General features: G+C 69.5%; 50 protein-coding genes (1 of these 50 running past the window's edge). 26 read left to right on the top strand and 24 right to left on the bottom strand.

Features of this window, described 5'->3' with window-relative positions:
• A protein-coding gene (locus tag AB0H21_RS04420) for a cytochrome P450 (protein ID WP_358511556.1) crosses the window boundary here: on the top strand, positions 1–15 show its final stretch. It extends 1,188 nt beyond the left edge of the window; the window shows 15 of its 1,203 coding nt (coding positions 1,189–1,203); its start codon lies off the left edge, out of view; the stop codon is at positions 13–15.
• Between the two features lie 219 nt (positions 16–234).
• On the top strand, positions 235–963 hold the full coding sequence (locus AB0H21_RS04415; protein WP_358511553.1) for a maleylpyruvate isomerase family mycothiol-dependent enzyme: 729 nt from the start codon (positions 235–237) through the stop codon (positions 961–963).
• A 34-nt stretch (positions 964–997) separates the two neighbouring features.
• Here the strand turns inward: AB0H21_RS04415 and AB0H21_RS04410 are convergent, their stop codons facing one another.
• Positions 998–2,683, bottom strand: coding sequence for an LLM class flavin-dependent oxidoreductase (locus AB0H21_RS04410; RefSeq protein WP_358511550.1), 1,686 nt, complete (start codon positions 2,681–2,683; stop codon positions 998–1,000).
• Between the two features lie 379 nt (positions 2,684–3,062).
• Here AB0H21_RS04410 and AB0H21_RS04405 point away from each other — a divergent pair, with 379 nt between their 5' ends.
• Positions 3,063–4,865 (top strand): protein kinase, encoded by a 1,803-nt coding sequence (locus AB0H21_RS04405; protein WP_358511547.1) that lies wholly within the window; start codon positions 3,063–3,065, stop codon positions 4,863–4,865.
• A gap of 206 nt (positions 4,866–5,071) precedes the next feature.
• On the opposite strand, the gene AB0H21_RS04400 is transcribed toward AB0H21_RS04405, so the two are convergent.
• The 5 genes from AB0H21_RS04400 to AB0H21_RS04380 form a co-directional block, all read right to left on the bottom strand.
• Positions 5,072–6,028: a hypothetical protein gene (locus AB0H21_RS04400; protein ID WP_358511544.1), complete on the bottom strand. Its 957-nt coding sequence runs from the start codon at positions 6,026–6,028 to the stop codon at positions 5,072–5,074.
• A gap of 24 nt (positions 6,029–6,052) precedes the next feature.
• Positions 6,053–6,283, bottom strand: a complete 231-nt coding sequence (locus AB0H21_RS04395; protein ID WP_358511542.1) for a hypothetical protein — start codon at positions 6,281–6,283, stop codon at positions 6,053–6,055.
• A gap of 510 nt (positions 6,284–6,793) precedes the next feature.
• Positions 6,794–7,258, bottom strand: coding sequence for an ATP-binding protein (locus AB0H21_RS04390; RefSeq protein ID WP_358511540.1), 465 nt, complete (start codon positions 7,256–7,258; stop codon positions 6,794–6,796).
• Positions 7,259–7,263: 5 nt separating this feature from the next.
• Positions 7,264–7,584, bottom strand: a complete 321-nt coding sequence (locus AB0H21_RS04385; RefSeq protein WP_358511537.1) for a hypothetical protein — start codon at positions 7,582–7,584, stop codon at positions 7,264–7,266.
• An 88-nt stretch (positions 7,585–7,672) separates the two neighbouring features.
• On the bottom strand, positions 7,673–8,845 hold the full coding sequence (locus tag AB0H21_RS04380; RefSeq protein WP_358511535.1) for a helix-turn-helix transcriptional regulator: 1,173 nt from the start codon (positions 8,843–8,845) through the stop codon (positions 7,673–7,675).
• A 124-nt stretch (positions 8,846–8,969) separates the two neighbouring features.
• Here AB0H21_RS04380 and AB0H21_RS04375 point away from each other — a divergent pair, with 124 nt between their 5' ends.
• Positions 8,970–10,283: a mannosyltransferase family protein gene (locus tag AB0H21_RS04375; protein WP_358511532.1), complete on the top strand. Its 1,314-nt coding sequence runs from the start codon at positions 8,970–8,972 to the stop codon at positions 10,281–10,283.
• 57 nt (positions 10,284–10,340) lie between these two features.
• Here the strand turns inward: AB0H21_RS04375 and AB0H21_RS04370 are convergent, their stop codons facing one another.
• The 3 genes from AB0H21_RS04370 to AB0H21_RS04360 all read right to left on the bottom strand — a co-directional run bounded on the left by AB0H21_RS04370 (position 10,341) and on the right by AB0H21_RS04360 (position 12,697).
• Positions 10,341–11,075, bottom strand: a complete 735-nt coding sequence (locus AB0H21_RS04370; protein ID WP_358511529.1) for a hypothetical protein — start codon at positions 11,073–11,075, stop codon at positions 10,341–10,343.
• Entirely contained in the window at positions 11,072–11,569 is a 498-nt protein-coding gene (locus AB0H21_RS04365) for a SigE family RNA polymerase sigma factor (RefSeq protein ID WP_358511526.1), read from the bottom strand. The genes AB0H21_RS04370 and AB0H21_RS04365 overlap by 4 nt, the downstream gene beginning before the upstream one ends.
• 105 nt (positions 11,570–11,674) lie before the next feature.
• Entirely contained in the window at positions 11,675–12,697 is a 1,023-nt protein-coding gene (locus tag AB0H21_RS04360; RefSeq protein WP_358511523.1) for a GDP-mannose 4,6-dehydratase, read from the bottom strand.
• A 321-nt stretch (positions 12,698–13,018) separates the two neighbouring features.
• Between AB0H21_RS04360 and AB0H21_RS04355 the strand changes: the two genes are divergently transcribed.
• From AB0H21_RS04355 to AB0H21_RS04335, 5 genes are read left to right on the top strand one after another with little or no spacing between them, the layout of a single operon-like run.
• On the top strand, positions 13,019–14,296 hold the full coding sequence (locus AB0H21_RS04355; protein ID WP_358511520.1) for a glycosyltransferase family 4 protein: 1,278 nt from the start codon (positions 13,019–13,021) through the stop codon (positions 14,294–14,296).
• Positions 14,297–14,355: 59 nt separating this feature from the next.
• Positions 14,356–15,069: a class I SAM-dependent methyltransferase gene (locus tag AB0H21_RS04350; RefSeq protein WP_358511517.1), complete on the top strand. Its 714-nt coding sequence runs from the start codon at positions 14,356–14,358 to the stop codon at positions 15,067–15,069.
• Positions 15,066–16,151 (top strand): prenyltransferase, encoded by a 1,086-nt coding sequence (locus AB0H21_RS04345; protein WP_358511514.1) that lies wholly within the window; start codon positions 15,066–15,068, stop codon positions 16,149–16,151. The genes AB0H21_RS04350 and AB0H21_RS04345 overlap by 4 nt, the downstream gene beginning before the upstream one ends.
• 53 nt (positions 16,152–16,204) lie before the next feature.
• Positions 16,205–16,567, top strand: coding sequence for a metalloregulator ArsR/SmtB family transcription factor (locus AB0H21_RS04340; protein WP_358511511.1), 363 nt, complete (start codon positions 16,205–16,207; stop codon positions 16,565–16,567).
• A 3-nt stretch (positions 16,568–16,570) separates the two neighbouring features.
• The gene (locus AB0H21_RS04335; RefSeq protein ID WP_358511508.1) at positions 16,571–17,221 is read left to right on the top strand and encodes an SRPBCC family protein; all 651 of its coding nucleotides are present in this window, start codon (positions 16,571–16,573) and stop codon (positions 17,219–17,221) included.
• Positions 17,222–17,294: 73 nt separating this feature from the next.
• Here the strand turns inward: AB0H21_RS04335 and AB0H21_RS04330 are convergent, their stop codons facing one another.
• Positions 17,295–17,936 (bottom strand): class I SAM-dependent methyltransferase, encoded by a 642-nt coding sequence (locus AB0H21_RS04330; protein ID WP_358511505.1) that lies wholly within the window; start codon positions 17,934–17,936, stop codon positions 17,295–17,297.
• Positions 17,937–18,207: 271 nt separating this feature from the next.
• Here AB0H21_RS04330 and AB0H21_RS04325 point away from each other — a divergent pair, with 271 nt between their 5' ends.
• Both AB0H21_RS04325 and AB0H21_RS04320 read left to right on the top strand, forming a co-directional pair.
• On the top strand, positions 18,208–18,402 hold the full coding sequence (locus tag AB0H21_RS04325; protein WP_358511503.1) for a ferredoxin: 195 nt from the start codon (positions 18,208–18,210) through the stop codon (positions 18,400–18,402).
• 52 nt (positions 18,403–18,454) lie between these two features.
• The gene (locus tag AB0H21_RS04320; RefSeq protein ID WP_358511500.1) at positions 18,455–19,540 is read left to right on the top strand and encodes a Zn-dependent alcohol dehydrogenase; all 1,086 of its coding nucleotides are present in this window, start codon (positions 18,455–18,457) and stop codon (positions 19,538–19,540) included.
• A gap of 125 nt (positions 19,541–19,665) precedes the next feature.
• Here the strand turns inward: AB0H21_RS04320 and AB0H21_RS04315 are convergent, their stop codons facing one another.
• The 6 genes from AB0H21_RS04315 to AB0H21_RS04290 all read right to left on the bottom strand — a co-directional run bounded on the left by AB0H21_RS04315 (position 19,666) and on the right by AB0H21_RS04290 (position 27,159).
• The gene (locus AB0H21_RS04315) at positions 19,666–20,673 is read right to left on the bottom strand and encodes a sugar phosphate isomerase/epimerase family protein (protein ID WP_358511497.1); all 1,008 of its coding nucleotides are present in this window, start codon (positions 20,671–20,673) and stop codon (positions 19,666–19,668) included.
• Positions 20,674–20,805: 132 nt separating this feature from the next.
• Entirely contained in the window at positions 20,806–21,990 is a 1,185-nt protein-coding gene (locus AB0H21_RS04310; protein ID WP_358511494.1) for a Gfo/Idh/MocA family oxidoreductase, read from the bottom strand.
• A 16-nt stretch (positions 21,991–22,006) separates the two neighbouring features.
• A complete protein-coding gene (locus AB0H21_RS04305) occupies positions 22,007–23,068 on the bottom strand; it encodes an ABC transporter substrate-binding protein (protein WP_358511491.1) in 1,062 nt (353 codons plus the stop codon).
• Between the two features lie 190 nt (positions 23,069–23,258).
• Positions 23,259–24,311, bottom strand: a complete 1,053-nt coding sequence (locus AB0H21_RS04300; protein WP_358511488.1) for an ABC transporter permease — start codon at positions 24,309–24,311, stop codon at positions 23,259–23,261.
• Positions 24,308–25,816 (bottom strand): sugar ABC transporter ATP-binding protein, encoded by a 1,509-nt coding sequence (locus AB0H21_RS04295; RefSeq protein WP_358511485.1) that lies wholly within the window; start codon positions 25,814–25,816, stop codon positions 24,308–24,310. The genes AB0H21_RS04300 and AB0H21_RS04295 overlap by 4 nt, the downstream gene beginning before the upstream one ends.
• Before the next feature lie 161 nt (positions 25,817–25,977).
• Positions 25,978–27,159, bottom strand: a complete 1,182-nt coding sequence (locus tag AB0H21_RS04290) for an ROK family transcriptional regulator (protein WP_358511482.1) — start codon at positions 27,157–27,159, stop codon at positions 25,978–25,980.
• A 478-nt stretch (positions 27,160–27,637) separates the two neighbouring features.
• On the opposite strand from AB0H21_RS04290, the gene AB0H21_RS04285 reads away from it, so the two are divergent.
• Positions 27,638–28,696 (top strand): dihydrodipicolinate reductase, encoded by a 1,059-nt coding sequence (locus tag AB0H21_RS04285; protein WP_358511479.1) that lies wholly within the window; start codon positions 27,638–27,640, stop codon positions 28,694–28,696.
• 41 nt (positions 28,697–28,737) lie between these two features.
• On the opposite strand, the gene AB0H21_RS04280 is transcribed toward AB0H21_RS04285, so the two are convergent.
• The 5 genes from AB0H21_RS04280 to AB0H21_RS04260 form a co-directional block, all read right to left on the bottom strand.
• On the bottom strand, positions 28,738–29,244 hold the full coding sequence (locus AB0H21_RS04280; protein WP_358511476.1) for a flavin reductase family protein: 507 nt from the start codon (positions 29,242–29,244) through the stop codon (positions 28,738–28,740).
• A complete protein-coding gene (locus AB0H21_RS04275) occupies positions 29,241–29,756 on the bottom strand; it encodes an NAD(P)H-dependent oxidoreductase (RefSeq protein ID WP_358511473.1) in 516 nt (171 codons plus the stop codon). The genes AB0H21_RS04280 and AB0H21_RS04275 overlap by 4 nt, the downstream gene beginning before the upstream one ends.
• Positions 29,757–29,986: 230 nt before the next feature.
• A complete protein-coding gene (locus AB0H21_RS04270; protein WP_358511470.1) occupies positions 29,987–31,099 on the bottom strand; it encodes an MBL fold metallo-hydrolase in 1,113 nt (370 codons plus the stop codon).
• A gap of 62 nt (positions 31,100–31,161) precedes the next feature.
• Complete coding sequence (locus tag AB0H21_RS04265; RefSeq protein ID WP_358511467.1) at positions 31,162–32,436, bottom strand: MFS transporter; 1,275 nt, start codon at positions 32,434–32,436, stop codon at positions 31,162–31,164.
• Positions 32,433–33,011, bottom strand: coding sequence for a helix-turn-helix domain-containing protein (locus AB0H21_RS04260; RefSeq protein ID WP_358511465.1), 579 nt, complete (start codon positions 33,009–33,011; stop codon positions 32,433–32,435). The genes AB0H21_RS04265 and AB0H21_RS04260 overlap by 4 nt, the downstream gene beginning before the upstream one ends.
• 128 nt (positions 33,012–33,139) lie before the next feature.
• Here AB0H21_RS04260 and AB0H21_RS04255 point away from each other — a divergent pair, with 128 nt between their 5' ends.
• The 6 genes from AB0H21_RS04255 (at position 33,140) to AB0H21_RS04230 (ending at position 40,091) form a co-directional block, all read left to right on the top strand.
• Positions 33,140–33,805: a phenylalanine--tRNA ligase beta subunit-related protein gene (locus tag AB0H21_RS04255; RefSeq protein ID WP_358511462.1), complete on the top strand. Its 666-nt coding sequence runs from the start codon at positions 33,140–33,142 to the stop codon at positions 33,803–33,805.
• A 313-nt stretch (positions 33,806–34,118) separates the two neighbouring features.
• Entirely contained in the window at positions 34,119–37,829 is a 3,711-nt protein-coding gene (locus tag AB0H21_RS04250; RefSeq protein ID WP_358511459.1) for a multifunctional oxoglutarate decarboxylase/oxoglutarate dehydrogenase thiamine pyrophosphate-binding subunit/dihydrolipoyllysine-residue succinyltransferase subunit, read from the top strand.
• A 115-nt stretch (positions 37,830–37,944) separates the two neighbouring features.
• Complete coding sequence (locus tag AB0H21_RS04245; protein ID WP_181871080.1) at positions 37,945–38,121, top strand: DUF6104 family protein; 177 nt, start codon at positions 37,945–37,947, stop codon at positions 38,119–38,121.
• Between the two features lie 139 nt (positions 38,122–38,260).
• Positions 38,261–39,055 carry a DUF4097 family beta strand repeat-containing protein gene (locus AB0H21_RS04240; protein WP_358511456.1) on the top strand — a complete coding sequence of 265 codons (795 nt, stop codon included), beginning with the start codon at positions 38,261–38,263 and terminating at the stop codon, positions 39,053–39,055.
• Complete coding sequence (locus tag AB0H21_RS04235; RefSeq protein ID WP_358511454.1) at positions 39,052–39,807, top strand: helix-turn-helix transcriptional regulator; 756 nt, start codon at positions 39,052–39,054, stop codon at positions 39,805–39,807. Before AB0H21_RS04240 ends, AB0H21_RS04235 begins: the two co-directional genes overlap by 4 nt.
• Entirely contained in the window at positions 39,804–40,091 is a 288-nt protein-coding gene (locus AB0H21_RS04230; RefSeq protein WP_358511451.1) for a hypothetical protein, read from the top strand. Before AB0H21_RS04235 ends, AB0H21_RS04230 begins: the two co-directional genes overlap by 4 nt.
• 222 nt (positions 40,092–40,313) lie before the next feature.
• Here AB0H21_RS04230 and AB0H21_RS04225 read toward each other — a convergent pair whose 3' ends face one another.
• Complete coding sequence (locus AB0H21_RS04225) at positions 40,314–41,285, bottom strand: zinc-binding dehydrogenase (protein WP_358511449.1); 972 nt, start codon at positions 41,283–41,285, stop codon at positions 40,314–40,316.
• Positions 41,286–41,813: 528 nt separating this feature from the next.
• Here AB0H21_RS04225 and AB0H21_RS04220 point away from each other — a divergent pair.
• Positions 41,814–43,139 (top strand): Ig-like domain-containing protein, encoded by a 1,326-nt coding sequence (locus AB0H21_RS04220; protein ID WP_358511446.1) that lies wholly within the window; start codon positions 41,814–41,816, stop codon positions 43,137–43,139.
• A gap of 262 nt (positions 43,140–43,401) precedes the next feature.
• Positions 43,402–44,244, top strand: a complete 843-nt coding sequence (locus AB0H21_RS04215; protein ID WP_358511443.1) for a L,D-transpeptidase — start codon at positions 43,402–43,404, stop codon at positions 44,242–44,244.
• A gap of 45 nt (positions 44,245–44,289) precedes the next feature.
• On the opposite strand, the gene AB0H21_RS04210 is transcribed toward AB0H21_RS04215, so the two are convergent.
• Positions 44,290–45,081, bottom strand: a complete 792-nt coding sequence (locus AB0H21_RS04210; RefSeq protein ID WP_358511440.1) for an SSI family serine proteinase inhibitor — start codon at positions 45,079–45,081, stop codon at positions 44,290–44,292.
• 266 nt (positions 45,082–45,347) lie between these two features.
• Between AB0H21_RS04210 and AB0H21_RS04205 the strand changes: the two genes are divergently transcribed.
• From AB0H21_RS04205 to AB0H21_RS04180, 6 genes are all read left to right on the top strand, one after another.
• Positions 45,348–46,856, top strand: a complete 1,509-nt coding sequence (locus tag AB0H21_RS04205; RefSeq protein WP_358511437.1) for a hypothetical protein — start codon at positions 45,348–45,350, stop codon at positions 46,854–46,856.
• 188 nt (positions 46,857–47,044) lie between these two features.
• Positions 47,045–48,241 (top strand): serine protease, encoded by a 1,197-nt coding sequence (locus tag AB0H21_RS04200; protein ID WP_358511434.1) that lies wholly within the window; start codon positions 47,045–47,047, stop codon positions 48,239–48,241.
• 528 nt (positions 48,242–48,769) lie between these two features.
• Positions 48,770–49,960, top strand: coding sequence for a hypothetical protein (locus tag AB0H21_RS04195; protein WP_358511432.1), 1,191 nt, complete (start codon positions 48,770–48,772; stop codon positions 49,958–49,960).
• Between the two features lie 594 nt (positions 49,961–50,554).
• Entirely contained in the window at positions 50,555–52,096 is a 1,542-nt protein-coding gene (locus AB0H21_RS04190) for a hypothetical protein (RefSeq protein WP_358511429.1), read from the top strand.
• A 619-nt stretch (positions 52,097–52,715) separates the two neighbouring features.
• On the top strand, positions 52,716–54,254 hold the full coding sequence (locus AB0H21_RS04185; RefSeq protein WP_358511426.1) for a hypothetical protein: 1,539 nt from the start codon (positions 52,716–52,718) through the stop codon (positions 54,252–54,254).
• Positions 54,255–54,612: 358 nt separating this feature from the next.
• A complete protein-coding gene (locus AB0H21_RS04180; RefSeq protein WP_358511423.1) occupies positions 54,613–55,716 on the top strand; it encodes a hypothetical protein in 1,104 nt (367 codons plus the stop codon).
• Between the two features lie 160 nt (positions 55,717–55,876).
• Here the strand turns inward: AB0H21_RS04180 and AB0H21_RS04175 are convergent, their stop codons facing one another.
• The gene (locus tag AB0H21_RS04175) at positions 55,877–57,241 is read right to left on the bottom strand and encodes a hypothetical protein (RefSeq protein ID WP_358511420.1); all 1,365 of its coding nucleotides are present in this window, start codon (positions 57,239–57,241) and stop codon (positions 55,877–55,879) included.
• Positions 57,242–57,671 lie beyond the last annotated feature (430 nt).

Genomic DNA, 57,671 nt, shown 5'->3' with positions numbered 1-57,671 from the left:
CCCGTGGAGGTCTGAGCGACGCCCCCGCCGCCACCGGAGGTCTGAGGTCGTCGCCGAAGGCATGAGCGACACCATCGCCGCCGCCGGGGCCCCTACGGAGGGGCCCTGTGGAGGCCCGGCCGTGCCGGGGCCCGGCACTTTAGGGGCCCCGGCTCCGGCCCGCGCGCCTGTCCGCGGGCCAGGACCCCGGCTTACGATGAGCGTGCCCGATCATCCGTACCGGCGGAGGCGCAGATGTCCCCCACGCTCACGGCCGGCGGCCCGCGCGGCGCGCGGATCGCCCACGGGCTCGCCGCATCCTACGAGGAGCTGGCCGCTCTCATGGAAGGCCTCACCGACGGCCAGTGGCGCGAGCCGACCCGCTGCTCGGGCTGGGAGGTGCGCGACGTCGCCGGGCACGTCACCGGCCTCGCGTCCGACGTCGCGAACGGCGCCGTCGGCAGCCGCACCGGCGACCAGCAGGCCGCCGACCTGCGCGAGCTGTCCCCGCCTGAGATGGCGGAGAGCCTCAGAGGCTCGGCCGCGGCGATCGGACGGTTCCTGGACGGGCTCGGCGAGGACACGTGGCGCGCGCCGAGCGGGATCGGCACCGACACCTTCGAGCAGAGCTACCGGCGCCTATGGAACGACCTGTACGTCCACACCGACGACATCCGGACGGCCCTCGGCCTGCCCTCCGGCCGCGGTCCCGCGCTGGCCGCCAGCGTGGCGCACATGGAGGATCGGCTGAAGCGGGCCGGCTTCGGCCCCGCCCGCGTCCTTCTCCACGCTCCCGGCGACACCGCGCCGGACGCTCCCGGCGGCGTGCTGGAGCTGGTGTTCGGGGACGCGGACGGCGCGCCCGCGACGCCGGTCACCGACCCGCTGCGGTTCGTCCTCGTCGCCACCGGCCGCGTGGACCCGTCCGAGCTGGGCCTGCCGCCCGAGGTCAACATCTACCGGACGTACTCCGGACGCCCCTGACGCCGCGCGCGGACCACTCCCCATCCCGCAGCCGTCAGGAGAAGCCGAGGCGGGCCAGGGGTTCGACCAGTTCGCGTTCCTCGTAGGAGAGGTGGGACAGCAGCGCGTCGGTGAGCAGGTCCACGGCGGCCTGGAGGGACTTCAGGCCGTCCGGCTCGGTCACCAGGGCGACCAGCGCCCGGTCGACACCTTCGAGGACCTCGTGGATCACGTGGTGTTCCTGCTCAAGGCGGTCGACGACCGGCGCGAGGCCGGGCATGGCGTGGCGCAGGTGGGGGAAGACGCTGACGTCCTCCAGCGTGTGGTGGGTGGTGACCACCCGGCAGTAGGACTGGCAGTAGACGCCGAGCGTCCAGTTGTTCTGCCGCATGGTCATCTCGTTGATCTGGGAGCGGGCGGTCCCGGGGTCCATCGTCCCGGCCACGACCTGCTCGACGAGCCCGCGCAGGTTGCGCAGCTCCTCCCGCAGGTGGTCGTGCACGTCGATGAGGTGACGGCCGGCGGCCTGCTCGTGCGCGGTGTAGCGGCGGCCGGGGTCGGGCGCGGGGCCGGTGGGGCGGATCGTCTCGTCCCAGACCCGCACGTCGCTGAGCCGGGTGCCGTCGTCGGGGGTCGGCACGACCGCGAGCGCCGAGGTGGGGACGGCGGGCCGGGCGCGGGTGGGCGAGCTGGACGGGGTGGTGGCCGCTGAAGCGGTGACCGCCGAGGTCGTACCCGGTGAGGCCGTGTTCGGTGAGGCCGTGTTCGGTGAGGCCGTGGACACCGCGGCCTGCTCTCGGTCATCGGAGGCGCCGCCCGGCTGCGAGCCCTCCGACGGAGGCGGGTTCGTCCGTCCCGCGCGCTCGGTCGCGACCAGTTCCTGGACGGCCGGGGCGACCTCGGCTGCGAAGCGGCGGATCACGTCCGGGTCGTCGCCCATCACGATGTAGCCGCTCATGCCCTGCGTGAGAGTGAGCTCGGCGAGCTGCTCGGCCCACACGTGCGCCGGTCCGTTGAGGAAGCCCGTCCCGCGCGCCGCGAACGTGCCGGCGATGTTGTACAGCCGCCGTACGTAGGACGGCTGACGCCCGGCCTCCAACGCGGCCTCGTCGATCATCGCGTTCATCGCGGGCAGCTCGTCCGGCCCCGCGTACGGGCTGCTGGGGAGCCATCCGTCGGCGAGCCGTCCGGTCAGCGCGAGCATGCGCTTCTTATACGAACCCACCCAGATGCCGACATCGTGGGCGGGTGCGGGGCCGGGGTGGGCGCCCCATACGCGGTAGTGCGCGCCGTCCACCCGGACCGTCCCGCCGTCGGCCGCCCAGATCGCCCGGATGACCTCGATGGCCTCCTCCAGGGCCTCGACGCCCTGCGGCGGGGTGAGCCGCCGCCCGCCCATCGCGGCGACGCCGTCCCAGAACGCCCCGGCGCCGAGGCCGAGCTCGACCCGCCCGCCGCTGAGGATGTCGAGGGTGGCCACACTGCGGGCGAGCACGGCCGGCGGCCGCAGGGGCAGGTTGGCAACGTTCGGGGAGACGTGCACGGTCGAGGTGGCGGCGGCGATGACCGACAGCAGCGTCCAGGTGTCCAGGAACCGCGCCTGGTAGGGGTGGTCCTGGACGGTCACCAGATCCAGGCCCACCTGCTCGGTGAGCTGGGCGAGCGCGACGACGCGGTCGGCCTGGTCCGCCTGTGGGGTGATGAAGGTTCCGAACAGCAACTCGTGCCCGTAGTCGGCCATGTCGCTTCCCGCCGTCTCAGTCAGGTGGTCGGTACGCGAGAGATAGTATGTGAAACAGAAGAGTTGTCAAACAGAAGGTTTCAGACTCAAGGATCGGCCCCGCACCGGACGACCTCCCACCGCTTCGCCGGGCACCCGATCGAGCCGGGCGAAATCACCCTTCCACGCTTTCCGACCTGACGCGTCCGGCACGCGTACCTGCACGCAGAACGGTGGGTATGCCCGCACGCGGGACAGTACGCATGTCCGTACGCGGAACGGTGCGCGAACGGGAGTTTTCGCGCATTGCTCGACCTCCTGAGCGCGGCGAAGGTCCGTAGAGGCGCGGGCTTCGCGTCGATACGCTTGGAGCCCGCGCTCGACGTCCATGGAGGAGCTCATGGCCCCTGGCCCCCTGCAGCCGGGGGATCCCCCCGCGCTGGGCGCGTTCCGGCTCGTCGGGCGCCTGGGCGAGGGCGGGCAGGGAGTCGTCTACGAAGGGCTGGGCCCGTCCGGCGGGCGCGTGGCCGTCAAGGTCCTCAAGGGCGGCGCCGATCCGGACACCCGCCGCAGACTGGCCAGAGAGCTGGAGTCGGCGCGCCGGGTGGCGCCCTTCTGCACGGCCCGCGTGCTGGCGGCCGACCTCGACCGGGCCGATCCGTACGTCGTCAGCGAGTTCGTCGCGGGCCCGTCCTTACAGGAACGGGTGCGGGACGGCGGCCCGCTGCGCGACGGCGACCTCGACCGGCTCGCGGTCGGCACGGCCTCCGCCCTCGCGGCCATCCACGGCGCCGGGGTCGTCCACCGCGACTTCAAGCCGGCCAACGTACTGCTCGGCCCGGACGGCCCCCGCGTGGTCGACTTCGGCATCGCCCGGCCGCTGGACGCCAGCACGGCGCCCTCGGCGCTGTCGGGCACCCCGCCGTACATGGCGCCCGAGCAGCTCAAGGGCGTGCACGGGTCCCCCGCGGCCGACGTGTTCGCCTGGGCCGCCACCATCGTCTTCGCCGCGACCGGACGGCCTCCGTTCGGCAGCGACACGATCGCCGCCGTCTTCAACCGCATCCTCACCCAGGATCCCGACCTGACCGGCGTTCCCGAGGGCCTGCGCGCGACCCTCCTCACCTGCCTCACCAAGGATCCGCAGGCGCGCCCCTCGGCGCGGTCGCTCCTGGTACGCCTGGTCGACCCGGGAGCCGCCACTGTCACGGTCCCCGAGGTCGGCCCGGTCCCGACCGCGTACGTCCCCGCCGGCTGGTCCGGCACCGGCCCTGCCGGTCAGGGAACGCTTCCCTACGCGCCCGGCGCCGGGCCTGCCGGACAGGGAACGCTTCCCTACGCGCCCGGCGCCGGGCCTGCCGGACAGGGGACCGTTCCCTATGCGCCCGGCGCCGACCCGGCCGGCCATCAGGTCCCGGGGCCACCCGGGCCCGGCGGTCTGCACGGCCTCGGCCCAAGCGGTCCGAATGGACCCGGTGCGACCAAGGTGCTCCCGGCTGACCCCGGAGCGCCCACGACCCTACGTGCCACCACCGTGCCCCCAGAGCCTGTCGGGACATATCCGGCGACGCCGTACCGCGAGCGGACGCGGAGGACCGGACGCGCCGTACCGCTGACCATCGCGGCCGTGGCCCTGGCGGGGGTCGCCACGGCGGGCGTGCTGTACGCGAACGGGACGATCGGCCGCTCGCCCAGTGGAACCCAGGCGACCGATCCGGCGGCATCCGGCAAGACCAAGGGCCAGGAATCGACATCACCATCCTCGGCACCGTCGTCCGCTCCGGCCGCGACCACGGAAGCGTCGGCGCCCACGCAGGCATCCGACCCGACCGGCGCCTCCGAACCGGCGTCTGGACCGACGTCGGCTCCGCCGCCCGCCCAGGGCGGCGGCATCCCGGCGACCTTCGCGGGAACCTGGACCGGACAGATCGAGTCCCAGGACAGCCGCAAGAACAAGATCAACTTGACCATCACTCTGCAGGACGGACAGCGCATCGCCCAATGGACGCACGACGCCTGCCGACAGCAGGCCACGCTGACCCGCGTCACGAGCGCCACGGTGCTTCTGTTCGCGGTGGAGCAGCGGGGCCAATGCGTCGGAGGTGACGTGACCCTCACGCTCAAGGATCCGGGGACCTTGGACTATGTGGGTCAGGAGGGCATGGGCGACGTGGAATACCACGGAAGCCTCCACCATCCCTGACCGTTCAGCCGGTCCGCACCGCCCTGAGCGTTCGAGACCGGCGCGCACGTTCAAGAGCCCGCGCAGTCAGGACCGGCCCGCACCTTCGGGACCGGCCCGCACGTTCAAGGCCGGTCCGCGCGGTCGAAGCCGCGTGCGCGCCGCCCGTTCGAGCGGCGCGCACATCACCCGTTCAGCCGGCGGGCGATTGGAATGAGCTCGACCGTTCAGCCGGCGCGGGCGATCTGGAACGAGTACGTCCCGGCCTTCGCCGCGCCTGCCCTGACGACGAGCGCGTAGCGTCCGCTCGCGTTCGCGAGGGGGATCTCGAACTCGTTGCCGCACAGCGGGTAGGGCTGCCGCGCCTCGGCGACGCTCTTCTGGGCCGCGTCGAAGAGTTCCATATCGATGTTGCCGCACTGGCCACCCATGATCTTGATGGCGGTGGCGCCGTCCGCATCGAACTCGAAGCGGTCGATCCGCCCGGGCGGGTCCAGCCGTCCCGCTCCGGCGGGGCTGCCCTCACCGATCTTCAGGCCGATCGCGGCGGGGAACGTCCGCACCTTCACGGTCGCGATCCGGAAGCTGTACGCCCCGACGACGTTCGTGTTGCCCCAGACCTCCAGCCGGTGCTTGCCCACCTTGGTGAGCTTGAACAGCGAGGTGCCGTAGCTGAGGCTGGCGGGGGCCGGCCCCAGCGGCTCACCGTCCACCTCGGAGTACACCTGGAACTGGATGTCGGTGCCCTCCATGTCGGTGACCCAGAACTCCCTGGCGTCGCCCAGGTCCAGGGTGAACTTGTCCCGCTGCCCGGCACGGGTCAGCTCGGACGAGACCGTGCTGCCGTCGACGAGGACCCCGCCGGGCGCGACGGGTGCCGCGGCCTTCTCCGCGGTCCCGGTTTCCATGGGTGTGCTCTCGGTCTGCGGAGGCGTGCTCTCGGCCGGGACGGGCGTGTTCTCCGCCTGCGCCGGAGTGCTCTCGACGGGCGTGCTTTCACTCGGGGCGGGGGTGCTCGCGACGGGCGCGGTCGCCACGCCGCCGCTCACCTGCGCGGAGGGGGTGGCGTCACTGCCCGTGGTCCCGATACCGGCGAGGCCGCACCCGGCGAGGGCGGTGAGCGCGAGGACGACGGCACCGTGCCGAACCGGTGCGAGGAGGCGCGATGCGCAGAAGTTCGTCATGTCCGTTATTCTCGGAGAGCCCGCTTACAACCCGGTTGCCGCGCACTTTCCATTTCCGACACAACTCCGCGTGTAGGCACCCAGCCGAGGGAGCAACTCCAGCATCTCGTCCAGCGTCCGTGGGCCGCCGCTGAGCAGGTCCAGCGCCTGGGTGAGGAGCGTCGCAGTCACCTCGCGCGGTTCCGGCTGCTGGAGGTAGTCGTTGATGCGGTGCGCCTGGTCGGTGGCCAGCGCGTTCATTGGGTACAGCAGCACGGGTTGACACCGTGCTTGCTGTTCGCCCGCTCGCGGCGGCGGTGAACAAAACATAGAGCCCCGTCCGCTGGACGGGGCTCCGGGCCACTCACCGAGATGAGTGGTGCAGTCGAGAACAGTTAACCGGCTCACCTCCGTGGCTGTCAACTCACCCTGCGCAACAAAGGGAGACTCACCGTCGACCCGGGCCAACAAAGAGGACACAACGCCCAGAGATCCTCGGTGCACGACTGCCACGGCCCGCGGACGCAGGGGTTCGCCGAGGCTGGGGGAGCCCATCGACTACGAAGCGGCCGGCGAGGGGATTCGGGTGACGCCGCTCATGCCTGATCTGCCAGGCGCGCGCCGGGAGCGGCTACCAGGAGGAGTCCTGCTCCGGGTCAGTGCCCTCCGGCAAGAGGCGGACGTCCGAATGTCCGTCATTCTCGGTGAACCCGCTTACAAGCCGGTTGCCGCGCACTTCCCACTTCCGGCGAACTCCGCGCCGAACTCGGTCACGTCGGTGACGGCTCAGTCACCCGAGCCCGACACATCACCGGGGTGAGAGGAAAAGGGGACTTCGAACCATACGATCGCCGTCGATTCGTGCCGCTTGTGGCCCCAGGCCGAGGCGATCGACGCGACCAGCCACAGCCCTCGTCCGTGCTCGTCGCAGGGGCTCGGGTGGAGTTCCGGGACGGCGGCGGTGCCCTCGTCCATAACCTCGACGCGGACGGTACGGGAGGTCAGCGCTAGAGCGAGCGTCACCTCGCCGATCGGCCGACCGGTCGGGTCGGTGCGTCCTGAGGGTGTGTGCAGGATGGCGTTGGTGACGGTTTCGCTGACCAGGAGTTCCACGTCGTCTATGGCGGAGTTCTCGGGGCCGAGGGCTTTCGCCAGGGTCGTCCTGGTGTAGGTGCGGGCGTGCGCCACCTGGGCGGGAGTGCCGGGGAATGACATGGCGCCGAGGACCTGCGTTTCCGTCGCGTCCGGCATGACCATCACGTCCGGACTTCGAGGATCCGAGCGATCGCCAGGGCGGCGGCGTAGGGGTCGTGGGCGGGGGCGATGGGCTCGCCGTCGGCCCAGATGAACCACCAGTCTCCGGACACCAGGTCGCAGGAAACGTCCCCGGACACGCCTGCGGCCGGGTCACCTCCCACGTGAAGGTGCGCCGGACCGGCCGGCGAGCCCTGGACGATGACGGCGGGGATGCCCGCCAGGGCCTCCATGTCTCGCGCGAGCCGTTCGAGGTGGAGACGGCGCCGGGGAGGAAGGGCTCCAGCCCGACCGCCGTCACCCTTCGTGTTGACCTGACTCATGTGCGTGACCGTACGTTCGGCGCACGCTCATGTCATTGGCAGTACCGATGCGGTCCTTCCCGATGTACCCACCGCGGTTACCAGAACGTCAGTAGTCCAGACGAATGAAGTCCGCCAGTTCCCGCATGTCGGGTGTCAGCGTCCGGCGGCGTTTGTTGATCTTGTGCAAGATATTTCGCGCCTGGGCCTGGTGGACGATCCATTCGGGGGCCGCTGTCCGGACCTCCCGCAGGATCTCGAACGCGTCCCCGTATCTCTTCAACTGAAGGTTCGCGTTGGCCACATCCAGCCGGTGCCGGTGCCGATTGGCCGAGTTGGGACGAAGTCCCCCGCGCGGGATCGTCGCCGAAATAGCGAGCACCCGATCGGGTCGTCCTTCGATGACCGCGTTCTCGGCCCTTTTCATCGCGACGACGGCGGACCCGAAAGCCCGTACCGGATCCGCGGACGAGGCGTATTCTCTGCGCATCACGACGGCCGCCGCATGCGCCAGCTTCAACGCGTCCTCGGCCGTGCCCGGCTGGTTGTTCCGGACCGCCGCTGAGGACGCTTTCAACATGAGACCACCCCACGTCGCCAGCTCCGACATGGTCGCGCGCGACATCCGCGGCTCGACTTCGTCGGCCCAGCGTGTGGCCAGGTCGAACGTGCCCTGAAGATCTCCCTGCCGGATCAGCAGCCAGCACTTCGTCTTGATCGCGGCGGCCGCGTCCAAGCGGTCAGGCGCGTCGTCGACGGCTCTGCTCAATGCCATTTCCGCCATGTCGAACTGGCGAGTCGACGTCATCAGCAGACCGGTCAGATGCAGGACCCTCGCGCGCTCGGCCCGCCCCTCGTCACCAAGGGCGTCGGCGTCCCTCAGCAGCGGCGGAAGTAGCACCCCGAGTTCGGAATAGCGGTTGTTGTAGAAGAGGGGTTCAAGCGCCTGAACGGCGCTTCTCACCCCCTCCGAAGTGGGTTCCTCCGCCGGCGACTCACCGAAGGGCCTTCCCACCAAGGCCCGCTTGACGGCATCCCACTGTGTGTCATCGCTCGCGGGGGCCGGGTCGGACTTCGGGCGGACTATCAGCTCCGAGGTTGAAACTTTCAGGGCGACGGCCAGTTTCCGGAGGGTTTCGACGCGGGTGTCCTCACGTTCGCCCTGTTCCAGTTTGCGGAGCAGGGAGAGGGAGACTCCGGAGAGGTCGGCGAGTTCTCGTTGTGTGAGGCCTCGGCGCTTTCGGATGGATTGGAGCCGCTCGCTGAGTTCAGGCGTACTCATGGCGTCATCATGCCCTGGTCACGTGCGGGTCACGCGCGTTTACCAAACCCCGCTCCCCTTCTCCCGCTAAGCGGATGATCAGCAGCTGCTTGCCATGATTTTGGGGGTATATGAGGATTTGCCCGTGACGGAGCGCATGCCACCGCCCGCCGCCGAGGTCGTCCCTGACAGGGCGGCGACGGACGGAACCCGGGCCGACACCATCACGGCGCCGAACGGCTCCCCGGGCCCGGACGGCTTCCCCGGCCCGGACCGCTCCCCGGATGCGAACGGCTCCCCCGACGCCAGCGGCTCGCCCCCGTCCCCGGAGGCCGCGGCCCGACGCCGCCGGTTGCCGGCGTTCGTCACCGATCCCCGCGACCGGCGGGCGCTGCTCATCTGGTTCGTGTCGCACGTCGGGTTCGTGATCTACACCTATCTGGCGGGGCCTGGGCGGACGACGGACCCGTTCCTGAACCGGCTCACGCGGTGGGACGCCGAGAACTTCATCGCGATCGCCGACTACGGCTACGACGGCCCGCCGGGCATGCAGGACAGCGGCAAGCTGCCCGCGTTCTTCCCCGGCATGGCGCTGCTGATCAGGATCCTGCGTCCGGTGATCCACGACGAGCGGCTGGCCACCGTCCTGATCTCCCTGGTCGCGAGCGCGGTCCTGGCGGTCGCGCTGTCGCGGCTGGCCGAGTCGTACCGCGAGGGCAGCGGCACGTACGCCGTGGCGGCTCTGTTCCTCAGCCCATTCGCCGCCTTCCTCTATACCGGGTACTCCGAGGCGCTGTTCCTGGCGCTGGCGATCCCGGCGTGGGCGCTGGCCCGCAAGGGGCGGTGGGAGGACGCCGCGATCTGCGCCGCCCTGTCCGCCGGTGTTCGCATCTCGGGGCTTTTCCTGGCCTTCGGCATCCTGGTGATATTCCTGGTGGCCGGGAACGGCGGGCGGGCGCCGGGCGGCTGGCGCAGGCTGCCCTGGCTGGCCCTGCCCGGTGTGCCGGTGCTGATCTACACGTTCTTCCAGTGGACCCGCACCGGCGACTGGCTGGCGTACAACTCGGTGCAGGACCAGTACTGGGGACGGCACACCGTCTGGCCGTGGGAGGCGTTCCTCAACACGCTGAACATGTCCGACGACGTCGCCTCGCTCACCACGTCGTACTACGAGGAGATGATCGCCGCCGGGGTGCTGCTGATCCTCACGGTCTGCCTGGCGGTGCGCCGCCGCTGGCCCGAGCTGGCGTACATGACGCCGCAGGCGCTGTCGTTCCTCACCCTGTCGAGCTTTTACATGTCGGTCGGACGCGCGTCGCTCACGTGGTTCCCGCTGTGGATCGCCCTCGGCGTCGTGGCGGTGCGGCGGCCGTGGGTCTGGTACGTGAGCATGGCGGTGATGCTCCCGGTGATGGCGATCAACGTCGGAAATTTCACCACAGGCGCCTGGATCGGCTGAACGAAGCAACCCCTCGGGAAGCCCGCTTCCGGGAACCCGGCAGTGACGAGTGATGTCCTACCCGGCCGGGGTGGCGGCGGGCTTGTCGTAGACGCCTACCGCCCACGCGCTCGGCCGGTGGCCGACCATGGAAGCCAGCCGTTCCGGTGCCGTGGTGACCATCTCCATGTCGAACGCGCCGTCGCCGGGCCGCGCCTTCGAGACGATCGGTGCGTCAGCGGGAAAGACCCAGATCTCCAGGCTCTGCGGCGTGCGAAGCCACCCGGGATGGGCGGACTGCCAGTCGTACTGACTGTCGACGCCGCCCCCGTCGCCCTGCCCGCAGCGACCGAGAGCCGCCGAGCCGCCGGGAGCGCCCAGATCCCGCACCAGCACCCACACCTGGGGGTCCGCGCATCGGATGGAGAACCCCGTGTTGAGGCTTGTCGGCTGGAAGGTCACTTTCACACCCGTGCCCACGGACGTGTGGGTCTCGAAGTGGATCAGCGCCATCCTGCCTCCGATCCGAGTGTCCACCGAGTCGGGCAGATCGACACCGTTTGTCACCCGCGCCGAGGACGCGGGACCCGGCGGGGGCGCGCCGCCGTCGAGCCCATGGAGACCGGCCACTCCGACGACCGCCGCGACCGCCCCCGCGAGCGCCGCCCCGGCCGTCACCCGCCGACGCAGCCGGGCACCGCGCCCCCGCCGCACGATCTCCTCTAGATGGACGGGCTGCCTCGGCCCCTCGCCGCTGTACTCATCGAGTACGGCGCGCAGGTCGCTCTCGGTGTACTGGGTCGTCGACATCATCTGGTCGCCTCCACCTTCAGTTCGCACAGCGCCGGATCCACGCGAAGCCGGGCCAGTGCCCTGCTGAGCTGCTTCTTCACCGTTCCGAGTGAGCATCCGAGAACGTCGGCGATCTGCTGGTGGGTCAGGTCGCCGAAGTAGTGCAGGACAAGGACCGCACGCTGTCGTGCCGGCAGCACGCCGGTCGCCGCCCACAGGGCCGCACGGTCGGCCACCGCTCCTGCGATGTCCCGCTGCGCGGGGCCCTCCGGCATCGTCTCCGTGGGCACCTCCCCCCGCCAGCGCCGCCGCCACCAGGAGGCGTGCGTGTTGGCGATGATCCGGTACACGTACGGGTCAGGGTCGCCCTCGATCCTGCGCCAGGCCGTCCACGCCTTGATCAGCGCGGTCTGCACCAGATCTTCCGCCGTCGCCCAGTCGTGGGTGAGCAGGAACGCCGTACGGCACAGCCGCTCGTGCCGTTGCTCGACGTATTGGGCGAACCCGTCCGCCATGCCGTGCTCCCCTCTGAGACGTTCTCATCGGGACTACCGGCCGGCGAGGGGATTTGGGTGACACCGCTCATGCCTGATCTGCCAGGCGCGCGGCGCCGGGAGCGGCTACCAGGAGGAGTCCTGTTCTGGGTCGCTGCCCTCTGAGAGGAGGCGGATGTCTGAGTCGACCATCATCGCGACGAGCTCCTCGAACGACACCGACGGTTCCCAGCCGAGCTGGACGCGGGACTTCTTCGGGTCCGCGCACAGCAGGTCCACCTCGGCGGGCCGGTGGAGGGCCTGGTCGGCGACGACGTACCGCTCCCAGTCGAGCCCGGCCGCCTCGAACGCCGCGACGACGAGCTCGCGGACCGACCGCGTCTGGCCGGTGCCGATCACGTAGTCCTCGGGGGCGGCGGCCTGGAGCATCAGGCGCATGGCCTGGACGTAGTCGCCGGCGTACCCCCAGTCGCGGCGGGCCTCCAGGTTGCCGAGGCGCAGTTCGGAGGCGAGGCCGAGCTTGATGCGGGCGGCGCCGAGCGTGACCTTGCGGGTGACGAACTCGGCGCCGCGCCGGGGCGACTCGTGGTTGAAGAGGATGCCGGAGACGGCGAACATGCCGTACGACTCGCGGTAGTTCTGGGTGAGGAAGTGCCCGTACGCCTTGGCCACGCCGTACGGCGAGCGCGGGTGGAAGGGGGTGCGCTCGTTCTGCGGGGTCTCGCGCACCTGGCCGAACATCTCGGAGGACGACGCCTGGTAGAAGCGGATCTGCCCGGATCCGGGGTTGCGTGAGGAGGTGATTCCGGAGCAGACCCGGATGGCCTCCAGCATGCGCAGGACGCCCATGCCGGTGACCTCGGCGGTCAGCTCGGCCTGTTCCCAGGACATGGGGACGAACGAGATGGCGCCGAGGTTGTAGACCTCGTCGGGCTGGACGCGTTCGACCGCGGAGATGAGCGAGCCCTGGTCGAGCAGGTCGCCGCGGACGAGTTCGACGTTCTGCAGCAGCCTGCGGACGCGGGCGACGCGCGGGTTGGCCTGGCCGCGGACGAGGCCCCAGACGTCGTACCCCCGGTCGAGCAGGTGCTCGGCGAGGTAGGAGCCGTCCTGCCCGGTGATGCCGGTGATCAGCGCACGCCTGGCCAACGGGTCCTCCTTGGTCTCCGGGCTAGGCGGCTTGGGTGGCTTCGCCCGAACTATGAGCTGTAAGACGCGAATGTACCTCTCAGGTCCCGGGCAAGCGCCATGGGCCGCTCACGATCTCACGGCCCGCGACTCTAGAACCAGTTCTACCGAGCGGCGCTCGGTCGGGGTGACCGCCCAGTTCGCGGGGCATAGGGGCGGTTTGAGGCACAATTCCATGTTAAGGGCGGGTCAGTTACCAGATGGTAGGGTCACGACTAAGATCGGCCTTCGCGGGTGCATGCCCCGCGAGGGTACCGAGCACCGCTCTCGAAAGGGGTGTCCGTGCAGGTTGCAGACGACGGGCGAGAGCACGAGGGCAGGCTGCGCGTCGCCCTGCTGTCGTACCGGAGCAAACCCACCTGCGGCGGACAGGGCGTCTACCTGCGCCACCTCAGCCGCGAGCTCGTCGCGCTCGGGCACCACGTCGAGGTCATCTCCGGCCCGCCCTACCCCGAGCTGGACGAGGGCGTCGTCCTCAACAAGTTGGAGAGCCTGGACCTGTACCGCGACGAGGACCCCTTCCGCACCCCCAGGCTCGCCGAGTACCGCGACTGGATCGACGTCCTCGAGGTCGCCACGATGTGGACGGCCGGCTTCCCCGAGCCGCTGACGTTCAGCCTGCGCGCGCTGCGCGAGCTGAAGATGCGCCACGGCGAGTTCGATGTCGTCCAGGACAACCAGACGCTGGGATACGGCCTGCTCGGCATCCAGAAGCTGCTGCCGGTCGTCGGGACGATCCACCACCCGATCAGCGTGGACCGGCGCATCGAGCTGAAGGCCGCGCCGTGGCGCAGGCAGCTCTCGCTGCGCCGCTGGTACGGGTTCGTCCGCATGCAGAGCATCGTCGCGCCGAGGCTGAAGCCGATCCTCACGGTCAGCGAGTCGAGCCTGGCCGACATCCACCGCGACTTCAACGTGCCGCAGAGCAGCATGCGGCTGATCCCGCTGGGCGTGGACACCCGCTACTTCCACCCGCGCCCGCACCTGCCGAAGCGCCCGGGGTCGATCGTGGCCGTCGCCAGCGCCGACTCGCCGATGAAGGGCGTCGCCACGCTGCTGCGCGCCGTGGCCAAGCTCGCCACCGAGCGGGACGTGAACCTCACCGTCGTCAGCAAGCCGACGGCGGGCGGTCCCACCGAGAAGCTCGTCCAGGAGCTCACGCTCGGCGACCGCGTCCGGTTCGTCCACGGCATCTCCGACGACGAGCTGGGCGAGCTGATCGCCACCTCGGAGATCTCCGTCGTGCCGTCGCTGTACGAGGGCTTCTCGCTGCCGGCCGTCGAGCACATGGCGTGCGGGACGCCGCTGGTCGCCAGCCGTACGGGCGCGCTGCCCGAGGTCGTCGGGGACGCGGCCGTGCAGGTGGCGCCGGGCGACCCCGAGGAGCTGGCCGCGGCGCTGCTGCGGCTGCTCGACTCGCCCGCGGAGCGCGAGCGGGTGGGCAGGGCCGGCTACGACCGGGTGATGGAGCGCTACACCTGGCACGTCGTGGCCAAGCGCACCGTCGAGGCCTACCGCGAGGCGATCGCGGCCCGTGAGAACGCGCAAGCGAAGCGGTGAACGCCCGCGCGGCGAACGCGCGGAGCGAAACGGACCAGACGGTGAAAGGGGAGCGGTAGGTGCTGACCGTCGACTTCCGGCGGCTGCCGGTCGGGCCCGGCGTCCGCGTACTGGATCTCGGGTGCGGCGGCGGCCGTCACGCCTTCGAGGTCCTGCGGCGCGGCGCGGACGTGGTGGCCTTCGACCAGGACGCGGACGAGCTGAAGAGCGTGGCGAGCATGTTCGCGGCCATGGAGACGGCCGGGGAGGCGCCGCCGGAGGCCACCGCCGAGACCGTGACCGGCGACGCGCTCGCCATGCCGTTCCCCGACGCGTCGTTCGACCGGGTGATCGCGGCCGAGGTTCTGGAGCACATCCCGGACGACATGGCCGCGATGCGCGAGATCCACCGGGTGCTGAAGCCGGGCGGGCTCGCGGCGGTCACCGTGCCGAGCTTCCTTCCCGAGCGCATCTGCTGGGCGCTGTCGGAGGCGTACCACACCGCTCCCGGCGGGCACGTGCGCATCTACACGCTGGCCGAGCTGTCCGCCAAGCTGAAGGCGACGGGTCTGGTCATCGGCCCGCACCACCACGCCCACGGGCTGCACTCCCCGTACTGGTGGATCAAGTGCGCGGTGGGCGTCGACAACGACGGCCATCCGCTGGCCAAGGCGTACCACGAGCTGCTCGTCTGGGACATCATGAAACGTCCCGCCCTGACCCGGATCGCGGAGTCCGTGCTCAACCCCCTCATCGGGAAGAGCGTGGTCCTCTACGTCCGGAAGCCCGCTTGACCGCGGGGCGGGCCGCGGTGCCGGCCGTCCCTGGGGTGATCACTGCGGAGCAGGTCGTCGCGACCGCGCACAGCATCGCGGCCGTCCAGGAGGCGGACGGCGGCGTCCCATGGCCGGAAGGGCACGTCGACGCGTGGAACCACGTCGAGTGCCTGATGGCGATGACCGTCGCGGGCCTGAACGCCGAGGCCAGGAAGGGGTACGACTGGCTGGCGCGCGCCCAGCGGCCCGACGGCTCGTGGCCGGCGAAGATGGTGCGCGGCGAGGCCGCCGAGGCGAACGGCGAGAGCAACCACGCCGCGTACGTCGCGGTGGGCGTGTGGCACGACCTGCTGGTGACCGGCGACGAGGCCTTCACCCGCGCCATGTGGCCGGTGGTCAGGAGGGCGCTGGACTTCGTCGTCGACCTGCAGACCCCGCGCGGAGAGATCATCTGGGAACGCTCGCCGTCGGGCGTCCCGGCGACGTACGCGCTGCTGACGGGGTGCTCGTCCATCTACCAGGGGCTGCGGTGCGGTGTGCTGCTCGGCGAGCACCTGGGCGACCCGCACCCGGACTGGGAACTGGCCGCCGACCGGCTCGGGCACGTGCTCGCCGCGCACCCGGAGGCGTTCGCGGACAAGAGCCGGTTCTCGATGGACTGGTACTACCCGATCCTCGGCGGCGCGGTGCGCGGCCCGGGGGCGCGGGAACGGCTCGACCGGCAGTGGGAGACGTTCGTCGAGCGGGGCCTCGGCGTGCGGTGCGTGTCGGATCAGCCGTGGGTGACGGGCGCGGAGTCCTGCGAGCTGGCCATGACGCTGGACGCCGCCGGTGACCGGGAGCGTGCGCTCACCGTCTTCGGCGACATGCAGCACATGCGCCACGAGAACGGGTCGTACTGGACGGGCTGGCAGTTCGTGAACAGGGCGTGGTTCCCCCACGAGCAGTCGGCGTACACCGCGGCCGCCGTGATCCTGGCCGCCGACGCGCTGTCGGACACGACGCCGGGCTCCGACCTGTTCCGCCAGGCCGGACGGTACATCGTCCCGGTCGTGGACCCGGGCTCCTGCGGCTGCTCGCGGGCGTCGAGCCGCACCTGATCCTCTTAATATACGTTTTGACTTATATAAGTGGGGAGCTGTAGAAACTAGGGGTGCATGCGTTCGATGTGCTCGGCGACCCGGTGCGGCGCAGGATTCTCGAACTGCTCGCCGACGGCGAGAAGACCTCCGGCGCGGTCTGCGCGGTCATCCAGGAGGAGTTCAAGATCTCGCAGCCTGCCGTCTCGCAGCATCTGAAGGTGCTGCGGGACAACGGCTTCGCGACCGTACGCCCGGACGGAGTGCGCCGCCTGTACGCGGTGAATTCCGAGCCGCTGCGCGACGTCGACGCCTGGCTCGACCGTTTCCGGCGCTTCTGGGCCCCGAAGCTCGACGCGCTGGGAACGGAACTGGCCCGCGGCAAGCGCGAACGCCGGCTGCGCGGTCACGGCCACGACCCCGAACCAGAGGATTGAACGATGGAAGTCTCCGAGCAGATCAACGCGGTCCAGCGCCACCTCGGCACGCGCGTTCTCGACGCGGGTGAGGCGCGCGTCCTCACCATCAGCCAGGTCTACGACGCCACGGTGGAAGACGTGTGGGACGCCTGCACGAACGCCGAGCGCATCCCGCGCTGGTTCCTGCCCGTCAGCGGCGACCTGCGCGTCGGCGGCCGCTACCAGTTCGAGGGCAACGCCGGCGGCACCGTCGAGCGGTGCGACCCGCCGAAGAGCTTCGCCGCCACCTGGGAGCACGGCGGCGGCATGAGCTGGATCGAGGTGACCGTCTCCCCCGAGGCCGACGGCACGCGGTTCGAGCTGCAGCACATCGTGCTCGCGAGCGACGTGGACGGCCACTGGGATACGTTCGGCCCCGGCGCGGTCGGCATCGGCTGGGACTCGGGGCTCATGGGCCTGGCCACCCACCTCGGCTCCGGCCTGGGCGTCACCCCCGGCGCGGCCGCCGAATGGATCGCCTCCGACGAGGGCAAGCGGTTCTTCACGCTGAGCGGCGAGCGCTGGCGCGACGCCGACATCGCCGCCGGCGCGGACGAGGCGACGGCCACGGCCGCGGCCGAGCGCGTCATCGCCGCGTACACCGCTTCCCCGGAGGCGGCCCCCGAAGCCTGAGCGCCCGCGCAGCCGGACCCCGCCGGGGAATCCCGCCGTGACCGCGGCGGGCTCCCCGGAACCGGTCCCCGGGTCAGGGGGTGGCGACGCGTTCCAGGACGCGCAGGGAGCCTTCGGCTCGGGTCTCCTTGTACTCGCCGCCGGCGAGGGCGCGCTGGTAGACACGGTACGGGGCCTGGCCGCCGGTCTTGGGGTCGGGATAGATGTCGTGGAAGACCAGGGCGCCGCCCGGGATGACGTGGTGCGCCCAGCCCTCGTAGTCCTTGGTGACGGGGTCCTCGGAATGGCCGCCGTCGATGAACAGCATGGCGAGCGGGGTGCGCCAGTACCGCGCGACGACCTCCGAGCGGCCGACGATGGCGATGACCTGGTCCTCCAGCCCGGCCGAGGCGATGGCGGCGCGGAAGAACGGCAGGGAGTCCATCTTGCCGAAGCGCGGGTCCATGAGGGTGGGGTCGTGGTGGGCCCAGCCGGGCTGGATCTCCTCCGAGCCGCGGTGGTGGTCGACGGTGAAGACGACCGTGCCGGTCTCGCGGGCGGCGGCGCCCAGGTAGATCGCGGACTTGCCGCAGTAGGTGCCGATCTCGCAGATCGGCCCGCGCGGGCCGTACACGCATGCGGTCTCGAAGAGGGCCAGCCCTTCCTCCTTGGGCATGAAGCCCTTGGCACGCTCGGCCGCGTGACGCAGGTCCGCCGGGAACGACATGTCAGTCATGATTTTTCCCTTGTGTACGGCAACGCTGCTGCACCCTATCTACAACGCTCGAACCGCCCGATGCGTGCCCCCACCATTGATCCAAAGGCTCTGGAACAATATTCCAACGCTTCTTGCCGCCCCTGTTGGAACGTGTTCTACTTTCCTGCGTGAACCGGCGTGCGCGAACCCTCACGCGAGGCGCGGTGTTCCGCGATCACCGTAGGCTCGCCACCGGCGCGACGGCCTAGGCTCGCGTCGACAGCGCAGAACCACCGCGAGGAGGGCTCCGATGAAGATCAAGGTGAACTACGACGTCTGCGAGGCCAACGCCGTGTGCATGGGCCTGGCCCCGGACGTCTTCGAGGTGGACGACGAGGACAACCTGCACGTCCTGCTGCCCGAGCCGCCGCCCGAGGCGCTCGACCGCGTCCGCCACGCCGTCCGTTCCTGCCCGAAGGCCGCGCTCTCCCTTCAGGCGGACTGAGCCGCTCCCCACAGCCCCGAGGACCCCGCCAAGGAACAAGGAGGTCTGCCCGATGCGAGCCGCCCTGCTGCACGCCGTCGGCGACGACAAGCTGGACATCCGCGACGACGTCACCCTCACCCCCGTGGGCCCGTCGGACGTCCGGGTGAAGATCAAGGCGACCGGCGTCTGCCACTCCGACCTGTCGGTGATGACGGGTGTGCTGCCCATGCCGTTGCCGCTGGTCCCGGGGCACGAGGGCGCGGGCGAGGTCGTGGAGGTCGGCGACCACGTCACCACGGTCGAGCCGGGCGACCACGTGATCGTGAACTGGACGCCCGCGTGCGACGCGTGCCCGAACTGCGCGGCCGGCCAGCCGTACCTGTGCACGACCTACCTGGTGCAGAGCTTCTCGCTGGCCCGGTTCCGGTTCGGCGGGGACACCCCGGCGTTCGGCATGACGGGCTGCGGCACCTGGGCCGAGGAGATCGTGGTGCCCTGGCAGGGCGCGGTCAAGGTGGACTCCGACGTGCCGTTCGAGGTCGCGGCGCTGATCGGCTGCGGCATCACGACCGGCGTCGGCGCGGCGATCAACACGGCGAAGGTCAGGCCGGGCGCCACCGTGGCGGTGATCGGCTGCGGCGGCGTGGGGCTGTCGGTGATCCAGGGCGCGCGGGTGTCGGGGGCCACGAAGATCCTCGCGGTCGACCCGCTGACCTCCAAGCATGAGCTGGCCAGGAAGGTCGGCGCGACCGACGTCTGCACTCCGGATCAGCTCGCGGAGGCGGTCGGCTCGCTGACCGGCGGCCGGGGGTTCGACTACGGGTTCGAGGTCGTCGGGAAGTCGGCGACCATCATGTCCGCCTGGCAGGCGACCCGGCGCGGCGGCGACGTCGTCGTGGTCGGCGCCGGGGCGATGGACGACCTGGTGCAACTGTCGGCGTTCACCCTGCTGTTCGAGGGCAAGAACCTGCTCAGCTCGCTGTACGGCGGCAGCGACGTCCGGCGTGACTTCCCGTTCCTGGTGAACCTGTGGAAGGCGGGCAAGCTAGACCTGGAGAGCATGATCAGCTCGCGCATCCGGCTCGCCGACCTCAACGACGCCGTCGCGGCCCTGCGCGGCGGCGAGGCGCTGCGGCAGGTCGTCGTCTTCGACTGAGCTTCGACTGGGCTTCGGCTGAGCGTCGCCCGACCTTTGACCGAGCCGTCGGCAGCGTGCGGCTCCCCGGGCCGGTCGTGCGGCCCGGGGAGCCCGCGGTCACGCTGTGGACGGCTCTCCGCCGGTCACTCCGAGGAGAACGCGGCGTCGAACGCGGCGGCCGGCGGCGTGATCTTGTTGAGGCCCTTGACGAAGCTCAGGGCCTCGGGGGCGCCGTCGAGGCGGTCCATGCCGGCGTCCTCCCACTCGATCGAGATGGGGCCCTCGTAGCCGATCGCGTTGAGGGCGCGGAAGCAGTCCTCCCAGGGCACGTCTCCCCGGCCGGTGGACACGAAGTCCCAGCCGCGGCGCAGGTCGGCCCAGGGCAGGTGGGACGCCAGGCGGCCCTTGCGGCCGTCGCCGGTGCGCACCTTGGCGTCCTTGCAGTCCACATGGTAGATGCGGTCGGCGAAGTCGAGGATGAACCCGACCGGGTCGAGTTCCTGCCACACCATGTGGGAGGGGTCCCAGTTCAGGCCGAACGCGGGACGGTGGCCGATGGCCTCCAGCGTGCGCACGGTGGTGTGGTAGTCGTAGGCGATCTCGCTCGGGTGGACCTCGTGGGCGAACCGCACGCCGACCTCGTCGAACACGTCGAGGATCGGGTTCCAGCGGTCGGCGAAGTCCTGGTAGCCGGCGTCGATCATCGCGGGGGAGACCGGCGGGAACATCGCGACGGTCTTCCAGATGGACGACCCGGTGAAGCCGACGACCGTGTTCACGCCGAGCTTGGCGGCGGCGCGGGCGGTGTCCTTCAGCTCCTCGGCGGCGGCCCGGCGGACCTCCTCGGGGTCGCCCGAGCCCCAGATGCGCGCCGGCAGGATGCCCTTGTGCCGCTCGTCGATCGGGCTGTCGCAGACCGCCTGCCCGACGAGGTGGTTGGAGATCGCCCAGACCTTCAGCCCGTACTTCTCCAGGACCTCCAGCTTGCGCGGGATGTACGAGTCGTCCGCCAGGGCCTTGTCGACCTCGAAGTGGTCACCCCAGCAGGCGATCTCCAGGCCGTCGTACCCCCACTCGCCGGCCAGGCGGCACACCTCTTCGAACGGCAGGTCGGCCCACTGGCCGGTGAACAGCGTGATCGGTCGCGTCATGACCCCTCTCCTTCCTTCTCCGCAAGGCTTGCATGGCTCCACATGGCCTGCTCCGCGTGGCCCGGCTCACGTGGGAGATCCGGGCGGGCGACCCGCGCCTTGGGCCGCCCGCCCGGATCGGTCGGGTGGGGATCACTCGGTGATGGGCGTCCAGCGGCTCTCGTTCGCCGCGCTCTGCTCGACCGCGGCGAGCACCCGCTGAACGCGCAGCCCGTCGGCGAACGAGGGCTCGGGGTCGGTGCCGTTGCCGATCGCCTCCAGGAAGTCCTTCACCTCGTGGCTGAAGGTGTGCTCGTACCCGAGCCCGTGCCCCGGCGGCCACCACGCCCCCGCGTACGGGTGTCCCGACTCGGTGACGTAGATGCGGCGGAACCCGGCCTCCTCGGCGGGCAGGGTGTGGTCGTGGAACCACAGCTCGTTCATGGCCTCGAAGTCGAACGACAGGCTGCCGAGCGAGCCGTTGACCTCGATGCGCATGGCGTTCTTGCGTCCGGCGGCGAAGCGGGTCGCCTCGAAGGACGCGAGGCCGCCGCCGGACAGCCGTCCGATGAACACCGCCGCGTCGTCCACGGTGACGGTGCCCGTCCCGCCCGCCTCGCCGGCACCGGCGGCCAGGCCCTCGGACTCCTCGGCCATGGGCCGCTCGCCGATGAACGTCGCGGTGAGGGCGGAGACGCCGGTCAGCTTCTGGCCGGTGACGAACTGGGCCGTGTCCACGATGTGGGAGCCGATGTCGCCCAGCGCGCCGGACCCGGCCTTGTCGCGCTGGAGCCGCCACACGAGGGGGAACTCGGGGTCGACGATCCAGTCCTGCAGGTACTGCGCCCGCACGTGGCGGATCTCGCCGAGGCGGCCCTCGGCCACGAACCGCCGCGCCAGCGCGACCGCGGGCACGCGCCGGTAGTTGAACGCGACCATGCTGCGCACGCCGCGCTCGGCGGCCCGCTCGGCCGCCGTCGCCATGGCCTCGGCCTCGGCGACGGTGTTGGCCAGCGGCTTCTCGCACAGGACGTGCTTGCCCGCCTCCAGGGCGGCGATGGCGATCTCGGCGTGGGAGTCGCCGGGGGTGCACACGTCGACGATGTCGACGTCGTCCCGCTTGATCAGCTCCTTCCAGTCGTGCTCGACCGCGGCCCAGCCGAGCTGGGCCGCGGCGGCGGCGGTGCGGTCCTCGGACCTGCCGGACAGCACCGCCATGACCGGCGCGACCGGCAGGTCGAAGAACGCGTCGACGCTGCGCCACGCCTGGGAGTGCACGCGCCCCATGAACGCGTACCCGACCATGCCGACCCCGAGCGCCGGCCTGTTGTCACTCACGTAAGACCCCCGAGAATTAGGATTCGAAGCCGAGCGGCAGGTACTGGGCCACGTTCTCCTTGGTGATGGTCTCCGATGCCAGCGTGATCGACTGCGGCACCTGCCGCTCGACCAGGTCGCTGAGGCCCTTGCCCTGCGCGATGAGCCGGGCGAGCTTGATCGCCGAGCCGGCCATCGTCGGGCTGTAGGTCACCGTCGCCTTGAGCACGCCGCTGTCCGCCTGGATCTCGCGCATCGCGTTGGCCGAGCCGGCGCCGCCGACCATGAAGAACTCGCTGCGGTTGGCCTCCTTGATGGCGGCCAGGACGCCGATGCCCTGGTCGTCGTCGTGGTTCCAGATCGCATCGATCTTCTTGTGCGCCTGGAGCAGGTTGCTCGCCACCTGGGTGCCGGACTCGACGGTGAACTTCGCGTCCTGCTGCGCGGTGACGCTGAAGCCGTAGCTCTTCAGCGCGTCGGCGAAGCCCTTGCTGCGGTCCTGGGTGAGCGGGAGGGTCGCGATGCCCTGGATCTCCAGGATCACCGGGTTGGAGACGCCCTTGTCCTTCAGCGTCTTGCCGATGTAGTTGCCGGCGGCCACGCCCATGCCGTAGTTGTCGCCGCCGATCCAGGTCCGGTAGGACAGCTTGTCGGGGAAGACGCGGTCGAGGTTGATCACCGGGATGCCGGCGTCCATCGCCCTGCGGGCGACCTGGTTGAGCTGCCCGCCGTCGTTGGGCAGCAGGACCAGCGCGCTGACCTTGGCCGCGATGAGCGAGTCCACGGCCGAGATCTGCTGGTTGATGTCGTTGGTCGGCTCGACGGGCTTGAACTCGACATCGGTGTACTTCTTGGCCTCGTCGGCCGCGTTCTTGGCGATGGCCGCGATCCAGCCGTGGTCGGCGGCCGGGGCCGAGAAGCCGATGACGACCTTGGTGCCCGGCTCGTCGTTACCGGTGCCGGCGGTGGTCGCCTGCGGGGCCGCTGTGGTGGGGGTAGCGGCCGCGGGCTCGTTGCTCGTGCAGGCGCTCACGAGGGCCCCTGCGCCGATGACGGCCCCACTGACGAGGAATCCTCGCCTGGCGACGCTCTTTTCCATGTGAAATGTCTCCTTCTTTGGGGGTTACCGGGCCTCGCCACGGGTGGATCCGGTTGTTCAGGTGTTCAGGGCTTGCGGGCCTGACCGATCTGCGGGGTTTCGCGGGGGTTCGCCGTTCTTGCGGGCACGGCGAACCGGCCGCGGGTCCCCGGGTGGTCGGCCCCGGGGACGCGGATCCCGCCCGCGCGCCCTAGGTTCGCGATTCCAGGCTTCTGCGCTGCAGGAGGACGGCGATCACGATGATCAGCCCCTTGGCGATGAGCTGGTCACTGGTGTTGAGGCCGTTGAGGATGAACAGGTCGGTGATGACCGTGAAGATCAAAAGCCCGAGGATCGAGCCGATGATGGTTCCCCGGCCACCGGTGAGGAGGGTGCCCCCGATGATCACGGCGGCGATCGCGTCGAGTTCGTACAGATCGCCGTGAGTGCTGGAGCCCGTGGTGGTGCGGGCCATGATGAGAACGGCGGCGATGCCGCAGCAGAGGCCGGACAGCGCGTACAGCAGCAGGGTGTGGCGCCGTACGTTGATGCCGGCGAGGCGGGCGGCCTCAGGGTTGCCGCCGACCGCGTAGGTGCGCCGTCCGAAGGTCGTGCGGTTGAGCACGATCCATCCGACGATCACCACGGCCGCGAAGATGTAGACCAGGATCGGCAGTCCGAGGACCCGGGTGGTCGACAGTTCCACGATCGCGTTGTTGTCCGGCCGGACGAGCTGGGTCCTGCGGTCGGACATGCGCTGAGCGAGGCCGCGGGCGGCGACGAGCATCGCGAGGGTGGCGATGAACGGCACCATCCGCCCGTAGGAGATGAGGAAGCCGTTGACGAGGCCCGCGCCCGTGCCGACGACGACGGCGCAGATGATCATCACGACCGGCCCGTACGACTGGGTGGCCAGCGTCGTCGCCCACACGGATGCCAGGGCCATGACGGCGCCCACCGACAGGTCGATGCCGCCGCCGATGATGACGAACGTCGCGCCGACGGTGATGACGCCGATCGTCGAGGCCAGGGCCAGGATGTTGACGAGGTTGGACGAGGTGGCGAAGGCGTCCGGCACGGTGACCAGGCCGACGATGCCCAGCAGCGCCAGCGCCACGACGAGGCCGAGGTGCCGCGCCTGGCCCACCTTGCTCATCACGCCGGGCGCCTTGGCGGAACCCGCCTTGCCCTCGATGCGTGCGTGCCCGTCGGCCGGTGGGGGCGTGCTAGAAGTGCCGCCGCCCGACGCGCGTGCGTTCGTCACAGCGCGCTCCCTTCCATGATCATGTCTAGTACGCGTGATTCGTCGAGTTCGCGGGCGTCGGACTCGTGGATGACCTTGCCCTCGCGAAGCACCAGCACCCGGTCGGCCAGCCCGAGCACCTCGGGGACCTCACTGGACACCAGCAGCACGCCCACGCCCTCGTCCGCCAGTCGCCGGACCACGGCGTACAACTCGGCCCGGGCGCCGACGTCGACGCCTCGGGTCGGCTCGTCCAAGAGGAGCAGCTTGCGCCCCTCGACGAGCCATCGGGCGAACACGGCCTTCTGCTGGTTGCCGCCCGAAAGGGTCCTGACCGGTTTGCGGGGATCTCCCGGCCGGATGTCGAGCGTCTGGACCAGCCGCGCGGCCTCGGTGTTCTCGCCCCGGCGGTCCACCCAGCCCAGCTTGGCGTACTTGGAGAGACCGGCGATCGTGATGTTGCGCGCGACGGACTCGTTCATCAGCAGCGCCTGGGATTTACGCTCCTCGGGAGCCAGGCCCATGCCCATCTGCACGGCCTTGGACGTGCTGCCCGCGGGCACGCGGTCCCCGGCGAGCACGACCGTGCCCGCGGACGGGCGGCGCGCGCCGTAGATCGTCTCCACGACCTCCGACCGTCCCGAGCCGACCAGGCCGGCCAGGCCGACGATCTCGCCCTCCCGGATGGTGAGCGACACGTCGGCGAAGTGGCCGGGCAGCGTGAGACCCTCGACCTTCAGCACCTCGGGCTTGCCGTCGTGGGCCCCGGGCTCCGGGCGCGGCGGGAAGACGTACGCGACGTCCCGGCCGGTCATCAGCGAGACGATCGAGGAGGTCGAGGTGTCGCGGGCGGGCAGTCCGACGGCGGCCGTCCGTCCGTCCTTCAGCACGGTGACGCGGTCGCCGATCTCGCGGATCTCCTCCAGCCGGTGGGAGATGTACACCACGGCGACGCCCTCCGCGGTCAGGTCCCTGATCACGCGGAACAGGTTCCCGACCTCGTCGTGCGCGAGCGCGGCCGACGGCTCGTCCATGACGATCAGCTTCGCCTGGTGCGACAGTGCGCGGGCCATGCTAACGATTTGCTTCCCCGCGGCGGGCAGGCGGCCGACCTCCGTACCGGGACGCATCTCGCCGTGCCCGAGGCGGCCGAGCAGCTCGGCTGCGGCCTTGTTCATCTCGCCCCGGCGGGTGAAGCCGAGCGCGGCCTGCTCGTGGCCGAGGAAGATGTTCTCGGCGACCGAGAGCCCGTCCACCAGGTCGAGCTCCTGGTAGATGGTCGAGATGCCGGACTTGATGGCCGCGATCGGACCGGCGAAGCGGACCGGCTCGCCGCCGAACGTCACGGTGCCCTCGTCGGGCTGGTGGGCGCCCGCGAGGATCTTGATCAACGTGGACTTGCCCGCGCCGTTCTGACCGAGCAGGCAGTGCACCTCGCCGGCGCGGACGTCGAGGTCGACGCCGTCGAGGGCGCGTACGCCGGGAAACTGTTTGACGATCCCGCGCATGACCAGCAGGTCGCTCACAGGGCCTCCGGAAGGGGGTCGGGGCATGGAGATGGGGCTTGGGGGGTTGGAGTGGTTCGGAAGATCCGTGGACGGTCGGTGAGCGATCCGCCGTGCGGGCGGATCTTCGTTCCGGGGACGGTCAGGGTTTCCGGAGCTTGGCGCGGGCGGGCTATGTGGGGCTATGAGGCGGAGAAGACGTGGTCGGTGATGAGCCGGGCGCCGCCGATGACCCCGGCGGCGTCCCCCAGCTCGGACAGGACGATGGGCAGGTTGCCGGTGGCCAGGGGCAGCGACCGGCGGTAGACGACGCTCCTGATCTCCGCGAGCAGCACGTGACCCAGCCGGGCCACCCCACCCGCGATGATCATGAGGCCGGGGTTGAAGAAGCTGACGAGACCGGCGAGGACCTGCCCCGCCTGGCGCCCGCCGTCGCGGATGAGCCGGATCGCGGCCGGGTCGCCGAGCGCCGCCGCCGCGGCGACGTCCTCGGCGGTGAGGTGCCCCATCTGGGCGAGCCGCTCGGTCAGATAGGGCGAGCGGGGCGCGATCCTGACGGCCTCCCTGGCGAGGGCGGCGCCACCGAAGTAGGCCTCCAGGCAGCCGGAGTTGCCGCAGGTGCAGGTCGGACCCTGGTCGTCGACCCGCATGTGACCGATGTCGCCGGCGCTTCCCGACACGCCCCGGTAGATCTTGCCGTCCACCACGATGCCGCAGCCGATACCGGTGCCGATCTTGATGAGCAGGAAGTCGTCCACCTGGCGCGCCAGGCCGGCGTGGAGCTCTCCCAGGGCCATGAGATTGACGTCGTTGTCGACCATGGCGGGGCAGCCGAGCTCCTGGCTGATCGCCTCCTTCACCGGATACCGGTCCCAGCCGGGCATGATCGGCGGGGCCACGGGCACGCCCTCGCGGAAGCTGACCGGGCCGGGCACGCCGATCCCCGCTCCGTGGAGCTGGGAGAACAGGCCCTGTTCGCGCAGCTTGCCGACGAGCTCCATCGCCCGGTCGAGCACCACGGCCGGTCCCTCGCGCACGTCGCACGGCTCACTCACGTGGCCGAGGATCTCCAGCTCGCCGTTGGTGACGGCGACGTCCACCGAGGTGGCGCCGATGTCGATGCCGACGAACCGCATATGCGGCGACAGCCGAACCATGCCGGACCGCCTGCCTCCACGGGAGGCGGCCAGCCCGGCCTGCTCGACCAGCCCCATCTCGATGAGACGGTCGAGCTCGAGGTTCAGCTTGGAACGCGACAGCTCGATGTCGTCACCGAGCTCCGCGCGGGAACGGCCGCCGTCGCGCAGGAGACGCAGAAGCGCCGCCTGGTGGACGTTCTCCGGCCGTACGGGGATGCGTTTCACATGGCCTCCGGTATCGGAGTGATGTGAGGCAGAAGTTAGTTCACTTCCGCTACCCACGTGAAGCCCTTTTTGGTGACGATTCAGAACTTTTGCTGTTATCAGCGAAAGCTGGGGGGTCTTTGGGCCGTCAGAGCATCGCCTTGAGCGAGGCGCCCGCCCGCTCGCCCAGCGCCGTCGGCCGGCCGCTCGGCCAGGATGGCCTCCCAATTGTCACGGATCGCCTCGGTGCCGCAGGTCGCCCGCCCACTCCCGGGACACCCCAGGAGAACAATCTTCTGGTCCCGCACACGATATACCGGCGTCAGCGCTCCCACCCGGCGCTCCGGGCCCCGCGATCCACCGGGACCGGCGTCGTGTCACGTAGCGGATAGTGATCGGACAGGTCGAATTCTGCTATAGTTTCTGCCCCCGCAGGTGCCTTGGGTCAACGTGGCCCCTCTTCCCATGGCCCCCCGCAACCCCCCGTGCTGGAGGCCTCATGCCCGCACAGCCGCCCCTCCGTGTGATCCAGTGGGCCACCGGCGCCGTCGGCGGTTACGCGCTGCAGAGCGTGATCGCGCGGCCGGAGTTCGAGCTCGCCGGCGTGCTCGTCTACGACCCCGACAAGGTCGGCCTGGACGCCGGGCCGCTGGTGGGCATGCCCGAGACCGGCGTCCTGTGCGGCGACGACTTCGACGCCGCCCTCGCCACCGAGGCCGACTGCGTGCTCCACATGCCACTGCCCGCCGCGTACTTCGGCGGCGACTACGCGGCCGACCTGGAGACGGTCTGCGCCATCCTCGCCTCGGGCAAGAACGTCATCACCACCACCGGCTTCATCTACCCGCAGGTGTACGGCCCGGGCGTGGTCGAGCGGCTGGAGGCCGCCTGCCGGGCGGGCGGCACGTCGGTGTACGGCACGGGCATCAACCCCGGCTTCATGAGCGACCTGCTGCCGCTGGCGCTCAGCGGCCTGTCCACCCGCCTCGACCACATCTACGTCCGCGAGTCCTCCGACTTCGTCGGCCATCCGTCCCGGCAGATCGTCATGGACCTGATCGGGTTCGGCCGCGCGCCGAAGGACTACGCCGTGGCCGTGCGGCCGTTCCGCAACGTGCAGCGGGCGGTGTTCTCCGAGAGCGTCCAGCTCGTCGCGGGCGCTCTCGGCGTGCGGCTGGACGAGGTCGAGGAGACCGACGAGTACGAGCTGGCGGCCGAGGAGTTCGAGATCAGCGCCGGGCTGGTGCTGCCCGGCACGGTGTGCGCCTCGCGGTGGATCTTCTCCGGGCTCGTCCGGGGGCGGCCGTTCATGACGGTCGAGTGCGTGTACAAGGCCGACGCCGCCAAGGTGCGCCGCTGGCCCGAGCCGGGCTTCGCCATCCACATCGAGGGCCGCCCAGCGATGATGATCAAGGTCGAGGAGGTCACGCACGGGCTGGCCGGTGCTGCGGCGCACGCCGTCAACTCCATCGCGGCGGTCTGCGCGGCCCCGCCGGGCATCCGGACGGTGCTCGACCTGCCACTCGCCACAGGACGGGGCACCACCCGGCTTGCCTGAGCGGTGTCATCGAGAGTAATAGGAAAGAAGGTTAGGAATGGTTAGGAGTGCGGCGTGAAGCGGCCGAACCGGCCCTGGTGGTAGATGAGGGGACGGCCGGGCGAGCCGACCCGCGTTCCGGTTACCAGACCCACGACCAGGATGTGGTCGCCGATCTCGGCCGTGCTGTGCGGCTCGCAGACCAGGTGCGCGGAGACGCCGTCCAGAAGCGGCACCCCGCCCGGCCCCGGCGTCCAGGTGGTGGGCGCGGCGAACCGGTCGACGCCCTTGCGGGCGAAGCGGGAGGCGAGGTCGGCCTGGTCGCTGGCGAGGACGTTCACGGCGAAGCCGTCCGCCTGCCGCAGCCAGGGCCAGGTGGTCGAGGACTGGTCGACGTAGAAGGAAACGAGCGGCGGGTTGAGGCTGACGGAGGAGAAGGAGGTCGCGGTGAGGCCGACCGGCACGCCGTCGGTCCACGCGGTCACGACGACGACCCCGGCCGCGTGCACGGCCAGCGCCTCGCGGAACCGCTGGTTGTCGACGGCCGACTCGGCCAGCGTGTCGGTCATACGGTCACGCCTTCGGTCAGCGCGATCTGAGGCGCCACCCGGTCCGCCCACCGGCCCAGCACCTCCTCGGGAGCGGCGATGTCGGATTCGAGCAGGGCCAGCCCCGGGGTCGGGACGGTCGCGCCGAGCTCGACCAGCAGCGGCCGCAGGTGCGTCTCGACGGCCAGGGAGTGCTTGGGGTCGCCCATGACCAGGATCGGCAGCGCCGTCACGCCGGCCAGCGCCTCGGGCTTCAGCCGGTCGAGGAACACCTTCAGCAGCCCGGTGTAGGTCGCCTTGTACGTGGGGCTCGCCACCAGCAGCACCTTCGCCGCGACGACGCGCTCCAGCGCCTCGCGCACCTCGGCCGGGGGCTGCGGGTCCAGCAGTCTCGGGGCCAGTCCGGCCAAATCGATCACGTCACGCTCGCCGGGGTGTCCGAGGCGCCCGGCGATCACTTCGGCCGCGCGCTCGGCGACCGTCCGCGTCCGCGAACCCTCCCGGGGATTGCCCACCAACGTCACGAAGCTCATCTGTCGCTCACCACTCATCTTCTCCCGGTTCCCGCGACGGCACCGGCCATTCCGGCCGGTGCGGTGCTGCTCAGAGATTGCCCTTCTCAGCGCGCGCGGCGACACTGGGCGCCGGCGACGTGGCCGAGATCCACGTGGAGGCGCCGGGTCAGGGGCTTCTGGCTCATGCTCGAAAAACTACGTAGACCGAACCGTAATGTCAATATTCCCTACTTGTATTCCATGGAATATCATGTCGCCGGAAACCACAGGTCCGGCTCGCCCGGCACGCGGCGCAGCCGGCCCTTGCCCTCCAGGTAGACCAGGTGGGCGAGGGTCTCGTTCGTCGCGGCCCTGCGCATGAACGGCGGGATCGTCTCCCACGGCCGCGACCAGGTCAGACCCGTGGTGACGTCCCAGCAGGCGACGCCGTCCGCGCCCGCCACGGCCGCCTCGATCTCCGCCAGCCGCCTGCCGTGGTGCGCCATCACGTCCTCGACCCGCTCGGCCAGCTCCAGGAAGCGGTACTCGTGCGCGGGCAGCACCTCGTCCACCTCGAAGTACCGGACGGCGGCCAGCGCGTCCAGGTAGTCGGCCAGCGGGTCCGGGGCGGACTGCGGGTGGACCGCCACGATCGGGGTGATCCGCGCCAGCACGTGGTCGCCCGAGAACAGCACCCGCCGCGACGGCGACAGGAAGCACAGGTGACCGGGCGAGTGGCCCGGCGTCCACACGGCCCGCAGGTCCCAGCCGGGCAGGTCCAGGTCGGCGCCGTCCTCGATCAGCCGGTCGGGCCGGCCCATCGACACGTAGTGCCGGATCATCATGGACGCCCCGCTCAGCTCCTCCACGGTGAGCGGCGGCACGCCCGAGCGGGCCAGCATCACGCGCTCGCGGGCGATCAGCTCGTCGACCAGCGCGTCGTCGTACCGGCCGCTCAGCAGGCGCGCGTCGGCGGGATGCAGGCCGATCCAGGCGCCCGAGTTCTCCCGGACGCGGCCCGCGAGCCCGTAGTGGTCGGGGTGGATGTGCGTCACCAGCACCGCGCGCACGTCGCCCATCTCGTACCCGGCGACCTTCAGCCCCGCGGCGAGCGCGTCGTACGCCTCGTCGGTGTTCCAGCCCGCGTCGATGATCGCGACGCCGTCCGGCAGCTCCAGCGCGTACACCAGGACGTACCTGAGCGGGTTGATCGGAATCGGCACCGGGATCGACCACAGCCCGGGGCGCACCCGCTCGACGCCGGGGAGGGCGCCGCTCTGCCAGGCGTCGCGCTGCTCCTCACTGGCCGGCGTCACCCTTCTCTTGTGGGTCTTCCGGGCCCGCGCGCCCGGATCCGCGTCACCGGCCACCTGGTCGCGCATCCCGGCTCCCTTCCCTACGGCCTCCGTCGTAGTCGATTGTGCACCGGTCACCGAATGTTGTTCTACTCGGGGTGTGCTCCGGACGGCGGCACCCGTAAGTAGAGCAGGGCGGAGGCCAGCACGACGACGCCCACAACCGCCCACCCCGCGCCGACGCCCGCCCGCGAGGCGAGGAAACCGAGGCCCAGCGTGGCGGTCGTGCCCCCGAACTGGAGCTGGAGCGAGTCGACCGACATCAGCGTCGCGCGGCGGGAGGTGGTCACGCGCCGGTGCATCATCTCGTTCCGCACCAGCTCGGGCACGGCCCCGGCGGCGAACATGAGCACGTACGCGCCGATCATGGCCGCGACGCCCGCCGCCCCCGTGAGCACGGCCGAGGCCGCCAGGCCGCCGAGCGCGCACGCCCCCGCCGCCGTCCCGGCGATCGCCGCGGCGACCGGACCCCGTAGCAGGCGCACCACCCCGGGTGCGATCCAGGACCCGGCGGCGCTCGCACCGAAGCCCGCCGCCGTCACCAGCCCGTAGAGGAAGCTCGCCCACTCGCGGTCCCCGGTCAGCTCGGCCAGCCGGCCAGGCGTGAGCACCTCGACGGAGCTGAGCGCGATCCCCAGGGTGAAGGCCACGAACAGCAGCCGGCGCAGCCCGCGGTCGGCGACGCCGAGCCGCAGCCCCGCCGCCATGGTGACCGGGACGTCCCGCAGCACCGAGCGCAGAGAGGGGCGGGGGTGCGGCGGCTCGGGCATGGCGACCAGCACGACCACGAAGAGCGCGACCGCCGACGCCGACGCCGCGACCATCGGCGCCGCCAGGCCCCAGGGGACGACCAGCGGCAGCGTCCCGCCCACGAGCGTGCCGGCGCACAGGGACGCGCTGCTCATGGCGCTTCCCCTGGCCAGACCGGGCTTCAGATCGGCGTCCGGCCCCTCGGCGGCGTGCAGCGTGTCCACGTACCACGCCTGGGGCGGCCCGCTGGACAGGGCGCGGGCGATCCCCTTGAGCACGGAGGCGGCCACGAAGGGCCAGAACGACCCCGCGACGGCCAGCAGGCCCATGCCCGCCATCATGAACAGCGCCGCGGCGGCGAGCACCGCGCGCCGTCCGAGGACGTCCGCCAGGCCGCCCGTGGGCAGCTCCAGCACGATGACCGTCACCGAGTAGCAGGACATCACCACGCCGACCTCGGCGAGGTCGAGGCCGCGCGCGGACATCAGCAGGACCATCGACGACATCATCAGGCCCGGCGGGAGCCAGGTCAGGGCGCTGATCAGCCCGTACCGGCGTAAGGCCGAGCGAGGCGAGAGCACGCGGGCGGCGGGCGCGGTGGCGAGGCCGGTCACCCGTGGTACCCCTTGGTCGGGAAGGCCGCCGTGTGGATGGACACGCGCTCGGCCTCCGGGTTGCCCTCGTCCTGCTCCTCCAGCTCGCGGATCATGGCCGTGACCCGCTCGTACAGGTGGGTGAGGGACGCGGGGGTGAGGCGCGCGACGTCGTCCGACATGCCCGCCGCCTCCATCCACGCCGGGCCCCACGACGCGCGGTCGCGCTCGAACCGCTCGCGGTCGCGGGCGAGCACCTCGAACTGCCGGTCGCGCATGAACCCCGTGGCCTCGCGGCCCTCGGGGGTGTCGCCCAGCTCCAGCTCGCTCCACGCGGTGTAGCGGTGGACGGACCGCCAGCGGCGCTCGCGCGCGTCGCGCTGCTCGGGGTCCTGCTCGACGAAGCCGTACTTGGCGAGCTGGCGCAGGTGGTAGCTGGTCGAGCCGGAGCTCTCGCCGAACCGGACGGCCAGCTCGGTGGCGGTCGCGGGACCTTCCATGCGCAGCGCGCCTAGCAGCCGCACGCGCAGCGGGTGGGCCACGGCCTTCAGCGTCCGGGGATCGGTGACGCGGTACACGCCCGCGGGTTCGCTCATGTCTCCAAAGGTAACTTTGCAAAGTCTCCTTTGCAAAGAGGTCTTTGCGGCTCTCGGGCGGCGGCCCGCCCTGCCGTCCCTCGGGAACACGCGCGGGGAGCGCCGCCCGCGGCCGTTAGGGTAGGCGCATGATCGAGGCCATCTGGGTGGACGAGGCCGTGACCGACCTGCGCCCGGACTTCCGCGTGCTCGTGATCGGCGCGTACGGGCTGGTCAACGGCCCCTCCGACGACCGCTCCCGCGCGTGGCTCGCCGAGGCGGCGGCCGCGGCCGTGGAGCCGTCGCACGAGAACATCGCCGCCTGGCAGGACGCTTACCGGTCGTTCGGCGCCAAGCCGCAGCGCACGCGCCCGTCCGTGGACGCCCTGGTGCGCCGCCTCCCCCTGCCCGAGATCAATCTCGTCGTGGACGCGTACAACGCGGTCAGCGTCCGGCACGTCCTGCCCATCGGCGGCGAGGACCTCGGGCACTACGAGGGCACGGCCCGGCTGGTCCGCGCGACCGGCGAGGAGCCGTTCGACGCGATGGACAAGGGCGAGATCGTCGTCGACCACCCCGAGATCGGCGAGGTCGCCTGGCGGGACGACCGCGGGGTCACCTGCCGCCGGTGGAACTGGCGGCAGTGCGTGCGCACCCGCATCACCGAGGCCACCACCGACGCGCTGTTCCTGCTGGAGCGGCTCGCGCCGATGCCGGCGGACGAGCTGTCGGCGGCCGGGGACGAGCTGGTCGCCCGCCTGCGCGAGATCACCCCGGGCGTGCGGATCGAGTCCCGCCTGGTGGGCCCCTCCTAGAAAAGGTTCCCCTCCATGGTGAGACGCCGCGTATCATGGAATGAGACGTGGCGGGCCCTCACGACCCCCGCCCGCCCATGGTCGCGGCGCCGCCGGCCAAGCCTTGGCGACTCCGTGGCAGGAACCTCACCTCCGAGGTGAGCATGACCTCACCCCCCGGACGGACTACCCGGGCGTGACCAGTTTGAACGGTCCTGGGATGATCGGGCGGTGAGCCCGCCCGAGAGCGCACACGCCACCTATTTGGGCGAGTAGCCTTGGACAGGTTCCTCATTTCAACAACGCCGATCTGCGGAAGAGGGCGATTTCCGCCGTGTCGTCTGAGTCGTCACGGACAAACCCGCTGGCCAACTTCGGCCAGAACGAGTGGCTTGTCGACGAGCTGTATCAGAAGTACCTCCAGGACCCGGAGTCTGTGGACCGTGCCTGGTGGAACTTCTTCGCTGACTACAACCCCGATTCCGGTACGAGCCGCGTCCCGGTGCCGGGCGGTGTCAACGGCGAGACGGCCGAGGCCGCTCTTCCGTCCACCGCCACGGCGGCTCCGGCACGCGAGGCCGCACCGGCCAAGGCCGCCCCCAAGGCGCCCAAGACGACTCCGGCACCTCCCCCGCAGTCCGAGCAGGCCCCGAAGGCCAAGCCCGCCGTCGCGGTCCCGGCCGAGGCCGAGGAAGTGCGCCTGCGCGGCGCCGCGGCCCGCACGGCCGCCAACATGGACCTCAGCCTGACCGTCCCGACGGCCACCAGCGTGCGCGCCGTCCCGGCCAAGCTGTTGATCGACAACCGGATCGTCATCAACAACCACCTGTCGCGCGGCCGCGGCGGCAAGGTGTCGTTCACCCACCTCATCGGCTTCGCGATCGTCAAGGCGCTCGCGGCCATGCCGGACATGAACCACTCCTACGCCGAGATCGACGGCAAGCCGACCCTGGTCAAGCCTGCCCACGTCGGCCTGGGCCTGGCCATCGACGTGCAGAAGAGCGACGGCACCCGCCAGCTCCTCGTGCCCTCGATCAAGAACGCCGAGACGCTCGACTTCCGCCAGTTCTGGATGGCGTACGAAGAGATCGTCCGCAAGGCCAGGGCCGGCAAGCTCGGCGTCGACGACTTCGCGGGCACCACGATCAGCCTGACCAACCCCGGCACGATCGGCACGGTCCACTCCGTCCCGCGTCTCATGCCCGGCCAGGGCACGATCATCGGCGTCGGCGCGATGGAGTACCCCGCCGAGTACCAAGGCGCCTCCCCCGAGACGCTCAACCGGCTCGCGGTCAGCAAGGTCATGACGCTGACCAGCACCTACGACCACCGCATCATCCAGGGCGCCCAGTCCGGCGATTTCCTGCGCAACATCCACCGGCTCCTGCTCGGCGAGGACGGCTTCTACGACGAGGTCTTCCAGGCGCTGCGCATCCCGTACGAGCCGGTGCGCTGGGTCGCGGACATCTCGGCCAGCCACGACGACGACGTCGCCAAGTCGGCCCGCGTCATCGAGCTGATCCACGCCTATCGCGTGCGCGGCCACCTCATGGCCGACACCGACCCGCTCGAGTACAACCAGCGCAAGCACCCCGACCTCGACATCAAGTCGCACGGCCTGACGCTGTGGGACCTTGAGCGCGAGTTCGCGACCGGCGGCTTCGGCGGCAAGCCGCTGATGAAGCTGCGCGACATCCTCGGCGTCCTGCGCGACTCGTACTGCCGCACGGTCGGCATCGAGTACATGCACATCCAGAACCCCGAGGAGCGGGCCTGGATCCAGGCGCGGGTCGAGAAGCCGCACGCCAAGCCCAGCCGCGAGGAGCAGCTCAACATCCTGCGCCGGCTGAACACCTCCGAGGCGTTCGAGACGTTCCTGCAGACCAAGTACGTCGGGCAGAAGCGTTTCTCGCTGGAGGGCGGCGAGTCGCTGATCCCGCTGCTCGACTCGGTGATCTCCGCGGCGGCCGACGAGCACCTCGACGAGGTCGTGATCGGCATGGCCCACCGCGGCCGGCTGAACGTCCTCGCCAACATCGTCGGTAAGTCCTATGCCCAGGTGTTCGGCGAGTTCGAGGGCAACCTCGACCCGCGCAGCGCCCACGGCTCGGGCGACGTGAAGTACCACCTCGGCGCGTCCGGCGACTTCACGGCCCCCAACGGCAACAAGATCGCGGCCTCGGTCGTGGCCAACCCCTCCCACCTGGAGGCGGTCGACCCCGTCCTGGAGGGCGTGGTCCGCGCCAAGCAGGACCTTCTGGAGCGCGGCGAGGAAGGCTTCACCGTCCTGCCCGTGCTGGTGCACGGCGACGCGGCCTTCGCCGGCCAGGGCGTCGTGGCCGAGACGCTGCACCTGTCGCAGCTGCGCGGCTACCGCACCGGCGGCACCGTCCACGTCGTGGTCAACAACCAGGTCGGGTTCACCACCTCGCCCGCCTCGTCGCGGTCCAGCGTGTACGCCACCGACGTCGCGCGCATGATCCAGGCGCCGATCTTCCATGTCAACGGCGACGACCCCGAGGCCGTGGTCCGCGTTGGCCGGCTGGCGTACGAGTACCGCCAGACGTTCCGCAAGGACATCGTCATCGACCTGATCTGCTACCGCCGCCGCGGCCACAACGAGACCGACAACCCGAGCTTCACCCAGCCGCTGATGTACGACCTGATCGACGCCAAGCGGTCGATCCGCAAGCTGTACACCGAGGCGCTGATCGGCCGGGGCGACATCACGGTCGAGGAGGCCGAGCAGGCCCTGCGCGACTACCAGGAGCAGCTGGAGCGCGCGTTCACCGAGACGCGCGAGGCCGGGAAGCGGCCCCTGGAGCCGGGCGCGGTCGTCAAGCCCGCCCCCGGCGAGGTCGTCCCGTGGTCGCACGACGACACCCCGACGGGCATCTCCGAAGAGGTGATCAAGCGGGTCGTCGAGACGCAGCTCACGCTGCCGGAGGGCTTCACCGTCCACCCGCGCCTGGCCCCGCTGCTCCAGCGCCGCGGCCAGATGGTCACCGAGGACCAGATCGACTGGGCGATGGGCGAGGCCCTGGCCTTCGGCTCGCTGCTGATCGACGGCCACCCGGTCCGCCTCGTCGGGCAGGACTCCCGCCGCGGCACGTTCGGCCAGCGGCACGCCGTGCTGGTCAACCGCGTCACCGGCGAGGAGCACACCCCGCTCAAGGCGTTCAACGAGGGCACCACGAAGTTCTACGTCTACGACTCCCTGCTGTCGGAGTTCGCGGCCATGGGCTTCGAGTACGGCTACAGCGTCGTGCGGCCGGACGCCCTGGTGGCCTGGGAGGCGCAGTTCGGCGACTTCGCCAACGGCGCGCAGTCGATCATCGACGAGTTCATCTCGTCGGGCGAGCAGAAGTGGGGCCAGCGCTCCTCGGTCGTGCTGCTGCTGCCGCACGGCTACGAGGGCCAGGGCCCGGACCACTCCTCGGCTCGCATCGAGCGGTTCCTGCAGATCTGCGCGCAGGACAACATGACGGTCGCGCAGCCGAGCACCCCGGCGAACTACTTCCACCTGCTGCGCTGGCAGGTGCTGTCGAACCGCCACCGTCCGCTGGTCGTCTTCACGCCGAAGTCGCTCCTGCGGCTCCGGGCGGCGGCGTCGGCGACGGCCGAGTTCACCTCGGGCGCGTTCCGGCCGGTCATCGGCGACTCCACGGTCGACCCCTCGGGCGTGCGGCGCGTGGTGCTGTGCTCGGGCCGGGTGTACTACGACCTGGCGGCGGCCCGCGACAAGCAGGGGCGCACGGACGTCGCGATCGTCCGGCTGGAGCGGCTCTACCCGTTCCCGGCCGAGGAACTGCGGACCGAGCTGTCGCGCTACGGCCTGGACACCGAGCTGGTCTGGGCGCAGGACGAGCCGATCAACATGGGCCCGTGGCCGTACCTCGCGCTCAAGCTCACCGAGGAGCCCGGCCTGCTCGGGGGCCGGGGGCTGCGGCGGGTCTCGCGTCCGGCCAACTCCTCCCCGGCGGTGGGCTCGCACGCCGCGCACGACGCCGAGCTGGAGCACATCATCGCCGAGAGCCTGGGCTAGTGGCCGCGGGCCCCGCGCGGGCCCGTCCACCGGCGGTTTCATCGGAAATGGAAGTCCCCCACAGGCGGTTCTGTGGGGGACTTCCCCTTATGTCTGGTCATGGCCTGGAGATGCGATGTATTTCACCGACAGGGGTATCGAAGAGCTGGTCGAGCGGCGCGGCGAGGAGGAGGTCGGCATCGGCTGGCTGGCCGAGCGGCTGCGCGAGTTCGTCGACCTGAACCCCGAGTTCGAGACGCCCGTCGAGCGCCTGGCCACCTGGCTCGCCCGCCTCGACGACGAGGACGACTGACGACCGCCGGATTCTTCCTGGACGGCTCGGGCGGCCACCGGAACGCGTAACGCGATACATCTTGAGTTTGACGAGTACGCGATATATCGTGTCTAGTGGAAGCTAGCCGTGGAACACCGTCGAAGGGGCGAGGCCGGCCATGCCCACATGGACCATCGATAAGCCAGAGCAACTGACGTTCGACGCCGTGAGCGCGCTGGACGTCCGCATCGTCGCGGGCCGCCTCGCCGTGCTGGCCAGCGACGGTCCTCCCAGCCTGGAGGTCAGCGACATCGACCCTCCGCCGCTCCTGGTCGAGCACGACGAGAACGGCCGCCTCACCGTGGCCTACAAGGACCTCACCTGGGACGGCATCCTCGGGTGGCTGCGCCCCGGGCGGCGCGCCGCCACGGTCACGCTGACCGTCCCGAAGGACTGCCCGGTCCAGGCGGGCGTGATCTCCGCGTCCGCCGTGGTGGCCGGCTTCGAGAACCGCACCAACGTGAAGAGCGTCTCCGGCGAGATCGTCCTCGACGGGGTGAGCGGCGAGATCGAGGCCGAGACCGTCTCCGGGGCCGTCGAGAGCCGCGGCCTGGCCGGCGACCTGTCGTTCACGAGCGTCGCCGGCGAGCTCACCGTCGCGGCGGGCACGCCCCGGCGCCTGCGCGTCAACACGGTGTCCGGCCGCATCACCGCCGACCTCGAACTCACCCCCACGGGGCACGTGACGTTGAACAGCGTGTCGGGCGCCATCGTCGTCCGCCTGCCCGGCGAGACCGACGGCGACGTGACGCTGCGCTCGGCGTCCGGCCGCCTGCACAGCTCGTTCCCGGGCCTCGGCAAGTCCAGCTTCCCCGGGTTGAAGTCGGTGTCCGGCCGGCTCGGCGGGGGCATGGCCTCGCTGTCGGCCACCACGGTGTCCGCCGATGTGACGCTTCTGAGGAGAGACCAGTGAGTCCCGTTTTCGCCCATGGACGCCTCCGGCTCTACCTGCTCAAGCTGCTGGAGGAGAGCCCGCGGCACGGCTACGAGGTGATCCGCCTCCTGCAGGACCGCTTCCTCGGCGTGTACTCCCCCTCGCCCGGCACGATCTACCCCCGGCTCGCCCGGCTGGAGGAGGAAGGCCTGGTCACCCACGAGGTCGTGGACGGCAAGAAGGTCTTCACCATCACCGGCAAGGGGCGCGCCGAGCTGGAGGCGCGCATGGACGAGCTCGCCGAGCTCGAACAGGAGATCTCCGAGTCGGTCCGCGACATCGCGCGCGAGGTCAAGGAGGACGTGCGCGACACCGTCCGCTCCCTGCGCGACGAGCTGACCCAGATGGCGCGGGAGGTCCGCCAGAACTCCCGTGAGGACGAGCGCGAGGCCCGCCAGGACCTGCGTTCGGCCCGGGAGGAGTACCGGCGGGCGTGGCGCGAGCAGAAGCACGCCTGGCAGGAGCAGAAGCAGGAGTTCGCGCGCCAGAAGCGGGCTTGGAAAGAGGAGTCCCAGCGCTGGAAGGACGACTGGCTGCGCGGCGTCTGGGGCGACACCTGGGAGGGCCGCGGCTCCCGCGACCGCGACGCGGAGCTCGGGCAGATGCTCGCCGAGTTCGTCGAGGAGATCCGCGGCGCGGCGGCGGCGTCCTCGGTGACCGAGGAGGCGCTGGCCACGGCCCAGGACGCGCTGTACGAGGCCGCCACCCGCATCCGGTCCGCGCTCCGATGATGATCTTCTACGGGTTCCGCCCGCCGCTCCTGCGCGCGGGCCCGCGATCCGGGGACGCGCCGCTCGCGGGCCCGGCAGAACCCCTCCGCGTGACGCCGGCGGACGGGATCGAGGTCCGCGCGGCCACCGCCGCCGCACCGGCCGTCGTCCGCGCCGTCCCCGAGGCCCCGGCCGTCGCTCGCGCCGTCGCCGAGGCCTCTTTCGGACCGGCCGATTCCCCGCCCGCGGCGGCCGGCCCGCCGTCCCCCCGCCGCTCCAGGCCCCTTCGCCGACTGGCGGCCTGACCGTTGCCGATCATTCGGTGTCGATACGGTGAAAAGCAGGTCTGAGGCCCCGGTAGCCCATTACGGTGGGTGACCGGTGAAGGTTCGTCGGCACCGCCATGGAGAGGAACCCGAACCCACAAGTCGGCACCGGCATGCCCGGCGACCGGTTGTTCATATTCGGCTTCCGGACGGCACGGCCGGACGGGCTTCGACGTGCCGTCCGGAGGCCACTTCCCTCGCTCAGGACGCCGAGCCGGTGAAGACGATCTTCCCGAAGACCTCGCCCTCGTCCAGCGCCGCGAACCCCTCCCGGGCCCGCGTCAGCGGCAGCACCCGGTCCACGACCGGGCGCACGCCCGTCTGCTCCATGAACCTGGCCAGCCGCCCGAGCTGCTCCCGCGTCCCCATGGTGGACCCGACCACCGAAAGCTGCAGGAAGAACACGCGCTGCAGGTCCGCCGGGGGCACCGCGCCGCTGGTCGCGCCGGAGACGACGATCCTGCCGCCGGGACGCAGCGACTTCAGCGAGTGCTCCCAGGTCGCCTGGCCCACGGTCTCCATCACGGCGTCCACCCGCTCGGGCAGGCGCGCCCCTGTGGCGAACGCCTGGTCGGCGCCGAGCTCCAGTGCCCTGGCTCTCTTCTCCTCCGAGCGGCTCGTCGCCCAGACGCGGTAGCCGCCCGCCCGGCCGAGCGCGATCAGCGCGGTGGCCACCCCGCCGCCCGCGCCCTGGACCAGCACGGTGGAGCCCGGCTCCAGGCCCGACTTCTCGAACAGCATGCGGTACGCGGTGAGCCACGCCGTGGGCAGGCACGCGGCCTCCTCGAACGACAGCGCGGCGGGCTTCGGCACGAGGTTGCCGCGCGGCACCGCCACCTTGTCCGCGAACGTACCGTCGTGGACCTCGGAGAGCAGCGAGCGCTTCGGGTCCAGGGTCTCGTCCCCGTGGAGGGGCGTTCCGATCACCGAGTGGACGATGACGTCGTTGCCGTCCTCGTCGACCCCGGCGGCGTCGCAGCCGAGGACGATGGGCAGACGGTCCTGGCGGATGCCGACGCCCTTCAGCGTCCACAGGTCGTGGTGGTTGAGCGCGGCCGCCCGGACGGTCACCGTGGTCCACCCGTCGGGGACCACCGGCTCGGGGTGCTCGCCGAGGGCGAGCCCGGCGAGAGGGTTGTCGGGGTCGGTGGCTGTGCACGTTACGGCGAACATGGCGGAACCCTATCCCCCGCCTTCCCCGCGACCCCGGCATCCCCCGGGCTCCCCGCGACCTCGGCATGCCCTGGGCTCTCCGCGACCCCGAACCGGTTCCCGCGTACGCCCCCGGCCGCAAAGGTATAGATCACCGCGAATTCGCTAATAGCGGCCATGGCTCACAATGCACCTATTTCCGTTGATCATCTACGTCGGCGGCGGTTGCCGGAGCAAGGCCGCGACGACCGCCAAAGAATGACACACCGGCGCCCCGACACGCCGTCCGAGAAAAATTTTCCGGGGTGCGACCGGATTCGCTGGACACGCCCGCGCCGATCTTCACCGGCACATTTTCTCCGCTACGACAGGGCTTCCCGCCTGCGGAGATGCGCGACCCTCCGCCCGACTTATCACGAAAAATGGACGCGTAGCAACCTTCTGTTTTTTGCAATTAAGTCACCGCTCGCGCGAATCTCCCGCATGTCGGACAACGGTATTGAGGTCGACCGTGAGTAGGGTCGGTCATGCAGGCGCGCCAGCATCGAGGTGCTCCTTTACTTTGAACTGCAAAAAGAAAAGGACCGCTTTATGAAAGACGTCGGTCACTCACGGTCTCTCCAACGTAATGTCGGTCGTTCATGGCTGACGGCAGCTCTCACGGGCGCTCTCGCGGTCGGCGTACTCGCCGCCACTCCCGGCAGCGCGTACGCGATCCAGGCGCCGCAAGGCGCGAAGGCAGCGTCCCTGCTTCCGTCCAGCCCCGTGAAGACGGGATTCGTCGTCACCGTCCGCCGGCAGATCTCGACCAACACCACGCTGACCTCGTCCCAGAACCCCTCCTCGAAGGGGCACTCGGTCACCTTCACCGCCACGGTGCGGGCGACCGGCACCAACATCATTCCCACGGGCACCGTCGTCTTCCGTGACGGCTCCAAGGAGCTCGGCAGCGCCCCGCTCGAAGCGACGGGGCAGGCGGCCTACTCGACCTCAAGCATGGACGATGGGTTCCACAACATCACCGCCTTCTACCAGGGCAACGCCTCGTTCGACCCCAGCACGTCGCCCGTGCTGATCCAGAGGGTCGAGGACAGGGACGAATGGAAGAAGAAGAAGGAGAGGGACGAAGAGGAGAAGAAGAAGCACGAGGAGTGGAAGAAGAAGGCGGAGGAAGAGAAGAAGAAGCACGAAGACTGGATGAAGAAGCACGAAGACGAGAAGAAGAAGCACGAAGACTGGATGAAGAAGCACGAAGACGAGAAGAAGAAGCACGAGGAGTGGAAGAAGAAGCACGAAGACGAGGACGAGAAGAAGAAGCACGAGGACTGGATGAAGAAGGAGGAGGAAGAGAAGAAGAAGCACGAAGACTGGAAGAAGAAGCACGAAGACGAGAAGAAGAAGCGCGACGACTGGAAGAAGAAGGAGGAGGAGAAGAAGAAGGAGCACAAGTCCTGGGACAAGGACAAGGATGACGACGACGAGGAAGAGGATGACGAGCCCAGCGGCATCCGCCACCACGACCACGATGACCTCGAGCACGTGTGCCGCCACTTCCGGCACCACCACCACGACGACGACGATTTCGGGAACTCCAGGCGCGAGAGGCACCGGAGGGACCGGATTCACAGGCTGTGCGACAGGTGGCACAGGGAGAACAACCACGTCACGCTGATCGACCGGGGCATCCGCCGTCACGTCGAGGGCTTCTTCGACCACGGCGGCGGTCACCGCTCGCACTGGGACAGCCGGCACCACCGGTGGGTTCCTGAGCACCGCCACCACGAGCACTACAAGCACTACAAGCCGTACAAGAAGTTCCACCACAAGAAGCACCACTACGTGAAGCCGGTCCAGCACTTCGCCGTCACCGGCTGACAAACCGGCCCGGACGTCTTGATCAACCGAATCCGGAGTTCGTGACCGACGGTCCGGACGTCCTCTAGGGCCCGCCCGACCCACGGGCGGGCCCTCAGCCCGCTCCCCGCACCCGCCGTCAGCCCACCACCGACCACGGCCCACACCCCCGTACGACCACATGGACCAGCCGTTCCCCGGCCTGGGCCGCCTCGTCCGTCCGAGCATCCGGAAACCGCCGCCGAACAACCGCATCCAGGAGCCAGTACTTCCCGGGGGTCCCATGTCCGTTCGCCGTCGATCCGCGCGCGCCACCGTCGTCCTCATCGCCGCGGTCACCGCCGCACTCGCGGGCCTCGCCCTGCTGGTGGTCCTCACCAACCGCAAGGTCGACCGCGAACTCGCCAAGCCCGCGGCTCCACCCGCCCCGCCTGTCGCGCCGGTCAAGCTGACCGCCAAGCAGCGGGCCGCGCTCCCCCACTCGACGACGTGGACGAAGATCCCCAAGGCCCAGCCCGACCCGCAGCCGTTCGCCGCCGGCGACGGTCTGCTGGTACACCCGGAGAAATCCAAGATCGTGTACGCCGAGCCCGGCGGCCCGCCGATCGGCGTGCTGCCGACAACCCAGCTCGACGACCCCACCTGGCTCCCAGTGATCGAGAGCCGCCCCAAATGGGTGCGGGTGCTCCTTCCGAGCAGGCCCAACGGCTCCACGGGCTGGATCCACACCGGCGACGGCAAGACCAAGCAGACCCGCAGCCCGTACCAGGTCCACGTCAACCTGACCTCACGCCGCCTCACCCTGCTCAAGGACGGGCAGGAGACCGGCTCCTGGCCAGTGGCCATCGGCACCAAGGAGACCCCGACCCCGGTCGGCCGCACCTTCCTGCTCGCGTCGCTGTCCCCGTCCGACGTCGACTACAGCCCGGTGATCCTCCCGCTCGGCATGCACTCCGAGAAGCTGGAGACCTACGACGGCGGCCCCGGCACCATCGGCATCCACGGCTGGCCCGACAAGGGCGTCTTCGGCAAAGCCGTAAGCCACGGCTGCGTCCGCCTCCCCAAAGCCGGCCTAGACGCCATAGCGAAGATCCCCCTCGGCAGCCTGATCATCATCACCAAATAACCGAGGCGCCGGCGCCACACACAGCCCCCAGAACCTCACCCACGGTCAGTAGTTGAAAACGGCTGCGGTGTAAGCGTTGAGTTCGCAGCGGTTGCCGAATGTGCGCTCGAACCATAGGTGATTGCCGTCCCATAGGCCGGAGGCGGAGACGGTGATGGGTTCGTATTCCTTTGTGCAGTTGGTGTCGCGGGAGGGGCGGAGGTCGGTGATGTCGCCTCCGACGGGGTCGAGGAGGCGGCAGGCTTCGGAGGCACGAGGGTGGGTGCCTCCGGCGGGGCCGCACTGGAGGAAGGCGATCCGGTCGGCGGGGGTGACGGACTCGCCTCGGGCGAGCGTCAGCAGGAGCGCGCGACTGATTCCCTTCGCGTGGGCGCCGGAGCGGGACGGCGGTCCGCCGGGGAACGGGTGGAACGCCGAAGCGGACGGGAGCGCCGCGCTCCCCGGTGCGGCCGGGGGCGCCATGGGGTCGTTCGGCGCGAGGCGGTTCCGCGGGGTATCACCGAACGATGTGCCGTCCGGCGGCCCACCGGGCGACTCGACGTCGGGCGCGGCGCCGGCACGTCCGTCCGGCGACTCGACGTCCGGCGCGGCGCGGTGGTGTTCGTCCGGTTCGGTATCGGTGGGGGCGTGGGGCGCGGTGCCGAGGTGTTCGTCCGGTGGGATTCCGGGGGATATGGCGTCCGGGGTGCGGCCGGACGTGACCGCGTCCGGCGGGGCAGGGGGGAAGAGAGCTCCCACGGCGCCGAGGGTCACGGTCGCAACCACCGTCAGGCTGAGGGTCGCCACGGCGCCCACGACGATGATCGGTCGGGTCAGGCCCATGCGCGGTCGTCCCATCGGAATCCCCTATCCAGCAGGACGTCGAGCCGTCGCCGCCCCCCTCGTGTGTGTGTTTGCCGATCTCGCGCCGAATCCTGCCGAATGAGCAGAATTCGACGTACCAGGTATCTCTCCGGTTCCCGCACTTTTATAACAACCAGATAACGGACAGCCGCATTTGTCCGGTTTGGGGATGGTTGTCAAGATCGCCGGAGTACGGTCGATGAGTCTCTTTACGTACGCATGGGACCTTCCCGGGCATCCCATGACATAGAAGGAGCTCAATGAACACCCGAGCCAAGCGCCTGATCCTCCCTCTCGGTGGTGCCCTCATCGCCACCGGCATGATCGGCGCGACCCTCACCACCACCGCGGCGAGCGCGCAGGCCAAGCCCTCCCCGGTGAAGTCCGGCTCGCTGGCGAACGGGACCGACGCGAAGGCCATCGCGGGGTCCTGGACCGCCGGCAAGCTCAAGTCCGCGAAGAGCTACCTCGAGGACTCCTCGCTCTCCGGCAAGATGAAGGCGAGCACGCGGAAGGCCTCCGCCGATGGCAAGGCCGGTTCGATCGCCCCGCAGGGCGCCGGCGGCAAGACCGCCGGCTCGTCGAAGAACATCAACCTCCCGACCAACGTGGGCAAGGTGTTCTTCCAGGTCGACGGCAAGCCGTACTGGTGCTCCGGTACGTCGATCCAGTCGAAGTACCACAACCTTGTCGCCACCGCGGGCCACTGTGTCTACGACACCGACAAGAACAAGTACGTCGACAACTTCGTCTTCATCCCCGGCTACTACCAGGGCAAGGCGCCGTGGGGCATCTACGTCGGCGCGAAGGTCAACCTCCATGACGACTTCACCGTCTACGAGGACTATGACTACGACTACGCCTTCGTCAACGTCTACAACGGCGTGAAGCAGACCGGCGAGAAGATCGTCGACAAGACCACCTATGACGCCTACAAGGGTCCGAAGTGGGCGAATGACGAGGAGATCTCCAAGGAGGAGTACCAGAAGAAGTACGACGAGAAGGGCGGTGAGACCGCCGACGCGTGGTCGAAGAGCACCGGCACCGAGATCGTCATGCCCTGGGGGACCAAGGGCGGCAAGAAGGTCCTCAAGGAGGTCAGCAAGGAGGACTACGACAAGGCTCCGGCCTGGAACGCCAAGGTCAACTACTCCAAGGCGCCCTCCAAGACCTCCACGGAGATCGTCGATGAGGTCACGTACAACAAGTACACCGGCCCCGGCTACAAGAAGATCGTCGACTCTGCCTACACCATCACCCACTACTTCGTGAAGTACTGGGTGCAGGAGTCGACGGCGGTCAAGTACTACAAGACCGTCTTCCACATCCGGACCTTCCAGGACGCGGGCCGTCTCGGCGACAACGTCGGCGGCCAGGGCTTCACGTGGAACCGGAGCACGAAGTCGAAGTACTTCAGCTTCGGCTACCCGACCTCCGCGCACCTCGATGGCGACAAGGTCTACACCGGCGAGACGATGAAGTGGTGTTACGGCCAGGCGGGCGCCGCACCGGCCGTCGCGAAGTACAAGGCGGAAGAGCAGCTGGCCATCAAGTGCGCCTTCACCCCCGGTGCGACCGGCGGTCCCTGGCTGATCCAGTACTCCAACGCCAAGCGGACCGGTTACGTCAACGGCGTCGTGAGCCTGACGCTCGACACCGACGGCAACAAGCGGTACGACCGGATCACCACGCCGTACTTCAACAGCGACACGTACGGCATCTACAAGTACGCGGCCAACCTGTGGACCGGGAAGCTTACGACGAGCTGACGCGAACCACGGCAAGGTAGGGGGCCCGGGTACGATCCGGCCCCCTACCGGCCCGACGCCGCGATGATCGGTGGGGCGTCCGATAACGAAGTGAATCCAGGTCGGCCAAGTACTGTGCTGAAAGTAGTTGATCTGGAAAAATCGCCCTTCACTATTGTCTGCACACTTCTGACCCCGGAAGGTACGAAATGCCACCCCGAGCGAAGCGGATCGCGCTCACTCTCAGCGGCGCGCTCACGGCCGCGTGCGTGATCATGTCCGCCGGCGCGGGGCCTGTCGAGGCGCGGGCCTCACATCAGACGGCGCCCGCCGGCATCACGTCCGTCCCCCTGGCGCAGAGTGAAGCGGACATGCAGAAGGTCGTCGACTGGTGGACGCCGGACCGGCTCAAGCACGCCAACGGCTACGCGCCCAGGACCGCCGCGACGAGCACCGCCACGGCAAGCCCGCAGGCCACCGGCACCGCGAGCGCCTCCGCGACACCGGCCGCGTCCAGGTCCACCGGCGCGCTCACGTCGGGGACGGGCACGACGACGACCTCCCTCGAAGGTTCGATTCCCCCGAAGACGGCGGCGAAGGTCTCCAAGTCCAAGAACGTGAACCTCCCGCCGACCGTGGGCAAGGTGTTCTTCCGCAACGGTGACGCCGAGTACTGGTGCTCGGCCTCGTCGGTGCACTCCAAGTACGGCAACGTCGTCGCCACCGCGGGGCACTGCGCCTACGACGTCAAGAACGAGAAGCCCGTCCAGTACTGGGTGTTCATCCCCTCCTACGCCGACGGCGCGACCCCGTACGGCATCTACGTCGGCCACACGCTGCACCTCAACGAGAAGTACGCGGCCACGGGCGACTACGACTACGACTACGCCTTCGTCACTGTCCACAACGGCTACCGCTGGGACGTCGACAAGGACGCCAAGGGGCAGGTCAAGAAGGACGCCAAGGGCCAGCCGGTCTACAAGACCGTGGACACCGGCCGGCTCGAGAACCGCGTCGGAGGGCAGGGCTTCGCCTGGAACCGCGGGTTCACCGTCGCGGCGTACGCGTTCGGCTACCCGGCCGGCCAGCAGCCGGACGGGACCCGTCCCTACACCGGCCGGACGATGGAGTCGTGCGCCACGAAGGCCACCAGCAAGCTAGCCGCGCCGAAGTGGGAGCTGGACCAGGGCGTCCTGTTCAAGGGCTGCGCGTTCACGGCCGGGGCCAGCGGAGGCCCGTGGCTGATCAAGTACGACAACACGCGGCGCATCGGGTACCTCAACGGCGTGACCAGCCTGACCTACACCCTGGCCGGCGACGGCCGCAACGACGCGATCTCGTCCCCGCTCTTCAACACGGCGACGTATCTCGTGTACTCCTACGCGGCCCGGCAGAAGACCGACTGACCGCGCGGATCGTCCCAGATTCCGAGAGGGCCCGGCATCCTGTCCGGGCCTTTTTCGCGTCCTGGCGGGGGGAGAGTCAGCCATCCGTCACGCGACACGCGGGCCCGCGCGCATCCGTCCGAGCGTCGGTTCGGGATCTCTTCGGGGCGGAGCGGTCGAGACCTCACCGTGACGCGGATCCAGTCAAGGGACGGAATTTCACCGCTTCCCGGTTCCATCGAATCGAGTGATTTACGTCACAGTCGATCGCGGTGACGGAGCGTGTCAGTCAATCCCGTACAACGTATAAAAAACGCTGGTCAGGTGCGACTTACACCCCCCATCTGGGCAAAGGGCCAGAGAATCATGAGAGTTGACTGTGAGCGCCCACGAGCGGCAATGGTCACGAAAAGATCTCGATCGAAACGACGGCCGACCAGATCGCCGCACGCCCGTTGCGCGGCCGGTAGATCCCGCTATCTTCCTGGCTATCCCTTTCCTGACGCATGGGGCGCTGGAGCGCCCCACGCCAGACCAAGGAGTTCCCCCTTGAACACCGCAGTCAAGCGTCTCGCCCTGCCGCTGGGTGGCGCCATCGCCGCCACCAGCATGATCGGCGCCACCCTGGTCGGCACCGCCAGCGCCACCACCGCCCCGGCCAAGAAGGTCGTGTCGATGGCTTCCTCGGCCGCCGAGGCGCAGAAGGTCAGCGACTTCTGGACCGCCAACGGTGGTGCCAAGTTCAAGGCCGCCGCGCAGTTCACCGACAACGCGCAGCAGTCGGGCAAGGTCAAGCTCGGTGGTGGCGACGCCGCCCCCGACGGCAAGGCCGGCGTGGTTCCCCCGATCGGCGGCGAGCCGAAGGTCACCGCGAAGATCAAGAACATCAACCTGCCGAAGACCATCGGTAAGGTCTTCTTCGTGGCCGACGGCAACCTGTACTGGTGCTCGGCTTCCTCCATCCAGAGCAAGTACCACAACCTGGTCGCCACCGCCGGGCACTGCGTGTTCGACGAGAACATCCAGAACGGCGCTCTGGACTACTGGGTCTTCGTCCCGGGTTACTACCAGGGCAAGGCTCCGTGGGGCGTGTACGTCGGCAAGGCCGCCTACACCCACTACGACTTCGCGGTCTACGAGGACTTCGACAGCGACTACGCCTTCGTCACCGTCTACAACGGCATCTCCTTCGGTGGCATCAAGCAGGTCGACAAGGAGACCTACGACAACTGGCAGAGCCCGCTGAAGTCCACCCGGGGCGAAAACTACTACGTCGCGGTGTTCAAGGACGCGGGTCGTCTCGGTGACAACGTGGGTGGCCAGGGCTTCACCTGGAACCAGAAGCCCGGCCAGCCGGTCTACGTCTTCGGCTACCCCGCGGCCGCGCACCCCGACGGCGACACCCCCTTCACCGGTGTGACGCCGAAGTGGTGCTACGGCAAGACCTTCGCCGCCGCCCCGGCCGCCGCCTTCAAGGCGGAGGCGCAGATCGGCCTCAAGTGCTCCATGACCGCCGGCTCCTCCGGTGGCCCCTGGATCCTGAAGTACAGCAACACCAAGCGTCTCGGCTACATCAACGGTGTCACCAGCCTCATCGGCGACGCCGACGGCAACGGCCGCATCGACTTCGCGACCTCGCCGTACTTCGACAGCGAGACCTACGCGATCTACAAGGCCGCCGCCAACCTCTGGTCCGGCTCGATCGTCACCTCCAACGGTGAGCTCGTGAAGAAGGCCTGAAACTTCCGGTGAGCCGGAGCTCCTCGCTCCGGTGAGCCGAGGGTTGTAAAGGGACTGAGCAGGGCCCGGCATTCGTGCCGGGCCCTGTTTTCGTGTCCGGACCCGGAGTCCGGCGGGGATTCTCGCGTCCGGACAGGGCGCGGGGAGAACGGCGTGGGGGTCGCACGGGAAGAGGGCGGGGTTTGCGCGGGTCCGATTCCGGCCCTAACGGCACGACCTAAATCGGCGCTTTTGCAGGGGTTCCGGGCATCCGCAAGCGCCTTAGACGTAGCCGGTCACTGGGATGGCTCCCTCGGAGCGATGTGATGTGTATCACACTGCGATCGTCACCGCGGGCAATCACCCGCACACACCACATTCGACACATCTGCCACAAGCCTTGACTGATCTGCATCGACGATCAGACAAGTCGCAAGAACGCCGAATCTTAGAGGAGCCTTACAAAAGTCACGGAACGGTCACGCGACACTGAAGATCAAAATTTCCTCGGATTCCGGTTTCCGAGTCCAAGATCTTCTCTGTATCTTCCTGGCTATCCCTTTACTGACGCATGGAGCGCAGGATGCGTTCCACGTCCAGACCAAGGAGTTCCTTGTGAACACCCGTGTGAAGCGTCTCGTTCTGCCGCTGGGTGGCGCCATCGCCGCCACCAGCATGATCGGTGCGACCCTGGTCGGCACCGCCAGCGCCACCACCGCCCCGGCCAAGAAGGTCGTGTCGATGGCTTCCTCCTCCGCCCAGGCGCAGAAGGTCGGCCAGTTCTGGACCGCGAACGGTGGCGCCCACCTCAAGGCCGCCGCGCAGTACACCGACAAGTCGCAGCAGAAGGGCCAGATCAAGCTCGGCGGCGGCGACGCGGCCCCCGACGGCAAGGCCGGCGTGGTTCCCCCGATCGGCGGCGAGCCGAAGGTCACCGCGAAGATCAAGAACATCAACCTGCCGAAGACCATCGGCAAGGTCTTCTTCCTCATCGGCGAGAACGAGTACTGGTGCTCGGCTTCCTCGATCCAGAGCAAGTACCACAACCTGGTCTCCACCGCCGGGCACTGCGTGTTCGACGAGAACATCCAGAACGGCGCTCTGGACTACTGGGTCTTCGTCCCGGGTTACTACCAGGGCAAGGCTCCGTGGGGCGTGTACGTCGGCAAGGCCGCCTACACCCACTACGACTTCGCGGTCTACGAGGACTTCGACAGCGACTACGCCTTCGTGACCGTTTACAACGGTTACGCCTATGCCGGTGTCAAGCAGGTCTCCAAGGAGACCTACGACAAGTGGCAGGGTTACAAGGAGGCCGAGGACGTCAAGATCACCAAGGAACAGTTCGACGCGGCCCTCAAGAACCACGGGGGCAAGGAGAGCTCGGACGGGTGGACCAAGCCGATCGCGGGCGCTCCCGAGGTCGTCGTTCCCTGGGGCACCGACGGCGCGGCGACCGCGACCAAGGAAGTCACCAAGGAGCAGTGGGACAACTCCGCCGCCGACGACAAGAACTACCACAAGTCCAAGGTCAAGCCGGTCACCACGGAGATCGTCGACGAGACGACCTACAACAAGTACGACGGCCCGGGCGCCAAGTCGACCGACCAGGGTGCGTTCCTCATCACGCACTACTACCAGGACTACGCGGTCAAGAGCCAGGTCGACTACTACAAGACCGTCTACGCCGTCGAGTACTACAAGGACGCCGGTCGTCTCGGCGACAACGTGGGTGGCCAGGGCTTCACCTGGAACCAGAAGATCGGCCAGCCGGTCTACGCGTTCGGCTACCCCGCCTCCGCGCACCCCGACGGCGACACCCCCTTCACCGGTGTGACGCCGAAGTGGTGCTACGGCAAGACCTTCGCCGCCAAGCCCGCCGCCGCGTTCAAGGCGGAGGCGCAGATCGGCCTCAAGTGCTCCATGACCGCCGGCTCCTCCGGTGGCCCCTGGATCCTGAAGTACAGCAACACCAAGCGTCTCGGCTACATCAACGGTGTCACCAGCCTCATCGGCGACGCCGACGGCAACGGCCGCATCGACTTCGCGACCTCGCCGTACTTCGACAGCGAGACCTACGCGATCTACAAGGCCGCCGCCAACCTCTGGTCCGGCAAGATCGTCGCCTCCGACGGCGACTTCGTGAAGAAGGCCTGACGTTCTAGCCAGCTAGAGCACAGTTCCACCTAGCAGGGCCCGGCATTCGTGCCGGGCCCTGTTGGCGTTTCCGGGGGAATCGTCGCGCGGAACCCCGTGATCAAGGCCCGCCACCGGCAGTTCCCGGACGCCCGCGGCGTACGCGGAAGAGCGCCCTCGTGTCCGAAGCGTCGAGAGCATCACGGAAAGGCCCGCGGACGGCCACACGGGCGCCCTGAGGGCGTCCCGAGGGCCGGAACAAGATCGTGGCACCCGTGCCCGGAGAGATCGACTCGGGAGCGGAGGACTTTAGACGTAGCGAGGGGCCGATTTGGCTCCCTTCGATCGATGTGATCTGCGTCACACTGCCCCGCCCGGCGGAACCGAGAGGTTCACATCGGTCACATCGGACCCATAGGGGACATACCCATCCTGATCTGCGAGGAAGCGGCCTGCGCTCGATCTTGGGCACGCCAAGAAGATCCACTCTGGATGGTCACGAAAAGGTCACGCCGGGGCGAGCGTCAAAATTCAGCCCGAATGGAGCACACAGTCCAAGATCTTCTCTGTATGGTCCTAGCTATCCCTTTACTGACGCATGGGACGCCGATTGCGTTCCACGACAGCCCAAGGAGTTTCCTTGAACACCCGAGTCAAGCGTCTCGCCCTCCCTCTGGGCGGTGCCATCGCCGCCACCAGCATGATCGGCGCCACCCTGGTCACCTCGGCCAACGCCGCGACCGCTCCGGCCAAGAAGGTCGTCAGCCTGGCTTCCGCCACTGAGGCGCAGAAGATCGGCAACTACTGGACCGCGAACGGTGGTGCGAACCTCAAGGCCGCCACGCAGTACACCGACAACGCGCAGCAGTCGGGCAAGGTCAAGCTCGGTGGTGGCGACGCGGCCCCCGACGGCAAGGCCGGCGTGGTCCCGCCGATCGGCCAGGAGAAGCTGGCGCCGACCAAGGTGAAGAACATCAACCTGCCGAAGACCATCGGTAAGGTCTTCTTCACGATCGGCGACAAGGAGTACTGGTGCTCCGCGTCCTCGATCCAGAGCAAGTACCACAACCTGGTCGCGACCGCCGGGCACTGCGTGTTCGACGAGGGCATCCAGAACGGCGCTCTGGACAACTGGGTCTTCGTCCCGGGCTACTACCAGGGCAAGGCCCCGTGGGGCGTCTACGTCGGTAAGGCCGCCTACACCCACTACGACTTCGCGGTCTACGAGGACTTCGACAGCGACTACGCCTTCGTCACGGTCTACAACGGTTACACCTACGCCGGTGCCAAGCAGGTCTCCAAGGAGACCTACGACAAGTGGCAGGGCAGCAAGTCCGCCAAGGACGTCAAGATCACCAAGGAAGAGTTCGACGCCGCCCTCAAGAACCACGGCGGCAAGGAGTCTTCCGACGGGTGGACCAAGCCGATCCCGGGCGCTCCCGAGGTCGTCGTTCCCTGGGGCACCGACGGCGCGGCGACCGCGACCAAGGAAGTCACCAAGGAGCAGTGGGACAACTCCGCCGCCGACGACAAGAACTACCACAAGTCCAAGGTCAAGCCGGTCACCACGGAGATCGTCGACGAGACGACCTACAACAAGTACGACGGCCCGGGCGCCAAGTCGACCGACCAGGGTGCGTTCATCATCACGCACTACTACCAGGACTACGCGGTCAAGAGCCAGGTCGACTACTACAAGACCGTCTACACCGTGGTCCTGTACAAGGACGCCGGTCGCCTGGGTGACAACGTGGGTGGCCAGGGCTTCACCTGGAACCAGAAGATCGGCCAGCCGGTCTACGTCTTCGGCTACCCCGCGGCCGCGCACCCCGACGGTGACAAGCCGTTCACCGGTGTCACGCCGAAGTGGTGCTACGGCAAGACCTTCGCCGCCAAGCCCGCCGCCGCCTTCAAGGCGGAGGCGCAGATCGGCCTCAAGTGCTCCATGACCGCCGGCTCCTCCGGTGGCCCCTGGGTCCTGAAGTACACGAACACCAAGCGTCTCGGCTACATCAACGGTGTCACCAGCCTCATCGGCGACGCCGACGCCAACGGCCGCATCGACTTCGCCACCTCGCCGTACTTCGACAGCGAGACCTACGCGATCTACAAGGCCGCCGCCAACCTCTGGTCCGGCAAGATCGTCGCCGGCGACGGTGACTTCGTCACCAAGGCCTGACGTCCTAGCCAGCTAGAGCTCAAGCAGTAGCACCAGCAGGACCCGGCATCCGTGCCGGGTCCTGCACTGTTTGACGTCGACGCTTGAACGCCGTTGGAAGTGATTTACATCACATTCCATCGGCGGTGCGGGGCTGTTTTCCCACGTACGGCGGGGTCTTTGGACCGTTTCCACCTGTACGTGTCCAGGCAGCGCCCCGGACGGCAGGCACCCGTGCGGCACGGGAACCAGGTGCCACGACCACCTGGTCGATCACTTTTCCCGGCACGTTGCTCATGGTCAGACCGATAGGTTTCATCTGTCCCTTTTGGGACCAGTGAGGCAGGAGTCAACTCCTGCGGCAGACCAAGGAGTCTCATTGAACACCCGAGTCAAGCGCTTCGTGCTTCCCCTCGGTGGCGCGGCTATCGCCACCGGCATGATCGCGGCATCCCTCACCACCGCCGCGGCCGCCTCCTCCGCCGCGGCCCCGGCGTCCGACGGCCTGGCCACCACCCAGGCTGCGGCTCTGAAGACGGTGAAGACCTGGACGGCCGGCAACGGCAAGCTCCTCAAGGCGGCCGCGAAGTTCACCGACAACTCGGCCGTGCAGGGCAAGATCAAGCTCGGCGGCGGGGACGCCGCTCCCGACGGCAAGACCGGCGTCGTCCCGCCGATCGGCCAGGAGAAGGTCACCCCGACCAAGGTGAAGAACGTCAACCTGCCGCGCACCATCGGCAAGGTGTTCTTCATGCTCGACGGCAAGCCGTACTGGTGCTCGGGGTCCTCCATCCAGGGCAAGTACCACAACCTGGTCGCCACCGCCGGGCACTGCGTCTACGACGTCGACGGCAACCGCGACACCCTCGACGAGTGGATCTTCATCCCGGGCTACTACCAGGGCAAGGCTCCCTGGGGCATCTACGTCGGCAAGTCCGCCTACACGCACTTCGACTTCGCCAACTACGAGGACTTCGACAGCGACTACGCCTTCGCCACCGTCTACAACGGCGTGACGGCGGAGAGCTGGCTGTCGCCCGAGTGGAAGGACGCGGGCCGTCTCGGCGACAACGTCGGCGGCCAGGGCTTCGCCTGGAACCAGAAGATCGGCCAGCCGGTCTACGTCTTCGGCTACCCCGCGGGCCCGCACCCCGACGGCGACAAGCCCTACAGTGGCCACACGCCGAAGTACTGCTACGGCAAGACCTCCGCCGCGGGCGCGGCCTCGGCGTTCAAGGCGGAGGCGCAGATCGCCGTCAAGTGCTCGTTCACCGCGGGCGCGTCGGGCGGCCCCTGGATCACGCAGTACAGCAGCACCAAGCGGCTCGGCTACATCAACGGCGTGACGAGCCTCGTCGGCGACTCCGACGGCAACGACCGCTACGACTTCGCGACCTCGCCGTACTTCGACAGCGAGACCTACGCCGTCTACAACCTGGCCAGCAACCTGGCCTCCGGCCCGATCGCCAAGCCGGTCAAGTGAGCCCGCTCGGCCGCGACCGGCCGAGCAGCGCATGAGGCGTCGGACGACGCACGAAAGGCCCGGCTTCGGCCGGGCCTTTCTCGTCCAGGCGAACACCCGCAACTCTCTCGGTCCGCCGGTATTCGGTTACGCGGGCCCCGCTCGCGCGTTCCGGGCGCCCTCAGGCGGCGGGGGCCAGGTGCCGGGTGCGCTCGATGAGCGCGGCCACGCCGGCGTCCTCGCCGAGCGGTCTCAGCCGCTTGCGCAGGTCGGCGACGGACGACCGCGTGCGCGCGGACTGCAGACCTCCCGCCAGGTCGAGCGCGGCCTGGCCGGCCTGACCGGCCGCCTCGGCCTCCCCGCACAGGGCGTGGGCCGAGGCGAGCAGCGAGAGGTTGAACATGCGCCCGCGGACGTACCGCCCGTCCATGTCCAGGGAGCGGCGCGCGTACCGGACGGCCTGCGGTCCGTCGCCGAGGTCGCGGAAGCAGTGGGCGTACTTGGCGGCGAGGTAGGCCTCGTCGAAGTAGCGGATCCATTGGGGCTCGTCCTCGGGGTTACGGCGGTCGAAGGCGAGGTCGGCCTCGTGCAGCGCGGCCGCGCAGGCCGCGCCGTCGGAGAGCGCCGCGTGGGCGTGGGCCTCCATGACGTACGCCTCGGCCAGCAGGGACGGGATGCCGGCGCGGCGGGCCGAGAGCTGTGACGCCCCGGCCAGGTCGAGGGCGTGCCGGGGTTGTCCTATATATATGGCTTGGTGGGCCATGCCGGCGAGGATCTCCCCGCCGAAGCCGTGGTCGCCCGCGCCGCGCGCCAGGCTGAGCGCCTGAATGAGGTGGCGCTGCGCGAGGCCGTGCTGCTCCAGGTCGTAGGCCATCCACCCCGCGAGGCGCGTCACCTCGGCCGCCGCGGAGGCCAGCGCCCTGCCGGTCGCCTCGCCGTATGTGCCGTCCTTGAGCATCGGCGCGACGGACGAATCGAGGTATTTGACGACCGCCGCCCGCACCCGCCCCCCGCCGAAACGGTTGTCGAGCTCGCCGAAGGACCGGGTGACCTCCCGGATCGCGGCGATGTCGGGGGCGCCCACCTTGCGGGGCCCGGCGGCCTGCGGTGTGGCCCCCATGGGAAGGGTCAGCCATCGCAGGGCTCCTGTGGAACCCGCTCCGACGGCGAAGGCGGAGTCGAGGAGGAACCTGCGCCTCTCCATGTCCGCCCTCCATAGTGCTGTCACCGTCTCGACACCCTCCTGCCACGAGTGAGTGAATTCCTGCCCGAGGTCGAGGGACGTGGCTCCCCCCGCCATACCGAGGTCCTCCTGGGTGACCGGTCTGCCGAGGCGCAGCGCGAAGATCTCCCCCAGCAGCGCCGGCACCGGATCTCGCGGTTGCTGGCCGCTCGTCCAGCGCAGCACCGAGCTGTGGTCGTACCTCAGCCCGGCGAGCCCGCGGACGACGCCGAGATCGTTGAGCCTGCGGGCCAGCCCCTTGTGGGAGAAGTCCGCCTCGGCGATGAGGTGCCGCAGGAGAAGGTTGGGCTCACGTTGTCGCATCGCTTTTGTCCCCACGAGAACTACGCGCACGGTCACGGGTGCTCCGGCCCGCCGCGTCCCCCGGCGCGTCTGTGCGCTGGGGGACGCCCTTACCCGGCAGGTGACGGAGCGTCTTTGTTATAGCACGATGCGTGACATCGCGCGGGAATTCCCGAGACTTGACCCCAGTCGCGCTATCTCATGCCGAAGGCAAGCCTTTTCCACGGGAAAGTCGGGACCCGTGTGATCCGTCCCGTGGGTGAACCACCACAAGCCAGGACGCGGGCAGGTGCAAGCATGACGAAACGAGGCCCGCCGCTCTGGCGGGCCTCGTCAGGTGGATACGGGCGGCGGGCCTAGAGCGTGTCTGACAATTCGAGTTGGCGGAGCCAGAGCATCATGCAGCCGATGGTGGCGCCGGCCAGGTAGCGGCTGGCGAGTTTGTCGAAGC

This window comes from Sphaerisporangium sp. NPDC051011 (genome assembly GCF_040653595.1).
Classification (GTDB): domain Bacteria; phylum Actinomycetota; class Actinomycetes; order Streptosporangiales; family Streptosporangiaceae; genus Sphaerisporangium.
The sequence above is the reverse complement of the archived record's forward strand: the minus strand, read 5'-3'. Positions and strand labels throughout refer to the sequence as shown.

Coding starts and splice junctions, on each gene's coding strand:
- AB0H21_RS04175 (WP_358511420.1), bottom strand. CDS start 57,241: ATGCGACAACGTGAGCCCAACCTTCTCCTGCGGCACCTCATCGCCGAG.
- AB0H21_RS04210 (WP_358511440.1), bottom strand. CDS start 45,081: ATGGGACGACCGCGCATGGGCCTGACCCGACCGATCATCGTCGTGGGC.
- AB0H21_RS04390 (WP_358511540.1), bottom strand. CDS start 7,258: ATGCCGGACGCGACGGAAACGCAGGTCCTCGGCGCCATGTCATTCCCC.
- AB0H21_RS04400 (WP_358511544.1), bottom strand. CDS start 6,028: ATGACGAACTTCTGCGCATCGCGCCTCCTCGCACCGGTTCGGCACGGT.
- AB0H21_RS04335 (WP_358511508.1), top strand. CDS start 16,571: ATGGAAGTCTCCGAGCAGATCAACGCGGTCCAGCGCCACCTCGGCACG.
- AB0H21_RS04325 (WP_358511503.1), top strand. CDS start 18,208: ATGAAGATCAAGGTGAACTACGACGTCTGCGAGGCCAACGCCGTGTGC.
- AB0H21_RS04260 (WP_358511465.1), bottom strand. CDS start 33,011: ATGAGCGAACCCGCGGGCGTGTACCGCGTCACCGATCCCCGGACGCTG.
- AB0H21_RS04315 (WP_358511497.1), bottom strand. CDS start 20,673: ATGACGCGACCGATCACGCTGTTCACCGGCCAGTGGGCCGACCTGCCG.
- AB0H21_RS04385 (WP_358511537.1), bottom strand. CDS start 7,584: ATGAGTCAGGTCAACACGAAGGGTGACGGCGGTCGGGCTGGAGCCCTT.
- AB0H21_RS04365 (WP_358511526.1), bottom strand. CDS start 11,569: ATGGCGGACGGGTTCGCCCAATACGTCGAGCAACGGCACGAGCGGCTG.
- AB0H21_RS04410 (WP_358511550.1), bottom strand. CDS start 2,683: ATGGCCGACTACGGGCACGAGTTGCTGTTCGGAACCTTCATCACCCCA.
- AB0H21_RS04280 (WP_358511476.1), bottom strand. CDS start 29,244: ATGACCGACACGCTGGCCGAGTCGGCCGTCGACAACCAGCGGTTCCGC.
- AB0H21_RS04240 (WP_358511456.1), top strand. CDS start 38,261: ATGCCCACATGGACCATCGATAAGCCAGAGCAACTGACGTTCGACGCC.
- AB0H21_RS04320 (WP_358511500.1), top strand. CDS start 18,455: ATGCGAGCCGCCCTGCTGCACGCCGTCGGCGACGACAAGCTGGACATC.
- AB0H21_RS04285 (WP_358511479.1), top strand. CDS start 27,638: ATGCCCGCACAGCCGCCCCTCCGTGTGATCCAGTGGGCCACCGGCGCC.
- AB0H21_RS04255 (WP_358511462.1), top strand. CDS start 33,140: ATGATCGAGGCCATCTGGGTGGACGAGGCCGTGACCGACCTGCGCCCG.
- AB0H21_RS04205 (WP_358511437.1), top strand. CDS start 45,348: ATGAACACCCGAGCCAAGCGCCTGATCCTCCCTCTCGGTGGTGCCCTC.
- AB0H21_RS04245 (WP_181871080.1), top strand. CDS start 37,945: ATGTATTTCACCGACAGGGGTATCGAAGAGCTGGTCGAGCGGCGCGGC.
- AB0H21_RS04200 (WP_358511434.1), top strand. CDS start 47,045: ATGCCACCCCGAGCGAAGCGGATCGCGCTCACTCTCAGCGGCGCGCTC.
- AB0H21_RS04225 (WP_358511449.1), bottom strand. CDS start 41,285: ATGTTCGCCGTAACGTGCACAGCCACCGACCCCGACAACCCTCTCGCC.
- AB0H21_RS04415 (WP_358511553.1), top strand. CDS start 235: ATGTCCCCCACGCTCACGGCCGGCGGCCCGCGCGGCGCGCGGATCGCC.
- AB0H21_RS04270 (WP_358511470.1), bottom strand. CDS start 31,099: ATGCGCGACCAGGTGGCCGGTGACGCGGATCCGGGCGCGCGGGCCCGG.
- AB0H21_RS04380 (WP_358511535.1), bottom strand. CDS start 8,845: ATGAGTACGCCTGAACTCAGCGAGCGGCTCCAATCCATCCGAAAGCGC.
- AB0H21_RS04275 (WP_358511473.1), bottom strand. CDS start 29,756: ATGAGCTTCGTGACGTTGGTGGGCAATCCCCGGGAGGGTTCGCGGACG.
- AB0H21_RS04370 (WP_358511529.1), bottom strand. CDS start 11,075: ATGATGTCGACGACCCAGTACACCGAGAGCGACCTGCGCGCCGTACTC.
- AB0H21_RS04230 (WP_358511451.1), top strand. CDS start 39,804: ATGATGATCTTCTACGGGTTCCGCCCGCCGCTCCTGCGCGCGGGCCCG.
- AB0H21_RS04330 (WP_358511505.1), bottom strand. CDS start 17,936: ATGACTGACATGTCGTTCCCGGCGGACCTGCGTCACGCGGCCGAGCGT.
- AB0H21_RS04215 (WP_358511443.1), top strand. CDS start 43,402: ATGTCCGTTCGCCGTCGATCCGCGCGCGCCACCGTCGTCCTCATCGCC.
- AB0H21_RS04405 (WP_358511547.1), top strand. CDS start 3,063: ATGGCCCCTGGCCCCCTGCAGCCGGGGGATCCCCCCGCGCTGGGCGCG.
- AB0H21_RS04305 (WP_358511491.1), bottom strand. CDS start 23,068: ATGGAAAAGAGCGTCGCCAGGCGAGGATTCCTCGTCAGTGGGGCCGTC.